Source organism: Paenisporosarcina sp. P4_B8, from assembly GCF_056402175.1.
On the sequence record NZ_JBFUHX010000008.1, the window covers coordinates 1 to 57671 of the forward strand.

Annotated in this window: 59 protein-coding genes and 1 riboswitch (1 of these 60 running past the window's edge); of the genes, 15 read left to right on the plus strand and 44 right to left on the minus strand. The window is 38.9% G+C overall.

From position 1 onward, the window contains the following. The coding region (locus AC1DSK_RS09130) for an IS3 family transposase (RefSeq protein WP_477598191.1) at positions 1-209 on the plus strand (209 nt) is incomplete at its 5' end. 118 nt (positions 210-327) lie between these two features. Here AC1DSK_RS09130 and AC1DSK_RS09135 read toward each other — a convergent pair. Both AC1DSK_RS09135 and AC1DSK_RS09140 read right to left on the minus strand, forming a co-directional pair. Next, a complete protein-coding gene (locus AC1DSK_RS09135) occupies positions 328-834 on the minus strand; it encodes a hypothetical protein (RefSeq protein ID WP_477598193.1) in 507 nt (168 codons plus the stop codon). A 426-nt stretch (positions 835-1260) separates the two neighbouring features. After that, on the minus strand, positions 1261-2097 hold the full coding sequence (locus AC1DSK_RS09140) for a hypothetical protein (protein WP_477547790.1): 837 nt from the start codon (positions 2095-2097) through the stop codon (positions 1261-1263). 170 nt (positions 2098-2267) lie between these two features. Here AC1DSK_RS09140 and AC1DSK_RS09145 point away from each other — a divergent pair, with 170 nt between their 5' ends. Next, complete coding sequence (locus tag AC1DSK_RS09145; RefSeq protein ID WP_477547791.1) at positions 2268-2477, plus strand: hypothetical protein; 210 nt, start codon at positions 2268-2270, stop codon at positions 2475-2477. Positions 2478-2784: 307 nt separating this feature from the next. Here AC1DSK_RS09145 and AC1DSK_RS09150 read toward each other — a convergent pair whose 3' ends face one another. Further along, positions 2785-3045 carry a hypothetical protein gene (locus AC1DSK_RS09150; protein ID WP_477547792.1) on the minus strand — a complete coding sequence of 87 codons (261 nt, stop codon included), beginning with the start codon at positions 3043-3045 and terminating at the stop codon, positions 2785-2787. A gap of 265 nt (positions 3046-3310) precedes the next feature. Here AC1DSK_RS09150 and AC1DSK_RS09155 point away from each other — a divergent pair, with 265 nt between their 5' ends. Together AC1DSK_RS09155 and AC1DSK_RS09160 are read left to right on the plus strand one after the other, a co-directional pair. Next, complete coding sequence (locus AC1DSK_RS09155; protein ID WP_477547793.1) at positions 3311-3562, plus strand: hypothetical protein; 252 nt, start codon at positions 3311-3313, stop codon at positions 3560-3562. Between the two features lie 116 nt (positions 3563-3678). Continuing rightward, positions 3679-3939 (plus strand): translation initiation factor 2, encoded by a 261-nt coding sequence (locus AC1DSK_RS09160; protein WP_477547794.1) that lies wholly within the window; start codon positions 3679-3681, stop codon positions 3937-3939. Between the two features lie 363 nt (positions 3940-4302). Here the strand turns inward: AC1DSK_RS09160 and AC1DSK_RS09165 are convergent, their stop codons facing one another. The 10 genes from AC1DSK_RS09165 to adh all read right to left on the minus strand — a co-directional run bounded on the left by AC1DSK_RS09165 (position 4303) and on the right by adh (position 11274). Further along, on the minus strand, positions 4303-4842 hold the full coding sequence (locus AC1DSK_RS09165; protein ID WP_477547795.1) for a DJ-1/PfpI family protein: 540 nt from the start codon (positions 4840-4842) through the stop codon (positions 4303-4305). A gap of 96 nt (positions 4843-4938) precedes the next feature. Continuing rightward, positions 4939-5466, minus strand: a complete 528-nt coding sequence (locus AC1DSK_RS09170; protein WP_477547796.1) for a DUF2199 domain-containing protein — start codon at positions 5464-5466, stop codon at positions 4939-4941. 155 nt (positions 5467-5621) lie between these two features. Next, positions 5622-5792 (minus strand): Fe3+ hydroxamate ABC transporter substrate-binding protein, encoded by a 171-nt coding sequence (locus AC1DSK_RS09175; RefSeq protein WP_477538496.1) that lies wholly within the window; start codon positions 5790-5792, stop codon positions 5622-5624. Between the two features lie 141 nt (positions 5793-5933). Beyond that, positions 5934-6737: a PhzF family phenazine biosynthesis protein gene (locus AC1DSK_RS09180; protein ID WP_477547900.1), complete on the minus strand. Its 804-nt coding sequence runs from the start codon at positions 6735-6737 to the stop codon at positions 5934-5936. 101 nt (positions 6738-6838) lie between these two features. Beyond that, on the minus strand, positions 6839-7504 hold the full coding sequence (locus AC1DSK_RS09185) for a hydrolase (RefSeq protein ID WP_477547797.1): 666 nt from the start codon (positions 7502-7504) through the stop codon (positions 6839-6841). Between the two features lie 210 nt (positions 7505-7714). Continuing rightward, positions 7715-8128, minus strand: a complete 414-nt coding sequence (fosB, locus tag AC1DSK_RS09190; protein ID WP_477547798.1) for a metallothiol transferase FosB — start codon at positions 8126-8128, stop codon at positions 7715-7717. Then, positions 8125-8892, minus strand: coding sequence for an NUDIX domain-containing protein (locus AC1DSK_RS09195; RefSeq protein ID WP_477598195.1), 768 nt, complete (start codon positions 8890-8892; stop codon positions 8125-8127). Before AC1DSK_RS09195 ends, fosB begins: the two co-directional genes overlap by 4 nt. A gap of 24 nt (positions 8893-8916) precedes the next feature. Further along, positions 8917-9123: a hypothetical protein gene (locus tag AC1DSK_RS09200; RefSeq protein ID WP_016428806.1), complete on the minus strand. Its 207-nt coding sequence runs from the start codon at positions 9121-9123 to the stop codon at positions 8917-8919. 246 nt (positions 9124-9369) lie between these two features. Beyond that, complete coding sequence (locus AC1DSK_RS09205) at positions 9370-9735, minus strand: DUF779 domain-containing protein (protein WP_477547800.1); 366 nt, start codon at positions 9733-9735, stop codon at positions 9370-9372. A gap of 18 nt (positions 9736-9753) precedes the next feature. Continuing rightward, entirely contained in the window at positions 9754-11274 is a 1521-nt protein-coding gene (gene adh, locus AC1DSK_RS09210; RefSeq protein ID WP_477547801.1) for an aldehyde dehydrogenase, read from the minus strand. Between the two features lie 418 nt (positions 11275-11692). Here adh and AC1DSK_RS09215 point away from each other — a divergent pair, with 418 nt between their 5' ends. Further along, positions 11693-14971 (plus strand): hypothetical protein, encoded by a 3279-nt coding sequence (locus AC1DSK_RS09215; RefSeq protein WP_477547802.1) that lies wholly within the window; start codon positions 11693-11695, stop codon positions 14969-14971. A 444-nt stretch (positions 14972-15415) separates the two neighbouring features. Here the strand turns inward: AC1DSK_RS09215 and AC1DSK_RS09220 are convergent, their stop codons facing one another. The 4 genes from AC1DSK_RS09220 to AC1DSK_RS09235 all read right to left on the minus strand — a co-directional run bounded on the left by AC1DSK_RS09220 (position 15416) and on the right by AC1DSK_RS09235 (position 18628). Then, the gene (locus AC1DSK_RS09220; protein WP_016428811.1) at positions 15416-17068 is read right to left on the minus strand and encodes a b(o/a)3-type cytochrome-c oxidase subunit 1; all 1653 of its coding nucleotides are present in this window, start codon (positions 17066-17068) and stop codon (positions 15416-15418) included. 1 nt (position 17069) lies between these two features. Next, positions 17070-17537: a cytochrome c oxidase subunit II gene (locus AC1DSK_RS09225; protein WP_342542520.1), complete on the minus strand. Its 468-nt coding sequence runs from the start codon at positions 17535-17537 to the stop codon at positions 17070-17072. Positions 17538-17553: 16 nt separating this feature from the next. Beyond that, a complete protein-coding gene (locus tag AC1DSK_RS09230) occupies positions 17554-17676 on the minus strand; it encodes a cytochrome C oxidase subunit II (protein ID WP_231391084.1) in 123 nt (40 codons plus the stop codon). A gap of 268 nt (positions 17677-17944) precedes the next feature. After that, on the minus strand, positions 17945-18628 hold the full coding sequence (locus tag AC1DSK_RS09235) for a Crp/Fnr family transcriptional regulator (protein WP_477547901.1): 684 nt from the start codon (positions 18626-18628) through the stop codon (positions 17945-17947). Between the two features lie 168 nt (positions 18629-18796). Between AC1DSK_RS09235 and rluF the strand changes: the two genes are divergently transcribed. Further along, positions 18797-19501, plus strand: coding sequence for a 23S rRNA pseudouridine(2604) synthase RluF (gene rluF, locus AC1DSK_RS09240; protein ID WP_477547803.1), 705 nt, complete (start codon positions 18797-18799; stop codon positions 19499-19501). Positions 19502-19976: 475 nt separating this feature from the next. Here rluF and AC1DSK_RS09245 read toward each other — a convergent pair whose 3' ends face one another. From AC1DSK_RS09245 to AC1DSK_RS09255, 3 genes are all read right to left on the minus strand, one after another. Next, positions 19977-20486: a cupin domain-containing protein gene (locus AC1DSK_RS09245; protein ID WP_477547804.1), complete on the minus strand. Its 510-nt coding sequence runs from the start codon at positions 20484-20486 to the stop codon at positions 19977-19979. 163 nt (positions 20487-20649) lie between these two features. Further along, entirely contained in the window at positions 20650-20868 is a 219-nt protein-coding gene (locus tag AC1DSK_RS09250) for a hypothetical protein (RefSeq protein WP_477547805.1), read from the minus strand. Between the two features lie 130 nt (positions 20869-20998). After that, positions 20999-22174: an MFS transporter gene (locus AC1DSK_RS09255; RefSeq protein WP_477547806.1), complete on the minus strand. Its 1176-nt coding sequence runs from the start codon at positions 22172-22174 to the stop codon at positions 20999-21001. Positions 22175-22372: 198 nt separating this feature from the next. Between AC1DSK_RS09255 and AC1DSK_RS09260 the strand changes: the two genes are divergently transcribed. After that, on the plus strand, positions 22373-22771 hold the full coding sequence (locus AC1DSK_RS09260) for a hypothetical protein (protein WP_477531453.1): 399 nt from the start codon (positions 22373-22375) through the stop codon (positions 22769-22771). Between the two features lie 141 nt (positions 22772-22912). On the opposite strand, the gene AC1DSK_RS09265 is transcribed toward AC1DSK_RS09260, so the two are convergent. The 3 genes from AC1DSK_RS09265 to AC1DSK_RS09275 all read right to left on the minus strand — a co-directional run bounded on the left by AC1DSK_RS09265 (position 22913) and on the right by AC1DSK_RS09275 (position 25622). Further along, a complete protein-coding gene (locus tag AC1DSK_RS09265; protein ID WP_477547807.1) occupies positions 22913-23635 on the minus strand; it encodes an amino acid ABC transporter ATP-binding protein in 723 nt (240 codons plus the stop codon). 294 nt (positions 23636-23929) lie between these two features. Beyond that, positions 23930-24487, minus strand: coding sequence for a 3D domain-containing protein (locus tag AC1DSK_RS09270; RefSeq protein ID WP_477547809.1), 558 nt, complete (start codon positions 24485-24487; stop codon positions 23930-23932). A gap of 199 nt (positions 24488-24686) precedes the next feature. After that, complete coding sequence (locus AC1DSK_RS09275) at positions 24687-25622, minus strand: NAD(P)/FAD-dependent oxidoreductase (RefSeq protein WP_477547810.1); 936 nt, start codon at positions 25620-25622, stop codon at positions 24687-24689. A 160-nt stretch (positions 25623-25782) separates the two neighbouring features. Between AC1DSK_RS09275 and AC1DSK_RS09280 the strand changes: the two genes are divergently transcribed. After that, positions 25783-26289, plus strand: a complete 507-nt coding sequence (locus AC1DSK_RS09280; protein WP_477547811.1) for a cupin domain-containing protein — start codon at positions 25783-25785, stop codon at positions 26287-26289. An 83-nt stretch (positions 26290-26372) separates the two neighbouring features. On the opposite strand, the gene AC1DSK_RS09285 is transcribed toward AC1DSK_RS09280, so the two are convergent. The 3 genes from AC1DSK_RS09285 to AC1DSK_RS09295 form a co-directional block, all read right to left on the minus strand. Continuing rightward, positions 26373-28199 carry an APC family permease gene (locus tag AC1DSK_RS09285; RefSeq protein ID WP_477547812.1) on the minus strand — a complete coding sequence of 609 codons (1827 nt, stop codon included), beginning with the start codon at positions 28197-28199 and terminating at the stop codon, positions 26373-26375. 138 nt (positions 28200-28337) lie between these two features. After that, a riboswitch (cyclic di-AMP (ydaO/yuaA leader) is annotated at positions 28338-28487 on the minus strand. A 255-nt stretch (positions 28488-28742) separates the two neighbouring features. After that, positions 28743-29369 (minus strand): spore coat protein, encoded by a 627-nt coding sequence (locus tag AC1DSK_RS09290; protein WP_477547813.1) that lies wholly within the window; start codon positions 29367-29369, stop codon positions 28743-28745. A 188-nt stretch (positions 29370-29557) separates the two neighbouring features. Next, on the minus strand, positions 29558-32626 hold the full coding sequence (locus AC1DSK_RS09295) for an efflux RND transporter permease subunit (protein WP_477547814.1): 3069 nt from the start codon (positions 32624-32626) through the stop codon (positions 29558-29560). 133 nt (positions 32627-32759) lie between these two features. Between AC1DSK_RS09295 and AC1DSK_RS09300 the strand changes: the two genes are divergently transcribed. Next, positions 32760-33623, plus strand: a complete 864-nt coding sequence (locus tag AC1DSK_RS09300; RefSeq protein ID WP_477547815.1) for a TetR/AcrR family transcriptional regulator — start codon at positions 32760-32762, stop codon at positions 33621-33623. A gap of 125 nt (positions 33624-33748) precedes the next feature. Here the strand turns inward: AC1DSK_RS09300 and AC1DSK_RS09305 are convergent, their stop codons facing one another. From AC1DSK_RS09305 to AC1DSK_RS09330, 6 genes are all read right to left on the minus strand, one after another. Then, a complete protein-coding gene (locus AC1DSK_RS09305; protein ID WP_477547816.1) occupies positions 33749-34654 on the minus strand; it encodes an HD-GYP domain-containing protein in 906 nt (301 codons plus the stop codon). A 121-nt stretch (positions 34655-34775) separates the two neighbouring features. Further along, complete coding sequence (locus AC1DSK_RS09310; RefSeq protein ID WP_477547817.1) at positions 34776-35204, minus strand: hypothetical protein; 429 nt, start codon at positions 35202-35204, stop codon at positions 34776-34778. Positions 35205-35399: 195 nt separating this feature from the next. Continuing rightward, complete coding sequence (locus AC1DSK_RS09315; protein WP_477547818.1) at positions 35400-35801, minus strand: DUF1761 domain-containing protein; 402 nt, start codon at positions 35799-35801, stop codon at positions 35400-35402. 114 nt (positions 35802-35915) lie between these two features. Beyond that, positions 35916-36044 carry a hypothetical protein gene (locus tag AC1DSK_RS09320; protein ID WP_477547819.1) on the minus strand — a complete coding sequence of 43 codons (129 nt, stop codon included), beginning with the start codon at positions 36042-36044 and terminating at the stop codon, positions 35916-35918. A 182-nt stretch (positions 36045-36226) separates the two neighbouring features. Further along, on the minus strand, positions 36227-37150 hold the full coding sequence (locus AC1DSK_RS09325; protein ID WP_477547820.1) for an NAD-dependent epimerase/dehydratase family protein: 924 nt from the start codon (positions 37148-37150) through the stop codon (positions 36227-36229). A gap of 400 nt (positions 37151-37550) precedes the next feature. Next, positions 37551-38504 carry a TRM11 family SAM-dependent methyltransferase gene (locus AC1DSK_RS09330; RefSeq protein WP_477547821.1) on the minus strand — a complete coding sequence of 318 codons (954 nt, stop codon included), beginning with the start codon at positions 38502-38504 and terminating at the stop codon, positions 37551-37553. A gap of 266 nt (positions 38505-38770) precedes the next feature. On the opposite strand from AC1DSK_RS09330, the gene AC1DSK_RS09335 reads away from it, so the two are divergent. Further along, positions 38771-38974 carry a hypothetical protein gene (locus tag AC1DSK_RS09335; protein ID WP_477547822.1) on the plus strand — a complete coding sequence of 68 codons (204 nt, stop codon included), beginning with the start codon at positions 38771-38773 and terminating at the stop codon, positions 38972-38974. An 86-nt stretch (positions 38975-39060) separates the two neighbouring features. Here the strand turns inward: AC1DSK_RS09335 and AC1DSK_RS09340 are convergent, their stop codons facing one another. The 3 genes from AC1DSK_RS09340 to AC1DSK_RS09350 form a co-directional block, all read right to left on the minus strand. Next, a complete protein-coding gene (locus AC1DSK_RS09340; RefSeq protein WP_477547823.1) occupies positions 39061-39726 on the minus strand; it encodes a DUF2642 domain-containing protein in 666 nt (221 codons plus the stop codon). A 199-nt stretch (positions 39727-39925) separates the two neighbouring features. Further along, a complete protein-coding gene (locus AC1DSK_RS09345) occupies positions 39926-40123 on the minus strand; it encodes an ArsB/NhaD family transporter (protein ID WP_477547824.1) in 198 nt (65 codons plus the stop codon). A 212-nt stretch (positions 40124-40335) separates the two neighbouring features. After that, positions 40336-41418: a hypothetical protein gene (locus AC1DSK_RS09350; protein WP_477547825.1), complete on the minus strand. Its 1083-nt coding sequence runs from the start codon at positions 41416-41418 to the stop codon at positions 40336-40338. Between the two features lie 144 nt (positions 41419-41562). Between AC1DSK_RS09350 and AC1DSK_RS09355 the strand changes: the two genes are divergently transcribed. From AC1DSK_RS09355 to AC1DSK_RS09365, 3 genes are all read left to right on the plus strand, one after another. Further along, positions 41563-41862, plus strand: a complete 300-nt coding sequence (locus tag AC1DSK_RS09355) for a YciI family protein (RefSeq protein ID WP_477547826.1) — start codon at positions 41563-41565, stop codon at positions 41860-41862. A 197-nt stretch (positions 41863-42059) separates the two neighbouring features. Further along, positions 42060-42248 carry a hypothetical protein gene (locus AC1DSK_RS09360; RefSeq protein ID WP_477547827.1) on the plus strand — a complete coding sequence of 63 codons (189 nt, stop codon included), beginning with the start codon at positions 42060-42062 and terminating at the stop codon, positions 42246-42248. 210 nt (positions 42249-42458) lie between these two features. Continuing rightward, the gene (locus tag AC1DSK_RS09365; protein ID WP_477547828.1) at positions 42459-44132 is read left to right on the plus strand and encodes a ribonuclease J; all 1674 of its coding nucleotides are present in this window, start codon (positions 42459-42461) and stop codon (positions 44130-44132) included. A 328-nt stretch (positions 44133-44460) separates the two neighbouring features. On the opposite strand, the gene AC1DSK_RS09370 is transcribed toward AC1DSK_RS09365, so the two are convergent. From AC1DSK_RS09370 to AC1DSK_RS09400, 7 genes are all read right to left on the minus strand, one after another. Continuing rightward, positions 44461-45567, minus strand: a complete 1107-nt coding sequence (locus AC1DSK_RS09370; RefSeq protein ID WP_477598198.1) for a GerAB/ArcD/ProY family transporter — start codon at positions 45565-45567, stop codon at positions 44461-44463. A 92-nt stretch (positions 45568-45659) separates the two neighbouring features. After that, a complete protein-coding gene (locus AC1DSK_RS09375) occupies positions 45660-46775 on the minus strand; it encodes a GerAB/ArcD/ProY family transporter (RefSeq protein WP_477547830.1) in 1116 nt (371 codons plus the stop codon). Positions 46776-46808: 33 nt separating this feature from the next. Next, positions 46809-47042, minus strand: coding sequence for a hypothetical protein (locus AC1DSK_RS09380; protein ID WP_477547831.1), 234 nt, complete (start codon positions 47040-47042; stop codon positions 46809-46811). Between the two features lie 6 nt (positions 47043-47048). Beyond that, complete coding sequence (locus AC1DSK_RS09385) at positions 47049-48239, minus strand: Ger(x)C family spore germination protein (protein ID WP_477547832.1); 1191 nt, start codon at positions 48237-48239, stop codon at positions 47049-47051. Positions 48240-48254: 15 nt separating this feature from the next. After that, the gene (locus tag AC1DSK_RS09390) at positions 48255-49862 is read right to left on the minus strand and encodes a spore germination protein (protein WP_477547833.1); all 1608 of its coding nucleotides are present in this window, start codon (positions 49860-49862) and stop codon (positions 48255-48257) included. Positions 49863-50221: 359 nt separating this feature from the next. Next, a complete protein-coding gene (locus AC1DSK_RS09395; protein ID WP_477547834.1) occupies positions 50222-50815 on the minus strand; it encodes an SET domain-containing protein in 594 nt (197 codons plus the stop codon). Between the two features lie 143 nt (positions 50816-50958). Then, positions 50959-51864 (minus strand): TIGR01777 family oxidoreductase, encoded by a 906-nt coding sequence (locus tag AC1DSK_RS09400; RefSeq protein WP_477547835.1) that lies wholly within the window; start codon positions 51862-51864, stop codon positions 50959-50961. Positions 51865-52266: 402 nt separating this feature from the next. Between AC1DSK_RS09400 and AC1DSK_RS09405 the strand changes: the two genes are divergently transcribed. Beyond that, the gene (locus tag AC1DSK_RS09405; RefSeq protein ID WP_477547836.1) at positions 52267-54675 is read left to right on the plus strand and encodes an immune inhibitor A domain-containing protein; all 2409 of its coding nucleotides are present in this window, start codon (positions 52267-52269) and stop codon (positions 54673-54675) included. A gap of 299 nt (positions 54676-54974) precedes the next feature. Here AC1DSK_RS09405 and AC1DSK_RS09410 read toward each other — a convergent pair whose 3' ends face one another. Continuing rightward, complete coding sequence (locus AC1DSK_RS09410) at positions 54975-56273, minus strand: NCS2 family permease (protein WP_477547838.1); 1299 nt, start codon at positions 56271-56273, stop codon at positions 54975-54977. Between the two features lie 267 nt (positions 56274-56540). Next, positions 56541-57299, minus strand: a complete 759-nt coding sequence (locus tag AC1DSK_RS09415; protein WP_477547839.1) for a hypothetical protein — start codon at positions 57297-57299, stop codon at positions 56541-56543. Positions 57300-57487: 188 nt separating this feature from the next. Between AC1DSK_RS09415 and AC1DSK_RS09420 the strand changes: the two genes are divergently transcribed. Continuing rightward, positions 57488-57671, plus strand: partial view of a polysaccharide deacetylase family protein gene (locus tag AC1DSK_RS09420; RefSeq protein ID WP_477598200.1) — the start only. The gene runs 974 nt beyond the window's last position; the window shows 184 of its 1158 coding nt (coding positions 1-184); its start codon is at positions 57488-57490; its stop codon lies beyond the right edge, outside the window.

Below are 57671 nucleotides of genomic sequence, written 5' to 3' on the forward strand. Positions count from 1 at the left end.
CCCCCCCCTATGACAATGCCGTGGCAGAAACCACATTTAAGATTTTAAAGACAGAGCTCATCAACGGGATGCACTTTCCCACCCTTTCCCAGCTCGCACTTGAACTATTTGATTACGTGAATTGGTACAACAATAAACGGTCGCATAGCTCATTAAGCTATTTAAGTCCAGTTGCATACAGAAACTTAGCCCTTAAAAAAATTGTATGATTTAGTGTTGACGTACCAATTTAACTAAACTGCCCCGTTAGTTCAATAAGAAAAAAGAGCTGCATTAGCAACTCATTTTCTTAATGCTTTATAATTTTTTATTTTCAACCTTTATTGTTTATTTGAACTTGATTACATTTCCTATAATATATTCTCTAGCATGCGTACTATCATATTCTATTTTCTCCGTACCTTTGATATCTTTCCATTCAACATGGATACGCGCTTCTTTAAAAATCCCTCTAATTTCTGACTCGCTTAATCCTTTAGAATAAAAGACCAATTCGTAATGGTATTTAGCAAAGTTCTCCTCACTATTATCTTGTGAATTACTGTCTCCTCCCCAATACCGTTCTAATTCATCATAATCATTCAGTAAAGTTCTCCAATCATTAAACATTTCAATTTTTCTTTCAACCTTTTCATCATGCTCCATAGAAAAATCAAAAGTGAGTTTCTTAAAGTCTTTTTCCGTGGATTCACCGTATTCTTGTGTCCTTCCTAAATCATCGAATTCCTCAGCCGTTATATTCGTAATGATCGTATCAACTTGTATGTCTAGTTCTGGATTATTGCATGCAGTTAATATGCTGAACAGCCCAATTAAGAATAAAATTCCTTTCATAATGTTACTCCTTCAATAATTTACATATATTAACTTATTCAACACCCTAATAAAAAACCCTTCTTCTTTACTAAATTGTCCTGTTAGTTCAAGAAGAACGGTAGTATTTTCTTATGATAAGACAATATTCTTATTGAACTAACTGCCCCGTCAGTTGAAGAAGTTCAAAAAAAGCGTTAATCCTTCTTATCTTAACCTTAACACTTAATGAAAAATGCCCAAAACCTTTATACATCAAGGATTTTGGGCATTTTAAGAATGGTGGGTTATTTGCGTTAATACGGTACATGCGGAGCATACCTGTAAATACCGAAAGCTAACGTCTTTTCTCAGACGTTAGCTTTTTTCTTTTTTCTTATTCAACTAAAGCACCCGTTAGTTTAAGAAGGGAAGCAATAAAAACCCCGCGAACAGGTGTTTTTATCATCATACAACCATTTCTAAAATTTCATCTACCCGTTCAGGGTTTTCGTCAATCCCAATTTTTTCACATAAACTCTTATGTGTTTTTATAAATTCGGGAACAATAGTTTTTATTACGTTCTGTATCTCATTTGGTTCTCTACTGCTATGCCATTTTGCAAGAAGAACTAATTGCCACTCTTGCAGTTTACTTCTTTCGCCTTCTAATTTTGCCCAATCTCCAAAAGTATTAGGTAGTATTCCTGCTTCCATATACCAAGCTGTTGTCATTGACAATCGTAAGTTATCTATACAATTTAGAGCATAATAAAATTCTTTTCTCATTGTTCTTCGATATGCTTCGTGAACATAAGCAAAAAATTTTGTTCTCCAAACCTCTACCTCTTGAGCAGTTGGAGTATAGGATAAACTCATTGATTTTTCTAATACATCATTCACCAATCCATCAGTGTCGTGGACAATTTTGATATTTTTAAGCCAGACTGATGACTGTACGTCTTTCACTTTATAATAAAAGGTATCCACCTTAATAAAAGTATCATAGTGAGCAATACTGTGTGTTGCCCAAGGGAAGTCTTCGAAAAATAAAACCTTACCCCAGTTTTTAGCTCGCTGTTTTTTGTTCAACCTATATTTTTCAAACACTTCATCTTTGACGACTACACGAAGGTCAATATCAGAATACAAGTCTGTATTTTGATTTCCTAATGAACCTCCATAAAAAACGGCTAAAACATTTCCATCACTTAGCAAATCTTGTTCAATTGCATTTAATAAAGTTTGACGATGTTTCGGAATTTCCAAATCTCTTTTTCTGTGTTTTGTTTCAAAATCACACACAACAAACCAACTCCTTTAATTAGACGCTTTTGAAATATTATTCGCTAATAAAGAAAAAATCCCTTCTTGAACTAACCTGCTCCGTTAGTTTAAGTGAAAGTCTTCACATTCTCAAAATTTATGTTAACATAAATATCCAATTAACCATGTAGTAATTTGGAAATGGTGTCTTGAATAAATATGTAACAAAACTCGTAAAAAAAAACGACGAGGATGATGTTTATTATCACGGTTACATAACAGAGTTTGATGAAGAACGTGAGGGCTTCTGGGCACGATTAGATGATGGACATGATAAAGAAGAATTCTTCAGTTTCGGTGAACTCGAAGCTGTTATTCCAGGGGGATCGTCCTTCATTTTAGCTTTTGCAGAATCTTAGAATTCCAGTGACTACGTTACGTTTCACATGTGCGAATGTCCCCCCCCCAATAAGAAACACACAAACCATAGTATGTTTTTAATAAACTCAGTTGAATACTTCCCAATTGATGTGTTATGTCAACCAAGGGTGCATACGTGATACAAACCGATGATCGAATTGATGTTTTGCGGATCATCCTCGTGTAGAGAATCCATGGGAAAGAAAAAGAGAAAAGCGAATCTATCGCTTTTCCCTTTTCTTTATTCGTTTTCTAGCACTCTCACTTGAGAATTGCTTTTTTCAAACATTGAATAACATTTTATTTTCAGCCATTTATCCGGTTAATCTGGTCTTGTATATACTTCATTTGTAATCGTAGTCGATCTGTTTCTTGACGTATTTTCAACATATAGTGCTGTTGTTCTTCTTGGTTATTCTCCATTAGATTTTCTTGTTGTTCTAGCATAGCTTGTTTGCGTTGTAAAGTTAAACCGAAAGTTGTAATAGTATCTCCTAAAGTAAGTAATATCTGTCCTATATGATGTAAATTAGCATTAGCAGGATAGTCATCTTCTATATTTCCCATTTGGTCATTCAGGAAAATCCCCTCGTCTCCTTAACAATTTCAATCTCCTTTATTGTATTCATTTTCTTAAAAAAAAGACCCATTTTCAAGTTGCTGCTTACTATAAACACGTTGGCCCACGAATTAAAAGGATTTTTTATTTGGAGTTATTTATTATTACCACGCTTTTATTACATTTGTTTATTCACCAAAAAGTAATCTGTTGAATCAAATAAGATGATACAAAAAATTAGTTTCATCGATTTATAATCAGGAGGCTAAAAGATTGAATAAAAATAGTATGGGATTTGGTCAAAAAGGTCCGAAAATGCTAACTTCTATTGAGCTTGAGCTAATTGCTTCAGCAATAGTTACATTCGGCGATGCTTTAGGAGCCGTTGCAATTGTTCGTGCCATGGAAGAAGAAGCACAAGCAGAGATAAGTCAACAAAATAAAGATGAAGAATTGATAAGAATGCAAAAACAAATCGATTATTTAACATATGAATTATCTAAAATAAAAAGCCAAATGACTTGAGTTTTATTCTTTATCAACTCCTGCCGCATCTTTTGGTTCAACTCTACAATAAGTCTGATTTCTGTATGATTTTCATAGTTTGAGTAAATCACAATGTAGACAAAGGGGGAATGATTATGAATAAAGATAACCAAAACAATCAAAGTACACCAGAAATTTTTGCAGCTAAACTAGCATTATTTGGAACTGCCCTCTCAACGTTAGGGGATGGAATACAGACAATAGCTGCAGGGATTGCTCTTGAAATATTAGAAAATGCAAATAATAAAACCTCGCCGGACCAAACGGATCAGTTAAAACAAATGGAAGATAGAATGCAAAAGGAAATTAATCAATTAACCAGAAAATTAGAGAACATGGAACGTGGAATAAGATAACGAGGCACTGCTTAGGAAATAATCAATTCCAATTCAACCTTCATGGAAGACTTTGGCGGATATACTATATGATTCGAAAATGTATGAATGCTATTAAATTAACGTGTGCGAGCAGGGCTTTTTGTTTTGGAAGAAAATCCGGTGAGAGTCCGTAAGAGGTGACTCGTGGGTGGAAACTTCCGACCCGGGGTGTTATGTCAACCCAGGGTGTATGGGGCATACACCCCAGTTGGACCCTTCTTCAACTAACCTGCCCCGTTAGTTGAAGAAGATTAATTTTCATGGGAGTTCAATAAGAAAAAAGAGCTACCAAAGCAAGCCCAATGAACTTCAAATAAAGCCCCCTGTTACTTGAAGAAGCCCCTATTCCTTATACCAATTTTCATCAAATTTCAGGTTTAATGCTTTTCCAAAACATACCCCGAATCTTATAAACCCTCTGCCCCTTGCAGTTATCAACTTTCCATCTTGAACTACAAGTTCTTCACTATAGTTTTCCTTTTCAAAAACACCAGACTTCTCTCGGTTTTCTTCTGTCATACCAATAGTATATTTTTTGCCTTTTAAAAGCCCTGCATTTGCTAAAAGATACATAGAACTTGAAATGCTTCCAATTACAGTTGCTTTACTTTCTATTCGACTTATAAACTCAAATATTTCTTTCTTACCTTCTAATGCTAATATATCCATACAACCTGTTAATAAAAGACTATCTATCTCCTCAAGGTTTACTTCATCAATTGTAGTATCAGTTAAACAAGTTAGTCCAGATTCGCCTCTAATAGGCAAATTATTTAGACCGATAGTTATGACAGGTTTCTCTCCCTGCATAAGAATGGATAATGCAACACTTAGCTCATACTCACTATATTGAGGGTATAATAACACTGCTGTTTTTTTCACTCTATTTAATCCTCCTAAATGTTATTTATCTATTCAATAAGAAAAAAAGCTTCACTCCTTAATGAAGTAAAGCACCCGTTAGTTGAATAATATCGCTTACTTTTGTTCATCTCGTTCACATAATTTTTCAGCTATCTCCTTAATCCTATCAATTGTTATACCTTCCATTTGCTCTTTGGCTAAAGGGTGTTTAGTTGGTTCTAATTCTATATACGGGCGTTCACCTATTGAACGAGTATGTACCATCGTTTTTAATTCTATTGTTTCCGGATAACCAGGAATGGAAGTCGATAGCCAGCCAAACATCGATTCTATTTGTTTTTCTCTTCCTTCAACTTCCCAATACTCATTTGTTTTATCAAAATTTGCTGCACTTAAAGAAACCCATACATCCCATATAAATGGTTTACTACTGTTTATTATGGGAATTTCGATACTCCCACGAATAAAGAAATATTCATCATCAATCACACACAAATCTTCATTCATCTCAATTCGATTTTCTTGCTCATCAGTTGGTACATCATAGAAATAGTCGGGTACTGAACTACCATAACTCATAGGTAGTTCCTCATGATACTCTCCGCAGCATTTACATAGGTAACCTTCTGTATTATTTCTCATTACATATCCTCCATAAGATAAAACTATCTATATTTATTTCACTACATTAACACATAGTGAAAACCATTCCTTATTCAACTAACCTGCCCCGTTAGTTCAATAAGAAAAAGGCTTCACTCCTTATTGAAGTAAAGCACCGGTTAGTTAAAAAGTATTTAGTAGGATTTATTGTTAAAACAATCTTCACAAATGAACTTACCTTCGTTGCTTAAATATGCTTTTATTTCAGTAAAACCTTTTCGCTTTGGATAACGCATTTTCACAAAAACAACATCGTCTTCCTTAATCTCTTTATCACAAATAGTACATTTGGGTTTATCCCACAACAACTAAATCACCTCTAAGTAATGTTAATTCCTCTTCATATCTTTACGAATAACTTTTAAAAAGTTTCTTTAACTAACCTGCCCCGTTAGTTGAACAAGAAAAGCTATTACTTCTAGTTGCTTTAGCTCGATATTAGAGACTTAGATTAATAATTCACCCCATAATATCCGTACCGCTGTACCTGCAATGGCAACATCTTTTTCTTTTGGTGTTACGTATAATAACCCTCCTCGTTTTGAAAGCTGTTTGCTGACAATACTTTCTATTGATAACTTTTCACACCAGTAAGGTCCTAATGCACCGTGGGTAGAACCATTTACATGGTCTTCATCAATGCCCTGTGCTGGTGAAAAAAATCTAGAGACAATATCAATTCCCTCCTCATTAGACATACTCGTGATACAAACACCACGTACAGGAAACTGTTTCATTGCAGAAAAATCAGGTTCAAAATCTGCAATATATTCTTCGTGACTTAATTCCACTATATAATCCAAATCGGTTTTCCCTACATATTTCGGTTTCGTACCGAGCCATTCTTCAAGCTCTGAAGGACATTCAATCTCTTCTAATTGGTACTTCTTAATTGTTATTTCTACCAGTTCATTACACCATCTTGCTTGCAGAGGACCGCTTAAAGTCTGGAATGTAATAGAAGAATCTAAGGGTAAAATTGCTTGTTGCCAAACAATAAAAGCACTGGCTATTGTTCCATGTCCACAAATCGGAATTTCCATCTCTGGAGTAAACCATTTAAGAAAAAAATCATTCCCCTTTTTTTGGACAAAAGCTGTTGTTGGTACGGGTATCTCCTGAGCAATTTTTTGCATGGTCAACTCAGATATTGTTGAATCCAGTAAACATACTGCCGCGGGATTTCCCTTGTAAAGATCTGTAGTAAATGCATTTACGATAAAATACGTGACTCTGTTCAACTCTCCCACCTCATTCTTCGTTACTAATATAAATTTATTTTCATTAACCTGCCCCGTTAGCCATCCATGCAACAAAAAACACTGTGTCATAGAGCCCAACCGTTAGTAACTCACATCATTTTATCATTGATTTTTATTGAACTTAACTGCCCTTTAGTTGTATCGCAGCAACTTAGAAGTGGTTTTATATGTATAATTCCTTTTTGAATTGATGTCTCTATGTATCCAATGATTTGCTCAAAAGTAAACACGTTTAATTGTTGTTTACTGTGTGTATTTTCATATTTCATATCTTCTAAAACATATGGAATAAAGTCACTAATGTCTTTTGAGGGTACTTCTTCAATATCTATAACTGAACCATTACTATCGAAAATCTCTTTAATTCCATCTGCGACTCCATAATAATCCAATAACAACCCATTTAGAGTTTGAAAATCCCCATGATACAGATTTAAAATATTTTTATCGTTTTCCATTCTGTTTTTTAACCACGGTAAATAAAACCCCTTTAACCACAAATCATCTGCGATGAGATGTGAATAATACCCTAAAATAAATGAATTATTTTTAACAGAACTGTATTTTTCAATGAAATTTTCATAATCCACATTTCTTGAATAATCATCTACTTCGCCTGAAAAGAAATGTGATAACTCTTTAGGAGACACCGCGTCTGGTGCTATCCCTCCTAATAAAAATGAAGCTTTATCTGATATTGAAACTGATTCAGTAATCTTATAGGCTATAATACTATGCATAATTCTTGAACCCATAATAACCTTCCTTCACATTTTTTTAGTGATTTTCTTCTTACAAAATGAAAACTTCTTGCCCCGTATTCTAAAACTACTTTTGATTGCTCAAACGTTTTTTATCCTGTATAGCTAACTTTTCCAGTCTCAACTAATTCCTTCAGTCCCATGAACATTAAATTCCAACCATGTTCAGTTTTCTTTTTTACTTTCTAAAACTCATTCTCAAGCTTAGCCATAAAACTCAATATGTTCTTTCTCATTTTTGTAATAGTCCAGTCGATCCTGCAATGTGCCCGTGTGAAATTCAAACTTATGTCCATCCAAGTCTTCAAAGTAAATGGACTTTTTATCCCGCTCATCCCGCTCCCTGCCAGGCAAAATCGAAACGTTCAATTGGTTCAGCCTGACTAGAGTTTCTTCATATTCTTCCTCGGTAATTGTGAAAGCCATATGTGTGTAGGAGTCCTTTATTTCATTACGTGGAATGTCGGTTTCCTCGTTCAGCGCTAGCCATACACCTTCTAAATCAAAATACGCTGTTTTTCTGCCTTTCATCATTAGCTTGGCTCCGAATACTTCCTCATAAAATCTAATAGAACTTTCCAAATCAGAAACGGAAAACAACAAATGGTTTATTTTCATTCCTTACTATCCACTCGTTCAAGCAAACGATAAGGTTTTGTTTCGTACGATTCGTATGCGACACTTCCAGGTTTCATGGCATCATTAATACGAGTAGCAAATTGCTCTCTTGTAACCCATTCGCTGATATTCGTTTCATTCAATTCAACAAACTGTACGTCTATCGTTTCGCCCGGTTGAGGTGTAGGTGTCCCTGCTACCGCCTTCCCTGCATATACAATACAAAAAACTCCGCTAGTGACATTTTGATAAACGCCGACCATGTCCCCAATTTCCGCATGGATTCCCGTTTCTTCAAATACTTCTCTTGCAACGGCTTTTTTTAAACTCTCACCTGGTTCGACTCGTCCTCCGGGCATTTCATATGTATCGGATCTGTGTCCATTTCGAACCAACAATACTTCTCCCGCTTCATTTTGAATGAACCCAGAGACCGCCACCACATATCGTGGAGTTGAATAATCACCTGTCCATTCCATAAAATCTTCAGAGCTTGTCTCAAATAATGGTGGTAATGTTTTTCGGAAGTTTTGTGCCGTTTCATGAAGTTCAGAAGCGCGAATCGCCTGATCCACACGCTCAAAATCCTCGCGGTCACGGTAACCCCACATAGCCATAATTTCTGTTTTATCCATGTTCACCCATCGCCCTATTAAACGTGCACCATGCGTTAATTGATTCGGCAATAAATAGGTGTGGAAAAAGTGATTAAACGTCTCCAGCATTTCAGGTTTAATGGTGTACATTTTTCTTCGAAATAGCATACGATACCCGCTTTCAATTAAAGATTAATCTTCTTTTTTAGGTTTGGTTTCTTCATATTCAATCTCATGCTTTGTATCGTGAAGCGATGACGCATTATTATCATCTTTCTTTCCTTCCATTGCATCATCAAATGGCATGTAATGATTCATTGGTAAGCGACGTTTAGTTCCCAGTCTCCAAAGTGTCCAAGCAATCACACCGATTAATATTGCTAAAAATATGTAGCCCATCCGGTATCACTCCTTTTAGTTGATTGTACTTTATCCGTCTCTTATGAGTTAGGGTTAAATCTATTTCATAACTTTTCTACAAACACTAGGAAATCCCCTTTAATTCTCTTGCGCAGCATTTATTATTCCCTTTCAATTTGGTTTGTCCCTCTTCACGAGGGGTTTATTCCCTCCCCCCCCATTTTACCCAACAAAAAAACCGCAATGCCTCAAGTTTCCACTCGAACATAACGGTTTTCAAAACTATTAATTGGAACTGACTTGAATTTCTTTATTCTCTTCAACCGTGAACGCGCGAGATCTGGTCAGAAACCTTTTCCCTTCCACGCCTTCCAGTGAAAACATGCCGCCTCGACCGTCTACCACATCAATAATTAACTGAGTATGTTTCCAGTACTCGTATTGGCTCTTATGCATATAGAAGGGACTGTCGCCGATTGAACCGAGTAGTACATCTTGATCTCCCACTATCAAATCACCATCCGGGTAGCACATCGGTGCAGACCCATCACAGCAACCTCCCGATTGGTGGAACATGACGGGACCATGCTTGCTTTTCAATAACTCGATCAGTTCAAGCGTAGCGTCCGTTGCGATGACACGTTCAATCATTGGTCATTCCCCTTTCGATCAAAAGAATCCTAATTTGTTTTCGTTGTAGCTAACTAACAAGTTTTTCGTTTGTTGGTAATGGTTCAACATCATCAAGTGGTTTTCACGTCCGATACCTGACATTTTGTAACCACCGAATGCAGCGTGTGCTGGGTACGCATGGTAACAGTTTGTCCAAACTCGGCCCGCATGAATAGCGCGGCCGAAACGGTATGCTGTGTTCATGTTACGAGACCATACGCCAGCACCTAGACCATATAAAGTATCGTTTGCAATTTCAAGTGCCTCTTCTTGCGTTTTGAACGTTGTCACAGAAACAACCGGTCCGAAGATTTCTTCTTGGAAAATACGCATTTTGTTATTCCCTTTAAAGACAGTTGGCTTCACATAATAGCCACCAGCGAAATCGCCTTCAATGTTATTACGCTCTCCACCGATTAAGCATTCTGCGCCTTCTTGTTTCCCGATATCCAAATAAGACAAAATTTTTTCCAATTGTTCACTTGAAGCTTGTGCACCCATCATCGTATTCGGATCAAGTGGGTTCCCTGTCTTGATTGCTTCAACACGAGCCAATACTTTTTCCATGAACTTATCATAGATAGATTCCTGGACTAGTGCACGTGAAGGGCATGTACATACTTCCCCCTGGTTCAATGCGAATAATACAAAGCCTTCTACCGCTTTATCAAGGAAAGCATCGTCTTGGTCCATAATATCTTCGAAGAAAATGTTCGGTGACTTACCTCCAAGTTCCAATGTTACCGGAATCAAGTTTTGTGAAGCGTATTGCATGATCATACGGCCTGTAGTTGTTTCACCAGTGAAAGCAACTTTGCCAATACGTGGATTCGATGCAAGTGGCTTACCAGCTTCCAAACCGAAACCATTTACAATGTTCATAACACCTGGTGGTAATAAATCGCCCACTAGTTCAGCAAATACTAGAATACTAGCTGGTGTTTGCTCAGCTGGTTTCAACACAACACAATTTCCTGCAGCAAGTGCCGGTGCAAGCTTCCAAACTGCCATTAACAATGGGAAGTTCCAAGGAATGATTTGTCCAACCACACCGATTGGCTCATGGAAATGATACGCTACTGTATCGTTATCGATTTGGCTTAAAGATCCTTCTTGCGAGCGAATTGCACCAGCGAAATAACGGAAATGATCGATTGCAAGTGGTAAGTCAGCATTCAATGTTTCACGTACTGCTTTTCCGTTATCCCAAGTCTCTGCGACAGCCAGCACCTCTAAATTTTCTTCCATGCGATCCGCAATTTTATTTAAAATATTTGCACGTTCAGCCACAGACGTATTCCCCCAAGCGTCTTTTGCTTCATGTGCTGCGTCTAATGCTAGTTCAATGTCTTCAGATGTTGAGCGAGCAACTTGAGTGAAACTTTTACCCGTAACTGGTGTCACGTTATCAAAATATTCACCTTTAACAGGAGCAGTCCATTGCCCGTTAATATAGTTATCATATTTCTCTTTAAAAGTAACAATTGAACCCTCAGTGTTTGGAAATGCATATACCATTCTCAAGTTCCCCCTTTAATTTGGCCAACTCATTATTTGTATGCGATTTCATAATCTAGTATTCATACAAATTAAGAAGTCTGTACCTCATATATAGTCAGATAACACCGAATTTTACAACATATTTGTTTATGAAATATGCCCAAGACTATTAATACTATATAAATCTTCTAAAGAAATTAAAGGCGTGATAGGTGTATTTCGGACGATTAGAGAAGTTCCCTTCTATTCCTACTCTTTTTTCATCAACTCTTAACAAACACCGGTGATTATATAGATAGAAACCCTCAAGTATCTTCTCGAATTTTAAATTGGAGTAGACACCCTGATAGTTTGAAATCTTTATTAATAGTCTGCCTATCTCTCATGCAAATGGCGCACATATTATAAACTATCTTGCAAGAAGGGAGGTGAACTAATGAATAATTATAGAAAAAGAAGAAATTACAATAGTATTCATCATAAAAATGAAATTGATAGAAGTTTGAGACATACACATAACCATAGTGAACATGAACATCATCATCATCATCAAGTACATGCTGAAAGCAACTATCATCATACCGAAAATATTGATAAAGAATATAGCCATTCCAATGAATATAAATGGGATAGGGGGCCACAGGGACCTAGAGGACCTGCGGGACCGATGGGACCTGCTGGACCTGCTGGGCCTGCTGCAATTGGACTTTCTGGAATTGACGGAGCTACTGGACCAATGGGACCTGCTGGAACTGACGGAGCTACTGGACCGATGGGACCTGCTGGGCCTGCTGGAACCGACGGAGCTACTGGACCGATGGGACCTGCTGGAACTGACGGAGCTACTGGACCGATGGGACCTGCTGGATCTGACGGAGCTACTGGACCTATGGGACCTGCGGGAACTGACGGGGCTACTGGACCGATGGGACCTAGAGGACCTGCTGGAACTAGAGGACCGATTGGGCGTACTGGACCTACTGGGCCTGCTGGCGCTACTGTAATTGGACTTTCTGGAATTGACGGAGCTACTGGACCAATAGGACCTGCTGGGCCTGCTGGAACCGACGGAGCTACTGGACCGATGGGACCTGCTGGATCTGACGGGGCTACTGGACCGATGGGACCTGCTGGATCTGACGGGGCTACTGGACCGATGGGACCTGCTGGATCTGACGGGGCTACTGGACCGATGGGACCTGCTGGATCTGACGGGGCTACTGGACCAATGGGACCTGCTGGATCTGACGGGGCTACTGGACCTGCGGGAGCTAGAGGACCTGCGGGAACTAGAGGACCTGCGGGAACTAGAGGACCTGCGGGAACTAGAGGACCGATTGGGCGTACTGGCGCTACTGGAGCTACTGGAGCTACTGGAGCTACTGGACCTGCTGGGCCTGCTGGAACTGATGGAGCTACTGGACCAATTGGGCCAGCTGGAAATGACGGAGCTACTGGACCGATGGGACCTACTGGATCTGACGGGGCTACTGGACCAATGGGACCTGCTGGAACTGACGGAGCTACTGGACCGATGGGACCTACTGGAACCGATGGAGCTACTGGACCAATGGGACCTGCTGGAACTGACGGAGCTACTGGACCAATGGGACCTGCTGGGCCTGCTGGAACCGATGGAGCTACTGGACCAATAGGACCTGCTGGAACTGACGGAGCTACTGGACCGATGGGACCTGCTGGATCTGACGGAGCTACTGGACCGATTGGACCTGCTGGATCTGACGGGGCTACTGGACCAATGGGACCTATTGGGCCTGCTGGATCTGACGGAGCTACTGGACCGATTGGACCTGCTGGATCTGACGGGGCTACTGGACCAATGGGACCTGCTGGGCCTGCTGGATCTGACGGAGCTACTGGACCGATTGGACCTGCTGGATCTGACGGGGCTACTGGACCGATGGGACCTACTGGGCCTAACGGCGCTACTGGACCGATGGGACCTACTGGGGCTAACGGCGCTACTGGGCCGATGGGACCTACTGGGGCTACCGGCGCTACTGGACTGATGGGACCTGCTGGGTCAACAGGGCTAACTGGACCAATGGGGCCCGCTGGCGCTACTGGACCTGCTGGACCTGCTGGTGCTGATGGTGTAGATGGAGCTACTGGGCCAATTGGGGCTACTGGGGCTACCGGACCGATTGGACCTGCCGGTGCTGACGGAGCCACTGGACCGATTGGACCTGCTGGGTCAACAGGGCTAACTGGACCAATGGGGCCCGCTGGGTCAACAGGGCTAACTGGACCAATGGGGCCCGCTGGCGCTACTGGACCTGCTGGACCTGCTGGACCTGCTGGTGCTGATGGTGTAGATGGAGCTACTGGGCCAATTGGGGCTACTGGGGCTACCGGACCGATTGGACCTGCCGGTGCTGACGGAGCCACTGGACCGATTGGACCTGCTGGATCAACAGGGCTAACTGGACCAATGGGGCCCGCTGGCGCTACTGGACCTGCTGGACCTGCTGGTGCTGATGGTGTAGATGGAGCTACTGGGCCAATTGGGGCTACTGGGGCTACCGGACCGATGGGACCTGCTGGCGCAGACGGGGCTACCGGGCCAATTGGACCTGCTGGTGCTGACGGGGCTACCGGACCGATTGGACCTGCCGGTGCTGACGGAGCCACTGGACCGATTGGACCTGCTGGATCAACAGGTCTAACTGGACCAATGGGGCCCGCTGGCGCTACTGGACCTGCTGGACCTGCTGGACCTGCTGGTGCTAATGGTGTAGATGGAGCTACTGGGCCTGCTGGTGCTAATGGTGTAGATGGAGCTACTGGGCCAATTGGGGCTACTGGGGCTACCGGATCGATGGGACCTGCTGGTGCTGACGGGGCTACTGGGCCAATTGGACCTGCTGGGCCTGCTGGAACTGACGGAGCTACTGGACCTGCTGGTGCTGACGGATCCACTGGGCCGATCGGACCTACTGGACCTGCCGGAGCTATTGGACCTACTGGACCTACTGGACCTGCCGGTGCTGACGGAGCCACTGGAGCTACTGGACCTGCTGGACCTGCCGGTGCTGACGGAGCTACTGGAGCTATTGGACCTACTGGACCTGCCGGCGCTGACGGTGCTAATGGGGCTACTGGAGCTACTGGACCTGCTGGACCTGCCGGCGCTGACGGCGCTACTGGAGCTACTGGACCTACTGGTGCTACCGGTGCTACTGGACCTACTGGGCCTACTGGGCCTACTGGACCGGCCGGACCTACTGGTGCTACTGGGCCTGCTGGAACAGGAGGCATACTAGACTTTGCAGATTTTTATGCTTTGATGCCTGGTGATAATGCTACAACAGTTGGTGCAGGTGAAGATGTTGATTTCCCTCAAAATGGACCTACCTTAGCTGGATCGGGGATTACTCGTATCGGCGGTGATTCATTTAATTTGTCAGCTATTGGAACTTATCAAGTTTTATTTCAAGTGAGCATAACAGAAGCTGGGCAACTAGTTTTAACTCTTGATTCGGGATCGGGATCTACTGAATTACCTTATACTGTAGTCGGTCGTGCAACCGGCACTACTCAGATAGTAGGGATGGCACTAGTGCAAACAAATGTCACTAATTCAATCATCACCGTACGAAATCCTCAAAGTGCATCCACTGCATTGACAATTACTCCTACCGCTGGAGGATCAGAGCCTGTATCAGCTCATCTTGTTATTTCACAAATTGGATAATGAGAAAAAAATTCTAGACTTTCAAAAAAAGCTTCCATCCCGGGAGCTTTTTTATTGTTTATTAACGCAAGAAGCTACACTTTTTTTATCATACGGAACCCTGTCTCTGTTTCTACATAGCTACTCTAACTCTGACACATGATTAAAAAATCAACAGTAGAAGTAGACAGAGTCAATCGTAAAAGCATGAAACTAGGATGTTTATAAAAAATATCCATTCATTTTTAACTTGCTCATTTCTAAAAATACTTTTGATAGTCATCAATAGAAAAAAGTTACATATCATTGTCCTACAAATTAAAAAAAGGTTTGCGGGCGAACTCTTTCGCTACAAACCTCATTTTAACCTTATTCTTCTATTTCATTAACTTCCACTAACATTCCGACCACTAAAGTAATTACGACAAAGAAACATATCAGCATTAAGACCATTTCATTCAACTCCTACCATGTTTTGAATCCTTCTGAACCAGGAGGTGCATGGTGAATCATGCCAGTTAGCGGTATAGCATAGGCAATAATGATTAATGCGAATGCGATGCCAATCCAAATCCACCAGTTTTCCAAAAATTTCGGTGTGTTTTCTTTGTCACTTTCCGCCATTGGAAACTCGACAAAGTCTTCTTCACGTACAGCTTTTGGTGATAAAAACATCGACATCACGACGATATAAATCAGGATCATGGCAGATAGGAATAAAATGCTACCTCCAATTGCCATAGTTACATGATTCGTAATTATCCCATCAAACCATTCCATTGCGGAAGGATGGTTATTGTAATTGGAATATGCAGTGCGTCTCGGTGCTCCCAAAAGACCTAAAATATGTTGCGAAGTGGACATTAAGAGCATACCGATAGTCCATGTAATAATTTGAATGAATCCTAGCTTTTGCATAGACTTTGAGAATTTACGTCCTGTTAAGTATGGAATTAACCAAAATGTCAGCCCCATAAAAGTCATCGCTACAGGTGTCCCAACAGTAATGTGGAAATGTCCGACGATCCATAATGTGTTGTGGACGACTTCGTTTAATTGGAAACTTGCGTTGATGATTCCGCCCGCTCCACCAGGAATAAAGAAAGCCATTGCTATAAAAATTGATGTAAAGCGAACGTCTTTCCAAGGAAGTTTCGTGAACCAGCCGAATAATCCTTTCCCTCCTTTTTTACGTCCTGAAATCTCGAATGTCGCAAACATAGAAAACGCCGTCATTAAAGATGGAATAATAACCATGAATGTCAATACGACTTGAAGGAACTTCCAGAAGTTTGAAATCCCTGGTTCCGTTAATTGGTGATGGAACCCTACTGGAATAGAGAAAAGAATGAATAATACAAATGACAAACGAGCCAATGAATCACTGAAAACTTTCGTTCCAATTAGTTTCGGAACTATTACATACCACGCCATATAAGCTGGCAACAACCAGAAATACACAAGCGGATGACCGAAATACCAGAACAAAGATCGACTTAGTTCCACGTTAATCGTATCCACCCAGCCAAACGCCCAAGGGATGTATTGGAATAGAACTGTGGCTACCACACCTAGACAAGCGATGATCCACAGGATGATTGTCGTTATGGTCATGAAAGCAAATAGTGGACTTAATTGTCCTTTATGTTTTTTTCTCCAGACGAGATAATGTCCTACCAATGCAAAACTATTAATCCATGTACCTACTACAAACAATGCCAATCCTACATAATACCAACCACTTGCTTTCAACGGAGCATAGAACGTATATAGAACTGAAGCTTCCCCAGAAATAATCATAGCTGTTGCTAAAATAGTGCCGATTGTTGTTACTGCAAAACCAATCCAGGAAACGCGTCGAACTTTTGGACCGAAGCTTCCAAGGCTTTTACTCATACCAGTAATAAAGAAACCGAAAATGAAATAAGTAGTAAATATAAGTGCAAGCAATACGCCATGTGCCGTTAATATTTGATAATAATCCAACCAACTAGGTAATTGGAGAGCATCGTTTCGTATGAAAACTTGTAATAATCCGCATAATGTTCCAATCAGAAATGCGATGTATGCAACTCCGATATTCCATAAAGCCAACTTACGATCTTGTGCAGCAATCATCTTAATACACCTCTATTTCTGTGGACATCATGTGGTGACCGGCGCCGCAGTATTCATTACAAAGAATTAAATATTTACCTGGTTTATCGAATGTATAAGATTTTGTAGTAATCCGACCTGGTACCACCATCATATTTACTTTCGTATTATCAATCGTAAAACTATGAACGACGTCTGTACTAGTTAATTTAAAAATAATTTCTTTTCCTGCAGGTACTTTAAGTTCCGGAGCATTGTATCCGAACGCCAATGCCACAATTGCTACCTGGTACGTATCGTCATCTATCTGAGTAACGCCAGGGTGATCAAATGGCGCAGTTTCATTTACTTTTTTAGGATCAATTGTATCCATTCCTCCCGATGGTGTGTGGCCGTGAGAGAATGCGCTTACTCCGACTATACTTAAAAACACGATTAATGAGACTAGGCCAAATACAAGCCAAATCTTTTCATATTTATGAAAATGCATATAAATCTACTCCTTTTCATCTTGCTACATACATGAAATAAACGACAAACCACATGACGATAATAATGATGCCGACTGAAAATACACTGATCAGCGTTCCTTTTAAATTCAACTCTGGCGATTGATTTTTTTTACTCAATCTCATTCACCTCTTTACGTTTTTAAAACTTATATTCAGCGTAGGCCATTCATGGTTTAGGGACTGTGATAAAAGTCACACTCGAAGGGTTATTTACAGTGAGTGTCGATAATTTGTCAAAATTGGAATAGGGCTATGGAGTAAATCGAGGGTGATTGAATTTAATCGGAATGGGACTCAATTTAAGCAGCATCAAACTTGTTTTAATCAATTTCACCTAATTTTTCCCACAAAAAAAAGTGATTTACCTTTGAGGTAAATCACTTTTTTAATCAATTTTACAAAAAGCAATTGGGCAGTTTTCGCAATTGATTTCATCTTTTAAATAATCAAGGTCGTGTATCAGCATCTTTCCATCCACCGTGGAAAGTATGTTTTGCTTTTTTAAGTCACTCAGCAGTCTATTCACCACTTCACGTGTCATGCCGCAAAAATTAGCAAGTTCTTGATTGGTAAGCGTCATGTCGATCATGATTCCCTTTTCGTTAGGTACTCCATAGCTATTCGTCATGCGAATTAACGTTGAGTAAAGGGCTCCTTTTTTCCCATGCAATAGGAGATCACGGAATTTCGTCTGTGTTTTTTGGTGATTGATACCCATCCACTTCATAAAGGAAACGGCAAGCTTGGCATTATGGGTCAGCTCTTCTTCCAGATCGTCGACACTTATCTTGATGCATTCCACATCTTCCATGACCTTGGCATCCAACATATATTTGGCTGATTCGGCAAAGAGCGTAAATTCCCCAACGAACTGATTGCGTCCACAAATCCTTAACGTCAATTCTCGACCTTCAGGTGTAACTTTCCCAATTTGAACTTTTCCGGTTCGGATGAAGTATATCCCTTTGATGGGGTCGCCCTCTTGGAACAAATAAGAGTCTTTATTATACGTTTTCACAATGTGTCGTATGGAAAGCAACTCTTTCAGTTCAACGGACGTATCAACCATCCCTTTTTTCAATCAAAACACTCCTTTCTTCGTTTTCTCTTGGGTAAAGAGTACCATAGAACCTTTTCTATTGGATAGTACCATCTGCACGATTGAGATTCCCCTTCCATCTCATATAGGAGTTCATTATGGGGTATAATTAACATACTAAATGAAGCAGGTGATGATATGCGCATAAATAAATTTTTAAGTGAAGCTGGTATTGTCTCAAGACGCGGTGCTGATAAATGGATAGAAGACGGACGCATTACGATCAATGGGAAAAAAGCTGAACTCGGAAGCAAAGTAGAGCCTGGAGACGATGTGCGTGCCGATGGCAAACCGGTAAAACATGAAGAGCCCTATGTCTACATCGCTCTTAATAAACCCGTAGGCATTACTAGCACAACGGAACGACATATTAAAGGAAATATAGTTGATTTCGTCAATCATCCTTTACGTATTTTTCATATCGGCCGACTCGATAAAGATTCGCATGGATTGATTTTATTGACCAACGATGGAGATATTGTAAACGAAATATTGCGGGCTGAAAATGAGCATGAAAAAGAATACATCGTTAAAGTGGACAAACCCGTTACACAGGATTTTGTTAAACAAATGTCTGAAGGCGTAGAGATTTTAGACACCAAAACATTACCTTGTAAAGTAGAAAAACTCTCTTCTCAAATGTTTAAAATTACGCTAACACAAGGATTGAACCGTCAAATCCGCCGCATGTGTACAACACTGGGTTACGAAGTCAAAGGTTTGCAACGTATTCGAATCATGAATATTCATGTGGACGGTCTTACTGTCGGTGAATGGCGTGATTTAACGAATGTGGAGTTAGAAGAACTATTCAGTACGCTTAACTATTCACCAAAAAGGTAATAGAGTAGTAGTAGGCGATGCAATGCTATCGATAACTCATACACTTAATATCACCGGTGACCTAATACGCGGAGACTTTGGGGACTTAGACGAAGTCAGTCAGGCACTTTCCGGCTAATTTACCCAAAATAATGAAAAAAAGCGGTCCTATTTTTTAGGATCGCTTTTCTTCATCATCATGACATCTTCGGTTTGCTCCGTAAAATCTAACTTCTTTAGTCGTGAATTACTTGATAGTCGTGCGAAAGAATTAAAAAGATATACCTGGTAAAACCCAAGGATACCCTACACAAAGTTCACCATTATAGGCAAAACATCGTGATGGCGAATTGTTGTTGTTTCATGAATTGATTCGGTGAAAATGTTGGCTTCCATGCAAAAGGAAGTAGTATTGTACAAGCATTCCAAAATTCAATTTGCCGATGTAAATCTTGAGGCCCTTCATAAAAACGATATGTGATTGTCATTTGTAATTTCAATCCTCTATTTTTTTATAGGCCATTCTTTTAATGACATCTTCTTGTTGAGGATATAATTCTAGTAATTCTTTTTGCGTAAAGAGCTCGAAATCATCGAAATCAAAACCAGGCGACACCATACAACCGACTAAAGAAAATGTGGATTCAAGATCAACTGAGGAACCGAATATTGCACCTTTAGGTACGAGTACCTGTGGCTTTTCCCCGTTATTAAAGTCCAACCCTAATTTCTGAGCTGTATATTCACCATCCGGGTGTATCACGTGGACAGTGAGTGGACTTCCGTCATGGAAAAACCATAATTCGTCCGATTGAAGTCTGTGTAAGTGGGATACTTCGCCACTTTTTAAGCAAAAGTAAATTGTCGTGTATAGATTTCTTGTTTTGCTATCCGACGTTACCATTTTTTCTTCCGAGTAGAAACTCCGTGTATAGTGTCCCCCCTCTGGGTGCGCTTCCATGTTTAAATGTTCTATGTAATAGGATGCATTTCGTTTTGTCATCATTTCTCTCCCTCCCCCTAATACATTCATCATCCGCTATAAAAGAAATGGATTCAATGCCTTTCGACAAAATGTGCCACGTGGAACATTTTCTAAAGTGTTTTTATCGACATTTTAGTCAGGAAATATTTGAATGATGAGTGTATCGATTTGTGATAGACAACATTCAATCAATAAAGTTGATAATTTTTTCCGTTATTAAATTTCTCTGGATTTTCCCATGCATCCCGAAAGACTTGCGTACAATCTGCTCACTGATAGCTTCATCAGCAACAACTCTATATGATATTTTCCATAACAGCCGCGAGTAGCGATTATATAGTTCAATCAAAGACTGTTGTTCCTGGTTAGAAAATCCGATGATCAAACACTCTTCAGTAGTCATCTAGTCACACCCCTTTAAATCCTCACTACCCCACACGCGTTTTGTACAACATTTCAATGTGCTGAATTTAGAGTAATTTACTTCAAAAAAAAAGCACATGAAGTGATAGACACTACATGTGCTTAAATGATTAGGCGTAATAAAATGTTTTTCTCTCCTTAATTGTAAACAATCCTGAAACTACCATTACAACTGCGGAAAGATAAAATGCGTGATTTATTCCAAACCATTCGGCTATCGAACCGAAAATAAAAGTCGCGATTCCAAATGCACCAGTCACCAAAACAGATTGAACAGAAAATACATGACCAAGTTGATTAGTATCCGTATGCATTTGCAATACAGTCAATTGGGCAATCAGCTGTAATTGACCAAAGACGCCAAGGCACAGTGAAATGACCAGAGCCATCGACGCATAAAATGGAAACAGAAACCAAACTGTTAATAGGCTTGTAAGAAAACAACCAACTCCTATCATCAGATGTACAGGAATCTTCAATAATTTGGCAAACAAATACCCACCAATCAAAAAGCCGCCTGAATAAAATGCGTTTATATACCCCCACCAAGCAGTGCTTTTCTCAATTACTTCGTCAACATAAACATACAGAATGGCGGAAATCCAGACCGCTCCTGCAAATGCTGTCAATGTATCTAGCAGCAGTACATTACGAATAGGCTTTATGGAAAAGCTATATTTCCATCCTCCAGAAAGTTGTTGAAATACAGATTGTACATCCTTTTTGGTATACGGTATCGCTTTGATTCCGTATGTGAGCATCCATGCGAATATATATAACCCGCTGGATACAAGTAAAAGAGTTCCCCCACTATAAAGAGCGACAAAAAATGCGCCAATCGGCCAGCTTACCAGATTGATTGTGTTATCGGAAATGGCTATTAAGCTATTAGCCTTAGGCAATTCCGATTTCCCTACCAATTCAGGCAGCATGGCTTGTCGGATCGGCGTTGCCCATCCATCCAGGAAGGCGATGACACTGACCAAAATAAGAATCCATAGGATACTTTCTTCTTTGCATAAAAAAACGCCACTTAAGACAATGATTTTCCCGACCATCGAAAAAAGTAATATTTGACGTAAAGGAAACCGATGCAAAAGAAGTGGGGTTAGAAAACTCCCAACCAGCCGTGAAAACGTAATGGTTAATGGAATAAGTGTCAGTGTTAATACAGAACCACTCGAGACATAAACAAGTTGTATCAATCCCACAATATAAAGGACATCCCCACCATTGGCCATCATTTGGCTCACCCATAGAAAATAAAAAGAACGACGATCGTTCACATGAATCTCTCCTTCACTCTATTCAGTTTATTAGATTGAAAGAAGAAGTCTTACACTCGTCGCACCCTTTCCCGATTCATACTATTTCCAATAATTTTACAGAAATAAAAATCTCTCTGCAAGAAATGTTTTGAACGCCGTTTCCAAAAGGAACAAAATTGCATCTATTAAAAGAGATAGAATGGAGGTGAATTCATTATGAATCGCAATATGCCAGGATCAAACTATGGACCAGGATCAAACTATGGGCCACGAGGTGTTCAAGGTGTTCAACAAGGCGCACAACCAGGTTATCAACCAGGTGTTCAACCAATTGTATGTCCGCCTTTATGCCGCTATACGGACTCTTACGTAAAACGTGAAGTTCCTTATATTCAACCATTAATTAATATCAACAGACAGCACATCGTTGACGTTCCTAGAACTTACTACCGGGAGATTAATCAGAACGTTGTTGTTTCTCCAAGCCAATCGCCTTACGGAGGAAACCCTAATGGTGGAATGAACCCATACGGTGGAAACCCTTATGGTGGAATGAACCCATACGGTGGACGCCGATGTGGTTGCGGTGGAAACCCATGTGGTTGTCGCCGATAATTCAAAAGTTTTATTCGTTCTGATGTAAAGTCCAATAGTGGGGTCGACAGTCAGACGAATTACTGTACAGAATACTCCTCTTTTTTTCCCCACACAAAAACCCCGATGGTCAGTTTATGCTGACCATCGGGGTTTTCCCTTTTAATCGACTAGTTGAATAAATTGTTTCGTACGTTCATGACTTGGATTTTCAAAGAAAGTAACTGGATCCGCAGACTCAATAATTCGGCCTTCATCCAGCATGATGACACGGTCTGCAACTTCACGTGCAAACTTCATTTCATGTGTCACCACAACCATCGTCATGCCTTCTTGTGCGAGTTGCTGCATAACACTCAGTACTTCTCCAACAAGCTCCGGATCAAGCGCAGATGTTGGTTCATCAAACAGAAGAACTTTCGGTTCCATTGCAAGTGAACGTGCTATTGCAACACGTTGCTTTTGTCCACCGGATAATTTGCTCGGATAGACATCTGCCTTGTCAGCCAAACCTACTTTTTCAAGTAAGCCCTTTGCCAAGGTAACCGCGTTTTCTTTTTTCATCTTCTTCACGATCATTGGTGCTTCAATGATATTTTCAAGCACCGTCATATGCGGGAAGAGGTTGAAATGTTGGAATACCATGCCTACTTCTGCACGGATATTTGATAATTTATGTTTCTTGGGATCCACCACTTGTCCATCCACCTCGATGGTCCCTTTATTAATTCGTTCCAAAAAATTGAAGCAACGTAAAAGCGTACTTTTACCGGATCCACTGACCCCGACCAGGACGACCACTTCCGAAGGAGCGACTTCCAGATCAATGCCCTTCAACACTTCCAAATCGCCGAACGATTTATGGATATTTGTTCCCTTTAACATTTAATCCCCTCCTTCTTATTTGTAGACATTCAGTTTATTTTCATACAGTTTTAGTAAATAAGTGAAGATCATAACCAACACTAGGTAGTATACCCCAACCACTAAAAAGGTTTCCAGAGATTGATAGGACTGCGCCGCTTCTCGGTTAGCCACGGCGAACAGTTCTGGCACACTGATAATATAGACCAATGAAGAGTCTTTCAAGGTGATGATGAACTGATTTCCAAGAGGTGGAATGGAGCGTTTTAAAAAAGCTCACCCGCCGTAATTGGCAAGTGAGCTTTAATGCTAAGGTTATTTTAGAATTTTGATTTTGACTGTTTTACGTCCCCATTTTAATGCACTTGTTTGGTTAGGCATAAACAAATCAATCTTATTTCCTTTTATTGCACTTCCTGTATCACCTGCGACAGCGTATCCGTAGCCTTCTACGTATACTTTTGTTCCAAGCTTGATGACGCGTGGATCAACAGAAATTACTTTTAAGTTTGGATTCTTTTTCAAATTAATTCCCGTCGCTGTTATGCCAGAACATCCTCGACAATTTGCTGTGTAGGCAGTTGTCGATACCATAAATTCTTTTACCACATTTGCATTCGATCGAGATGGTGTAGATTTTTTAGCAGCAGTTTTAGTGCCGGTTAATTTAAGTTTTTGATTCGGCTTAATCATGTCGGACTTTAAACCATTTAAGGATTTGATGGTAGAAACTTTAACATTATAATGTTTGGAAATTTTATATAATGTGTCGCCTTTTTTAACCGTGTGCGAAGAAGCAGCTGCTTCTGAATCATTGGCAAATGCGAAGAGGAACATTAGTACAAAACTTAACACGAAACTAAATTTTTTCAAGTTGTTTCTCCTTTATTTCTCGTTTGTAGAAATAAAAATAACATTTAAACATTACAGATTCATGACAAAACATAGGATGTTTCTTTACAATTTGAGGGTGTTTATATTACTAATGCGAAACAAAAGAATTTTCAAAATCGAAAACAAGTAGGTATATTTGTCTATTTCCATCGGAAAATGACGTAAAAAAACACTCCCGTCATAAGTCCTCAGGAGTGCTAAAATCTTCTTTTGTACTTCCTAATATTCCTTCATGAATTAATTCCACATTGACCGCCATTGCAGCCTCGGCACCACTTGCAGCGGCTATAATCAATTGTGCAGGATAGACATTTGAAGCTTCTCCTGCCACAAATAAACCGTGCACTTTAGTTTTTCCTACCTCGTCCGAATGATGCCCTCCTGTATTGTTTAATTTAACACCTAGACGAGTTCCTAATTCACATGCTTGTACTAGCTCCGGTGTCACAAATCCACCCATTCGTGCTATGACTCGTCCATTTTCAAGCTCGATTTTTTGGAGCTTTCCTTCTATTCCAATAAGAAGTCGTATAGGACTTGTTTCCACTTGGAGCTCAGTCTTTTTAATTTCATTCAATTGACTCTTCGTCAATTCTTGACCATTCGTAAATATCACAAGATCTTGAGACCAATTGCGTAATATTTCAGCTGTGTGAAGAGTGTAGTCAATTATGCCAAATAATGCGAGTGGTTGATCTCGCAATTCCCAACCATCACAATATGGGCAGTTGAAGATACTTTTACCATAAAAATTCCGGAGGTTTGGGATGTTCGGAAACTTCTCTTTTACACCAGTAGCCAGAAGGACTTTTCGTGTTTTCCACTGTTTCTTCATTTCAGTTTTAACTAAAAACCCATCCTTCTCTTTCGCAATTTCTACAACTTTGTCTCTCAATGTCTGGATAGTCGGGTAGTGAATGAACTCCTGATGGGCAAGTGCTCTGAATTCTGCCGGTTTTACGCCGTCTCTTGTTATGAAGCCATGCGAGGCGTCCGTTACTTTATTGCGTGCCTCATCGCTGTCAACCAACACTATATTTCTTCTAGCCCTTCCTAACACCAAAGTGGCATTTAAACCTGCTGGACCTCCCCCAACTACTGTGCAATCTATCATTCTATTTCCTCCTAATAAATCTTGTTTAAAGGTCCATTTATTTGTAAATTTCCATTAATAACATTAATCTCTCCTTCTTTTGGTTTAATCAAACCGAAAGATTACTTTTTATCTAAACGGGTATTTATCCTATTAACAGCAAACTAAGGGAGGGGTATGTGTGATTAATTCTACTTATCAAGTATTTACGTTTGAAGATGATGGCACGATTCCAAATAATCCACAATTACCGGTTATTTTATATCCCGGTGTATTCAAGCATCATCCAAATGAAATCGAACCTACATTTAGATTGAATAATTGGAGAAACAGCTGGATTGATGGTGTCTTTGACTATCATCATTATCATAGCAATGCTCATGAAGTATTAGGAGTTCGCGCTGGTTCGGCAACATTAAGAATAGGAGGAAAATATGGGGAAACGGTTGAAGTCAGAACCGGTGATGTCCTCGTTTTGCCCGCGGGTACGGGACATAAAAAGTTAAAGGGTAGTACAGATTTTGAAGTTGTCGGTGCTTACGCAGATGGCAATGAATACAACCTTAAAACCGGTGAACACAATGAAAGACCTCGAGTCTTAGATGAAATTAAGCAAGTTAAAGCTCCTTCCATGGATCCCGTGTACGGGAGTCGTGGGCCAGTACTTGATCGATGGATACAAGAATAGCTAAGAACTTGGAGCAAACTAAAAAAGCATTCATCACGCGAAATTCATGTGATGAATGCTTTTATTCGTAGTAGTTATCTATATTACTTTTTAAAACGGTAAGGAACAGTCGTTACAACAACGTCTCTTCGGTAAAGTAGGATGGATCTAATTAGTAAACTTGACTGATTGTGAAGGATATTATGCCACCCTTTTTTCGGAATAAATTGTGGAATCAAGACGGTTACACGATGGTTTGATTCATTTGCTTTATATTCCACCGTACTAATAAATTTCGCCAATGGTTGAGTTATGCTTCTATATTGAGAATGCAAAGTCACAAGCCGAACATCAGGCTGGAATTTTTTCCACTTGTCTTGGAAAATGTGTTCATCTTTTCTCTCAAAAGATACATATACGGCAATGATTTGTGTTGGATTAAGTGATTTGGCATAGTTTAATGAGTTTTCAACTACATGCGTGATTCCTGCAACCGGCACAATAATGACATTTCCTTCTATTGGCATTGCAGGTTCACAAGTAGAAATACTTAACTGTTCGCCAACAGAAAGATAATGTTGTTTTATCTTATGGAAGACAAAAACGAGCAGAGGCAAAAAGATTAGAACCGCCCAAACCTGTCCGAATTTGGTTATGAAGAAAATCATCATGACCGCAAAGCTGATAAATGCTCCGACAAAGTTAGTGATTAGTTTGACCATCCAACCCTTTGGCTTTTCCCTCATCCATTTAACGAGCATCCCTGTCTGGGATAACGTAAATGGTATAAATACTCCGACTGCATAAAGCGGGATAAGTTGTTCCGTTTGTCCTTGGAAAACAATGATGAGAAGGATTGAAGTGATTCCAAGTGTGATAATCCCATTGGAATAGCCCAATCGATCGCCTCTCATTTTGAACATACTTGGAATGTATTTATCATTCGACAGGCTGAATGCCAAAAGCGGAAAAGCTGAATATCCTGTATTAGCTGCCAGTACAAGAATCAAGGCCGTCGTTCCCTGAACGAAATAATACATATAGTTTCGCCCAAAAATCTCGGAAGCCATTTGTGAAATCACAGTTTCCTCCACCTTGGGTGAAATTCCATAGAAATAAGCCAGAAAGACGATTCCGGTGAATAACAAAGCGAGCAATGAACCCATCATCACTAGGGTTTTTGCTGCGTTTTTTGCAGCAGGGTTTTTAAAGTTTGGAATTGAGTTCGAAATGGCTTCAACCCCGGTTAATGCAGAACTTCCGGATGCGAATGCTCTGAGCAATAGGAATAAAGTGAGACCCGCAACAGGTGTACCGAGCGGTGTATGCAAATCAGGTGACACGTTCCCTGTGATAATGTTGAAAAGACCTACTCCAATCAGAACAAACAAAGCAATAACAAACAAATAGACTGGATACGCGAGAATGGACGCCGATTCGGTAATACCTCTTAAATTCAAGATGGTAACAAATATAACGAGTACACTGGCAATGGCCACATTATGATCGTGAAGGCTTGGGATTGCGGAAGTAATGGCATCGGTGCCTGCCGAAACACTAACTGCTACCGTCAGGATATAATCCACCAACAGCGAGCCGCCTGCAATTAACCCTGCATTTTCACCAAGATTCTCTTTCGCCACAACATATGCGCCACCACCACGTGGATAAGCAAAAATAATCTGTCTATATGATAAAATAAGTGCCATTAACAGAACAAGGACACCTACTGCAATTGGAATCGAATACCAAAACGCGATTGCCCCTATCGAAGCCAATACAATCAAAATCTGTTCCGGTCCATATGCTACAGAAGATAATGCGTCTGAAGAAAGGATGGCTAAAGCTTTTGTTTTGTTAAGCTTTTGTTCACCTAACTCCGATGATTTTAATGGACGACCGATTAAAAATCTTTTTACTGCCGACAACATGTTTTCCACTTCTTTCTTTGATGAGCCGCCGTTTGGACAGCCTTAGATGCACTGCAAATTCCTGTAAAAGAACAACAAAAAAGCCCACTAGGCATAGGGAAAGAGCCTAGTGGGCTTAATATCATTCTCACTAGTTCGTATTTCTCTCTCATAACGCTTACGGAGTTAGCTGTCGGGTTTGGGCTAAAAGAGTAGCCCTACCTACAATAGTAGGATTCACCCCAAGCGGCAAAGAGAAGCCACAAATAATGGGTTCCCCGTTCCAAATGGATTAAGCGATTTAGAAATATGAAACTGAAGATTATAGTACTCCCATATAAACAACTTGTAAATATAAATTTTATACCTTTTTAAAATGTCTTAATTTTGTTAGTTTATGCGTTAAAAAAATATACTCATGCAACAATCGTCCATTATTACTTTAAATAACAATATTTTATTGGCCCATACGGAATATACGACAAACAACATTACGCATTATGTTTTAACAGACCCAATAAAAAAGGACCAGATACTTTGATCTGGTCCATCTTTTTAATCTTATTAATGAGTTCCCGCGTGTTGGATAGACGATGGTGCATACGAATTCACAATGGCCATCGTGTCTTGTTGTGCAAGTTGTGGCACTTGGTAATAATGGTGTTTGTTTTGATAAATGGAAACTTCATATGCCATTTCAATACAGTTTGGCACCGAGTCTGCAAGTACTCGACGAACTACGGGGTTAGTGGTTTCTAAGGCAGACATTGCTTTTAAAGAGGCACTTGATTTGTGCACACCCAGCATGAAGCCTGAAATAATTTCATCTGTCAACTCTGCACCAGATTGAATCGGTTTCTTCGGTTGTGAAGGTTTTAAACCAAAAATGAAATCATTATCTTGTTTCATCATGTATTTTTGAGTTGTTTTAGACGGGTCCATACCTGTTTTAAAACATTCTGTTGTAATGTTGTATTCCTCTTGCATGAAGCTGAATTGTCTATCCAACATCGTTAATAATTCCTGATCTTGAATATGAGGGCGTAATAAAGTGAATTGGTTTAATCCCCCAACAGAAGCAGATAATACTTCATGAACATCAAACAGTTCGTGACCACCATGATTCATTTGTGGCGGCACTGGACCTGTATGCATATTTTCGTGCATTTGACCTTGTGGATTTTGAGTCATTTATCAATTTCCTCCTTGTTTCATTTAATGTGCATCAGAACTAGTGTGCATCGAAAAGGAGTTTTTATTCAAAATGAGCGGACTTCACTATGACACATAAAAACTGAATTTTTTCGAATACTGTAATAAAAAACGTGCAGAAGGATTAATTAATCCACTGCACGTTTTCGATCTATTTTTTTATATTTTTACTCTTCTTCGACTAGTTTTCTTTTACGGAACTTGCCTAAGAATTCATATACTACAGGTACAATAATTAACGTCAATAAAGTTGAACTGGTAAGACCGCCAATAACCGTTACACCCAATCCTTTGGAAATCAACCCGCTACCTTCAGCTCCAATCGCCAATGGAATCAATGCGCCGATTGTTGCAATTGCCGTCATCAGAATTGGTCGTAATCTCGTTACGCCGGCTTCCAAAATAGCATCGCGTGTACTCAAGCCTTCTTTTTCTTTATGAATAACCCGATCAATCAATACAATTGCATTCGTTACAACGATACCAATGAGCATAAGAGCTCCAATCATCGTGGAAATACTGATTGTTTCGCCTGCAATTAGCAAGGCAATTAAAGCTCCACTGATTGTGAATGGTAACGAGAACAAGATAGCAAACGGTGCAACCGCTCCTCCAAATGTGATAACCAGAATAAGGTACACAATGGCAATTGCCGCCAACATAGCCAAACCAAGCTGCGTAAACGACTCTTGCATATCAGCTGTTACTCCTGCTGTTTCAATACTCACACTCGCTGGAAGGTCTAGTTGATCGACTTTCTCTTGAACCTCTTTTGATGCTTTTGAGACATCATCGGTCGTTATTTTACCTTTCACACTTGCATAAATCTGTCCATCTCTTCTTGTAACAGTATCAGATGTTTTACCTTCATTCACTGTCACAACATCTTTAACAGGTACTTGCATGCCAAGTGGAGAAGGAATTGTTCTATTTAATAACTCTTCCAATGACTCCGGTTTTTCTTTTGTAGAATCAATGAACACTTCAAACTTCTCGCCATCTTGTTCAATCGTTGCCAGCACTTCACGCTGTACATTTGGATTGAGCGCCATCCCTACTTGAGCGGTCGTTAATCCGAATTGAGCAAGTTTCGTTTGATCTGCCACTAAAGTATGTTCTTCATAAGACTCTGCAAGCGTTGACGATACGTTGTTTATATTTTTACCTTCATTTAAAATTTCTTCTATGTCACGAATAACAGGTTCAATCATTTTCAAATCTTTACCGTATACATAGTAGCTAATTTCATTACTACTGCCACTTGTTGCAAAGTCTTGAGATTTCCATTCCCCTGCAAAGTTGAAATTTTGAACTTCTTTCATTGCTTCTTCTTTTTCTAACGAAAACTCTGGTGTGTCTTTATCATAAATAACATACATTAATGCCCCATTATTTTGTCCAGGCATCATTGGATTTTCCCCACCGATTGAAACTTGAACACTTTCTACATCTTTACGATCAATGAAGAAATCCTCGATTTCTGTAACTGTTTCATCTACATCTTCTCTCGTTTCACCCGGTTTAGGTGTATACGTAATATACATCATTTTTTCATCTTCTTCAGGCATGAAACTTGTTCCGACTAATGGAACTAAAGCTAAGCTGCCGATGAAAAGTACAAGCGCCAGTACTGTGGTAATCAGTTTATGATTAAGTGTCCAATTAAGAATTGAACGATAAACACCAGCTATTTTTCCTGGTTTCTCAGGATCATGTGTATGTTTGTCGCCTAATCCTTTTTTAAATAGCGAATGGGATAACATCGGTACGAGCGTAATGGCAACTAATAGTGAAGCCAGTAGCGCGAATACAATTGTTAATGCGAATGGTAAGAATAATTCGCCCACCATTCCTCCTACCAAACCAATTGGTAAAAATACGGCAATTGTTACAAGTGTTGACGAAAGGATTGGCACAAACATTTCTTTTGTTGCTTCTCGAATTAAAGCCTTCCCTTTTAACTGCTCTGTCGGGGATGCCATTCTTCGATAAATGTTTTCGACGACAACGATTGAATCATCAATTACTCGCCCAATAGCGACGGTTAGAGCTCCTAAAGTCATCATGTTTAATGTGATATCCATTTGTTTAATCAGTAATACTGCGATTAACAATGATAATGGAATGGATATAATTGCGATTAGGGTTGAACGGATATTTCTAAGGAATAGCAAAATGATCAATACAGCAAAACCAGCACCAAATAATGCCTTGCTCAGCATCGTTTCTACTGATTTCTCGATTGGTTCCCCTTGGTCAAATGTAAAAATGATTTCGGAGTCAGCATTTTCCTTTTCAAACGCCTTTACTTCTTCTTTCATTAAATTGACAACATCAACCGTATTTGCCCCTTGAGACTTTACAACTTGAACAGCAATCGAATCTTGACCATTGGTACGAGAAATCGATTCCGCTTTTCCAACGAGTTCAATCTCCGCCACTTCGCCTAATTCCACCATTGAAGGTTTAGAAGAGGCAGTATCTGGACTGGTTGGGACAACCGGAATTTGAATTTTTTTCAGGTCATCAATCGTAGTAATATCTCCGTCAACAACGACAGATTGTTCTTTTCCTTCAAATGGGAATAACCCTAAAGGGAATGTAACGTCAGAGCCTTTTACGATCCCTTTTACCATCTCTTCAGTCAGTCCATATTGAGCTAACTTATCTTGATTGAATCTAAAGCTGACTTCATTTAGGTGCTGACCAGTGACAGCGACGGAAGACACACCTTCAATTCCTTCGAGTGTAGGCACGAGATTCGTTTCTACATTCTCCGTAAGTTCAGCAAGTGTATCTTGTTCACTTGAAACACTAATCGCAGCGATAGGAAATGCATTGATGCTTATACGCGCGACTTTAGGCTCTTGTGCACCTGTTGGAAGTGGAATGTTTTTAAGAGCTGCAGTTACTTCTGCTTCTGCTTCTTTCATATCTGTTCCAAATTCAAACTCAATTTGGAGGGAGGATGCATTCTGATAAGAAGAAGACATGACCATCTTAACGCCTTCTAAATTTCGCACTGCTTTTTCATACGGTTCTGACAGTTCATTGACTACCTGGTCAGGAGTCGCACCTGGATAAATAGTCGTTGCCGTAACTACAGGAACCGTGATATCCGGGATTGTTTCAAGTTTCATTTGTAACCCTGCTGTTAAGCCGGCTACTATTATAACAATGGTCATTAACCATACTGCAAATTTGTTCTTCAACACAAAATTAATGATGTGGTTCATTGTGTCAGTTCACTTCCACCCTGCTTTATTTGACCAACCGGTCATAATCAATCATAATACTACTGACTGGTCATTCAAAGGTCAACTATTAACCTATAATTTTACATCGTTTTTTCGGAAAAGGAGCTTAGATATGACAAATAAGAAACAATTAATCATTGAAAAGGCTCATCACTTATTCGCCTCAAAAGGATTTGAATCAACATCCATTCAAGAAATTACCGATGCTTGTGGCATCTCCAAAGGTTCTTTTTACTTATCTTTTAAATCCAAAGATGAATTGCTTGTTTCGATTTTTGAATATTTTTTCAGTAAAATATCGAAAAGATTTACAGAGCTTGACACCATACAACAAGTATCTCCCAAAGAAAAATTCCATCAGTTATTAGTCATACAATTTGAAGAAATTGAACGCCATGCAGACTTTATCTTGATGCAAATTCGAGAACAGACAAATCCTTTGAACAAAGATATGAAAGAGCTGTTAGCTTCCATGCAGGAACAACATCATACGATTTTGCACAAAATTTTTGTGGAGGCTTATGGTAAAGATGTTCAACCGTATGTTGCAGATCTAATCGTCATGGTAAAAGGGCTCATTCATGGCTATATCGAAATCATCCTGACTCATCGTCAACAATTGGATACCAATGAATTATCTGTTTTTATCCAAGAACGAATAGATGATCTAGTGTCGTCCCTTATATCCAAACAACCACAACCTTTTTTAAGTCTTCCTATGTTAGATAAGAATTTATTGCAAAATGTATCTCAAAATCCGCCCAAACAAGTCCTCCTTCAGGAAATCCTTGAGTGTAGGAACAGCACAATCGATAATGATATACTCGTCACGCTGGATGTAATTGCTGAAGAACTAAAAAAAGACAAGCCCCGAACCCCTGTCATTAAAGGAATGTTAGCTAATTTGGTAGAGGATAAGGATATGCTTGCATTGCAGCAAAAGTTGATGACTTACGTAACGAATCAAACTGATTGAAAATTCAACACCCTATCACTCTATGCTTCTAATACATGCGAAGAACAAAAAAGACTTGTCGTTTATGACAAGTCTTTTTTGTTACCTCTATAGATTGATGGCTAGCTATACATACACATCATTTTTTATACAATGCCATCTTCTTTTAACACCTGTTCAAATTTATCTACTACTTCTTTATCATAGTGAGTGACCGATAGTTTTTTCAATTCTTCCAAAGCGTATTGAGCACTGAACGCTTTACGATACGCACGGTCTTCCGTCATTGCATCGAATGTATCACTGACAGCAATAATGCGAGCTTCGAGGAGTATTTCATCATCTTTCAATCCTTTTGGATAGCCGCTTCCGTTTAAACGTTCATGGTGCTGCTCAATAATAGGCGCAATATCTTCGTAAACGCTGCCTTTTATCATCTCTGCCCCATCGGCTGGATGTTTTTTTATCACTTCATATTCTTCAGAAGTCAGTTTATCGGGTTTATTCAATATATCTTTTGGAATATGAATTTTTCCAATGTCATGTAAAAAAGAGGCCGTTGCAAGATTCTCCAGTTGTTCTTCATTTAATTTAAATTTTCTAGCTATTTTTAATGCATACGTAGCAACTCGATCACTATGCATATATGTATGTCGATCCATTAATTCAACCTGTTTGACAATCTCCATTAAAGAAGATATTTCTTTACTTAAATGCACAAAAGTTGGCTCCGTTATTACCCATAAGAAGGTAACGTCAGATAAGGCTGTAAAATGAATAGGCTCAGTTATTCCTTTAACTGTGAAGGAATCATGATGGCCGAGTACAACTCTTTCGCCATCCTGTTCACAGATAACTTCTCCAGATAATATTAAATAAAATTCCATAACTTCTGGATTTTCAGCCGGGTAAATGTAGAACAATCTGTCCTTCTCAATAGATTGAAGCAATACTTCAACCCCGTCTCCATCTGCTACTAAGCTTATTTCATTTTTGTCATATTCAACTTTATCTAAGAACGTGCCTCTTTTCCCAATACTAAAACCTTTCATACCAAAATCTCCTCTATGCAAACTTATCAAAAAAATGAGCTCTATAAAAGAACTCATTTTTATAATTATACCAATATTTAAATAAATGAATAGAGGTTTATTAAATAATAATTGCGATGTTTTAGTGCCCACCAATTCCAATTACGCGAATCGGATCAATCCAAACCAAACGGTGTGCAAAGCGTACCAGAACCCAAGAACATTCTGCTTCTATTCCAGCTTCAGCAGATAGTGCAATGGTATCGGCTGACATTTTAAGTGTTTCATTATATACATCGTCAATAATCACATCAAGGTTAGCATTATATGCTTTTGTTAATTGATGGAATTCAGATGCACTTTTACTTTTACGAATGTCCTTCAAGTATTGAGTTTGTAGCTCATCTGCTGCTTTAACACCTTCTTCAATCTTTACATCGATTGCGTTGTTTGTGGATTCGATAAGCTCAAGTGCTTTCAAAACAGAATTATCATATTCTGCTGCAGAAGCATTTGTTCCTAAGCTAAAGAATAATGATACCGCAAATAAAATTGCTAACAGTTTTCTCATGTCTTATTCTCTCCCCAAAACTATGTTTTTTGTGGTATATACATAATACAATTGGTAAAATGTTTACCTATGTAATAATGTCAAACTAATTTGAATCTTTCTGTTAGTATAACTCTATAAAACTTATCTGACTACAGTTTTTGTAATTTTTTGTAATATCCGCCCGCTTTTTGCAGTAAAACAACTGCATGATGCTCACATTCCGAACATAAATCCGTGCAATGCACCCAATAAGGTGAAAATCACTAAATGATCTCCAATAGCTACCATCAAAGATTGATTCGTCATAAGTCCAAACAATCTATTTTTTATGTATACCAGTGTGATGATAAGCCCCACCATAAACCCTACGAGTATCCCTGGTCCAAATCCTTCAGCACCTGTTGCTTGTACAAAGATAGCGATGATGAATGAGCTAACGAAAGCTACAATCCCCGAAAAGATATACTTCATTGGACCTTCAATTTCATTGTGTTTCTTCTCAGGATGTTTATCTCCACCCAATCTAATGGAGTAGTAAACGCCTCCATACACCATATACAATAAACCACCAATAATAATTGCGAGTACATTCAATTCGTTCCAATCAATCAACATAAAAAGCCCCCTTTAACAACTAAATTCAATTTTTTCTAATATAATTCCTTCATACTCTCACCTTTTGCATCCATTATTTCCATCTTACCTCATGGAATAATGGTATCCATATATTTAGTAGGCAGCATTCACATCTTCCACATAATCTTTAGGGACATTATATAGAAGAAACCCTCTTTTTTCCGCAATATCTTCGGTTAAAGAATAAGCTTGTCTTTCTTTCTCCTGCGTTTGTTCCAACAACAAAAAAACCTTCAAATGAAATATTTCTGAAGGAAGGTTAAGTGTTGAATCATATGAACTGTCCAAGCGTCGCTTTCAGCCAATGAAAAAGGTGGAATTCCCCCAAATTCCGTCGATATATAGGGCCGGCTCTAAATAAACCGACTCCAACCTATTATTTTGAACTTTCTTTACACAAAATTTTATTTGGGAACTAGATTTTGATAATAGGCTACTGTTTCTTTCAAGCCTATTTCAAAACTAGTTCGAGGTTCCCATTGCAGGAACTCCCTTGCCTTGTCGAAGGATAAAGAACTGTCCTTAATATCCCCGGCTCTAGAATCTGTGTAAGTGATGTCTAATGGCTGATGAATCGATTCTTGCAAAATGGCAAGCAGTTTATTTAACGAAATGGGCTGGTTCGTACTGATATTAAACACTCCACTCCCACCAAAGGCTACTGCCTGTATGTTTGCCATTGCCACATCCTTCACAAAAATGAAATCCCTTGTCTGGCTACCGTCACCGTAAACAGTGACCCCTTTATTACGAATGGCTTGATTGATGAAAATACTCACAACACCTGCCTCGCCAAGCATATTCTGTCTCATACCATAGACATTGCTATAGCGAAGGATCGTGTATGGCAATCCGTACAGTTGATGGAATAAGTGAATGTACTGCTCGGCGGAATATTTGGATTGTCCATAAAAAGAAATGGGCAAAATACGATGTTCTTCTTTTAACGGCATCTCTTTTGCCGAGCCATATACCGCTGCTGATGAAGCATATACTAGTTTGGAAACCTTGTACTTTGCGCAAAGCTTCAATATATTTAACGTTCCTAAAGTATTAATCTCGCAATCTGTCAATGGTTGTTGTGTTGAAAACTCCACAGACACTTGCGCTGCTTGATGTATGACGACTTTTGGATTGTGCATGCGAAAAACCTGTTCCAAGGTATCGGAACGAATATCGATATTGTAAAAAGGCACACTTTTCGGCACAAAGCTCAAATTGCCTGTGCTCAAGTCATCGACTACAATGGGCTCCCATCCGATATTCATTACTTCTTCTACAATAAAAGAACCTATAAAGCCCGCACCACCGGTTACCAATACTTTCATAACATCACCATTTCTTTTTGTGTTTGGTTTTATCCTATGCCACTTATAGTAGTCACATTCCAGTTACGATAAGAAATCTAGTAGTTTTATATGTTTTAACAAAACAATCAAAATTACAGAAAAAGACTGCTTCTTGAATAGACAGCAGTTTAGCAATAACGATGTTATGATAAAACGAATAAAAATTATTATATTGGTATGGGAATCAATGAAATGTGGGAATATCTTATTGTAAGACTGACTGTGCTAATTATTTTTGGTTTTGGAACATTACTGATTACTTGTTGGCTCATGCGGCAAGCTCAAATGCACGATAAAGAATTGTATAAGTTACCTATAAACTCTTCTTAAAAAAAGCCTGTCTCCCATTAAATTGGAGGACAGGCTTTATTAATTCAAGTTACTGGCACACTAAAATTTCTCTGGAAAATATGCCTTTTTTGGCTACGCATCTGTCGATGATGTGAAAACCCGCTTCTTCAATCATGTGATCGATTGTGTCAATCGTAACGACCACGAGCTTCTTAGAAAAAGGCCGTGCATGCTTGAGGATGGATAGTTGATCCTCAGGCGTGGCATGTGTGTAGAGATTGTATGGCATATCAATAATGGTGGCATCATAGTTAGACGTCACTTCCGCGATTGGGCCAAGGTCAACATCCCCTGTTAATCCGAAATGGGCAATGTTTTCACGTGATCCTAGAACGACCAACGGATTAATATCGCGGCCGACTATATCGATTCCCATTGAAAGTGCTTCGACCAGGACAGTACCGATTCCACAGCACGGATCGATTGCTTTCACACCATCCGGTTTTGGAACGGCAATATTTGCCACCGCACGGGCCACTCGTGTGCTAAGTGCTGTTGAATACTCACGAGGTTTTTTTAAATGATGCAGCCAAACTGCTTCGCTTTTCAGGTACTTCCCAAAATACCAACGTCCACCGAATGGCACTAAACCAAATGTCATATCGGGATGATGTACATCCGCTTCCCCCTCAATAATCATGCCAATTTCCCGTTCAATTTCACGCTTTTGTTGATAGTCCACTTTTTCCGTCAGAGCCAAGTCATTGATTTTGACAAAAATGACTTTAAAAGTGGATTCCATCATATTTACGACTTCCACTTGCTTCAAAATATCCGAGAGCTCATCACCTTCGAAAATTACTTCTATTCGTTCTTTCATAAATGGACTTCTGCTCGGATTTATTTCATTCGAGCTTTTGATTATTTTAGTATGTGTATCCATATCAAAAAATGAACGCATTTCCAGATGACATAAAGATTCTTCATCATCGGTATAAGCGTATGTATAAATAAATTCACCTGTTCGTTCTAGTTGATTCAAGTTATTCCCATCCTTTTTCATGCCCTTTACTTCGTGAAGAGCAGTACCTTGTTAGTATAACAACTGGTGAATATTTATGCCGGGAATGTGAAGAATAATTATAAATTGGCTTTTCAATCCACCTTTATTTTTATCGATAATTTAATAAATTATCATTAATTCTTATCGATAAAATTATTTCAGAAAAACATTGTGAACATACATGAAGAAGTGCTTTTCAATCCATACTTACTATGTACGGCCAACTTGAAAGGAGACATGATCAAATGACAAAAAACAATCAGAATTCTTCAGGTAACTCTTCAGGTAACAAAAACCGAAACAAAACGAAAACACCACCAAAAACTGGGCAAACAAATGGTGCTCTAACAGGTCGAGAAGAATTCTCTCGTGAATTGACTGAAATCATTAATAAAGCCACACAATCAGGGCAAAACCAAACTGCTCAGAAACGTAAAAACAACAAATAATTTTTTCTCAACTCACATGAAAAGAAGCAGGATTCCTAAGGGGATGCCTGCTTCTTTTTCTATATAAAAGGCACAAATGCCTGTTTTTATTTTCCTTCATGCATTGACTTGAGATGGGTCATATTCAAATAAATGGTTTTCCCATTCCCTGTAACTAACTCCACCAAAACAGGATCGACTTGGTTCAAAATCCCTATTTTTTCGGAATCTTTTCCTAAATCAAATAACACTATTTTCCCGATATACATTTTCATTTGCTCTTTAAACGTGTGAGCGAATGATTCGTCAGAAGAATTAAGTTGTTGACCTATCTTAATTTGATAAGGGGTTTGGTTGATATAGGGGATTAGCCATTTAAGATGGACGATTGGAATGTAAATCGTTTTAAATGCTGGCGAATCGAACACAATATAGTCTTCTTTGACGTATCGGATATAACCATGTATTGTATGACTTCCAGTTAAAAAAAGTTCTACAAATGTACCAGACGCGTTCGTTAATATCTGTTTCAGGGATAGCTGCTTTTCCTCTTTTTCAAACGGTGACATATCATTATTAATGTATTCTTCAGTATAAGATGTTTCCACTTTTTTTACGGAGATAAGATGCACGACTGGCAAATACACATAATGTTGACCGTTAAAGAGGACGATAATATCCGAACCTACTTCCAGAAGCTTTCCTATGATCGATTTTTTGGAGGATACTTCAACATTTATTATTTGACCTATATAAGAATCGAGGCTATTCATTTATTCAACTCCTTTACTTATAAAATGAAGAGAAGCCACAAATTAAAAATTAGGCAATTTTTGATGTGTTTCAACCGAGACATGTTTACGATATGTAGGATGATTGGAGTGATAATCAGAATACTTCCGTCATTATTGAAGAAGATGGTCATTAAAAAACACAATCATATACAGGAATAGTTTAGTCCAGACCCTTTGTTTAATTAACCAGATTAACCGCAGCCCACCGGAAAACTCCTATACTTTCCAAAACAATACAAATGACAATTGTCGAAATGATCGTGATGGTTGGTCCGCTTTCCAGCTTAAATATTTCAAGAACATCAATAAATTGCACCACACCTGCAACAATAAGTAGAAGTGCTCCACAAAGTGCAGGGATGGATGCATTAATCACTGGGGTCTCCAAAGGATGAACAAAGTTGTGAGTGCAAAAATTACAAGTTCATATTTATGCATTTGGATTAATCCCATTAAAACGGAATTTCATTTTTTTCTTATTATTACGTTCAATTTGTATTGACCCGACTCTATTGAGAGTGGATGGTAAAGACGACTGTGACTGCAGTTTGTTCAACTACAGGTCTTTCATCCTTTTTTGTAGGATGATTACTTTTTCCTTTTTTGTGCTTTTCTCTTCATGCGTTTATTTCTTCGCAACTTCGCAAGATACAATTCTTCTTCATACGTTAATCTTGTATAAATTGATGATCTTGTATAAGTTGATGATTCTTGGTTTCCATCTGATTTCTTGCCGTTTGACGAGTTGTTTGATGATTCTTGGTCTCCGTCTGATTCCTTGCCTTTTTTAGACGAATTTTTTGATGTTTCTTGGTCTCCGTCTGATTCCTTGCCTTTTTTTGACGAGTTTTTTGATGTTTGATTATTTGTTTGTTGGGTATTTTCTTCTTCAGTTTGTTGGGCTTTTTCTTCTTCAGTTTTTTTCTCTTCTGATTTATTAATATTTAGACTGAAATTTTTCACATGATAGTTAGCGATTCGGAAGATTTCGTTGTTAACAACCATTACTAGGTATTCATCATTGGCTTCGGTTAATAAACCTTCTATACTTTCCGGACCTTTTCTATTTATTTTAATCCAGGAATATGTCAGATTTTTCAATAAACCATTAGTGTTGTCTGCAGTAATTTGATCATAAACACCTTTAATTTCGTTCATTTTTAAGATTGCTTGCTCTTCAGTAGCTTCGTCCGTTAACGTTTCCTCTACTTTTACTTCCTCATCTTTTACATCGACATTATCGGTCGTGGGTATAGCGTGACTAAAGCTTTTGATATGTTGTTCTTTGTAAAAAATTAATCCGTCCTGCTCAGTATGAAGAACAAAGAAGTCGTCCTTTACATCAATCAGTGTCCCAAACTTGGATTCTGGCCCTTTCCCATTAATCCGGATAATTTGATCTTTGAAATGACCCGCAACTTCATTAAACTTGGCTGCTTTAACTAGGTAATTGGAATCATATACTCTTAAAATAGAATTAAATCGAATCTGGGAATTTTCTTTAATACTTTTAATGTGAGCGGTTTTGTAATAAATAATTTCGCCATCTTCTTTTTGCAGGGTTAAATAATCATCGTTGACATCCAGTAAAACGCCTACATTTGAATCTGGACCACCTTTGTAAACTTGAACTGATCTTCCAACTAATGAGATTAAATACTCATCTTTCATCCCGTTTTCCCCTTTCTTCTGTCTTATCATTGCAAAACAAATAAAAATGCCTCATTAATTTTATTTAGGGCAAATTATTAAGTTTATGATTATGTATATGTCTATGCCTTCCATTGTGCATAGGTAAATTAATCAATTATTATCATGCGGTTTTTATATCAACTGAAATTAATTCCTTCATTACTTGAAGAATCAAATTGGACTGATAAAGAAAATAATATCGTTCAGCATCACCTCGAAGAGTTACAGCAATTGCAAAAAATAGGAAAATTAATTTTAGCGGGCAGAACCTTAAATATGGATTCTTCAGGATTTGGCATTGTTATTTTGGAAGTGGAATCCGAAGAAGAAGCAAATACTTTGATGGAAAACGACCCTGCAGTAAAAGAAGGCATAATGGAGGGTAAATTGTTTCCCTATCGCGTAGCGTTAATAAAAGATTAATAGGGTATTTTTCAGTTACATCAAAATCCCCTTTTTAAGCCATACTTTCAAGAACAAATGCTTTGGAAAGAAGGCGATTATATGGGGAGCGACAACCATAATTCATCAAGCAACAATAAAAATTCGTTGCCACAAACACCGAAAGCTTTGAAACAAACTCCAGCCCAAGAAAGAGAAGAGTTTTGGAGTGAATACCGATGAGCAGTAATCGTGAAAAAGAGATTTTTTCTGACCCTGCCAATACGATTGTCAGTGTAAACGGCGTTCAAGTTTTTCTTGATAATAAGTTTGAAGATGAAACGTTGAATGAGGAAATCGAAAGAGAGTACCATGTGCAAAATGAAGGAAAATCCATTATCAAGCAGCCAGAAAATAAACAGCATTAATCAATCGAACCACCTTTTAATCGTATAAAAGGTGGTTCGTTTCATTTTGTTAATTGTTTTCCATCTGTACATCCAATGACTCTTTTAACAGGATTTGTGCGTTGATATTCGTTACCCTTTTTTGATACAGAAACTTTTCCCTAATCCTCATAAAAAGAAAGGCGCGTGGGAATACTTCTTATAGCGATTTAAAATAGGAGGATATTTGATTTGGAAACGATAGAAAACTCATTATCCATTTTCGCCCTTGGCGGCGTAAATGAAATCGGAAAAAACATGTATGTCCTGCAAGTTGAAAACGATATCGTAGTCATCGACTGCGGATCTAAATTTCCAGATGAAAGCTTACTTGGCATAGATTTAATCATTCAAGATATTTCCTATTTACAGGAAAACAAGGAAAAGGTTCGAGCTTTAATTGTTACGCATGGTCATGAAGACCATATTGGGGGCATCCCATACTTATTAAAACAATTGAATATGCCGATTTTTGCCACAAGAATGACGTTGGGATTAATTGAAATCAAGTTGAAAGAACACGGACTATTACGACAAACTGAAATGAATTTGATTGATTCCAAGTCAAAAATCAACTTCAATGCCATTACATGTACTTTCTTTAAAACAAACCACAGCATCCCAGACTGTTTAGGAATTGCCTTTCACACACCTGAAGGTACGGTTGTTCATACCGGGGACTTTAAATTCGATTTAACTCCAGTGAATAATGAATATGCGGACATTCATGAAATGGCTGAAATCGGCAAGAATGGTGTTCTTGTATTATTATCAGAAAGTACAAATGCGGAACGTCCCGGATTTACTCCATCAGAATCTTTAGTTGGCGGACACATTGAAGATGCCTTCCGCAAAGCGAACAGGAAAGTATTTATTTCAACATTTGCATCCAATGTTCATCGAGTTCAACAAGTCGTGGATGCCGCCCAAAAAACAAACCGAAAACTTGTCCTACTCGGGCGCAGTATGGTGAATGTGGTTTCTGTTGCTATGGAGCAGGGTTATTTAAATGTTCCCGAGGGCATGATTATTGACCCGCATGATATCAAGCGAATGGCTCCAGAAAACGTAGCTATTCTTTGTACAGGAAGCCAAGGGGAAACCATGGCGGCTTTATCGCGCTTAGCAAGCTCCAACTATCGTCAAGTAGAAATCCTGCCTGAAGATACTGTGATTTTCGCTTCGTCACCTATACCTGGAAATGAACGGAATGTTTCACGAGTTATCGATAATTTGTATCGGTTAAGAGCAAAAGTCATTTATGGTTCGGGTAGTGCTACAGGGATGCATGTTTCCGGACATGCCTGCCAAGAAGAATTGAAACTGATGCTGACGTTGATGAAACCGAAATATTTTATCCCAATTCACGGAGAGCTCAGAATGCTACATCAGCATCGGTTATTAGCCGAATCCGTTGGTGTGGAAAGAGAAAATGTCTTTATCATCAGCAATGGAGACGTAGTAGACGTAAACAACTCCATTGCACGCCAAACGCGAAAGGTCCCTTCCGGCAACATTTTTGTCGACGGATTAGGGATTGGGGATGTAGGAAACATTGTGTTGCGGGATCGCAAGCTTCTATCTGAAGACGGGATGATTGTCATCGTCATTACTCTCAGTAAGTCCGATGGTCAAATTATTTCCGGACCTGATACCATTTCCCGGGGCTTCGTCTATGCACGTGATGCTGAAGAACTGATGAAGGAAGTGGATCGATTAGTGTTGACTACCGTCCAAACAACTGAATCAGCGAATGGACGTCAGCGTAACGTACTGAAGCAAAGCATTAAAGCTACCTTAGGGAAGTTTATATTTGCAAAAACGAAAAGAAAGCCGATGATTCTACCCATCATTATCGAGATTTAACTTGATTGCATACATGAATAAAAGCGAACTCCATAAATTAAAGGAGTTCGCTTTTTTAAATTTATATACTGGTATGTCATTTAAAAAAGGTTTCGTCATTTTCCAATTCGATATGATAACGATTCACACCCTTGAGGGGAAGGTCACGAACATAGTCGATTGCAAACACCCATCTTCGAAAACAGAAGATGGGTGTTTAGTGGACCATATATAAAATTATTCACAAGTTATTCCATTTACTTTTTACTCACACCCAAATGCATTATACTAAAATTCCTCTTCAAGAGTTCCCAGGTTTCAGTTACTGAGTAGACGATATTAATGATGTTCAGGATTCTTTTTTTAATTGGTTTTTGCGTAACGCATATATAACTACTAACAAAAGAGGTAAAAATAATCCTATTGATAATGAATATGAAACAAGCGTTGTACTGTCCCAATTTTTTTGGTAGATAACGTTTGGATAAACCACAAGAGAAAGGGCAATGGCAATCATGCCTAACGGTATAGTTAAGGGACGATAATCTTTTAAATTTAAAATTTGTGCAATCCCTAAAACGGAAGCGTAAAAATAAAGGGTCGCCTTAAAGTAGAGCGCAATAATCCAAAAGGCGGCCATTAACACCTCGATACGCTGTACAAAATCCCCGATATTTATCCTTTTAGCCAATTCATAGCCAGGATATAACTGTCTTGTAGTATTCTCGGCACCTAATACCGCAACACACAAAAATGTAATGATGATGGTGACGATTCCACCTATTAAGTTTCCAATTAAAAAGGATTTTTTTCCTTGTCTAGCTTTGTTTATAAATGCAGGAAAAATCATTATCAAAATAACAGCATTGACAGAAGAGTACACCACTAAATTCAGGGATGATTGAACGATTTTTTTTGTTCCTGCCTCATATACAGGTTGTATGTTTTCAAACTTGATTTCTGGTGAAATAAACACCACTAAAATGAGAAATAGGAAGAAGAAAACAACAATTAAGATTTCGGCCGACCTAGCGATTGTCTCTAATCCAAGACGGACACCCATTATGATAATCATTCCCATAAGTGTATTTAGCGCTACCATTGGAGTACTTGGCAGAGCATGGATATTTAGAAAAGTTCCAGAATGAGCTAGAAGAGTAGAGGTATAAAGAAAAGAAAGCGACACAAATAAAAGAGAAAATATTGTCCCTATCCATTTCCCAAAGAGTTTATTATTGATTTCAATAAAAGTGAGATTTGGAAACCATTTCCCTATTGTGCAAAATAGCCAAATGACTAGTAACCCAATCCCCATCCCGAATATCGCGGTAATCCAAGCGTCTTGCTTCGCATTTTGAGCTAAGCCTGATGGTACAAGCAAGATGCTCGAACCAATCGTAAATAGGGTGACTAGAACGAGAAATTGGTACGAATTTATTTTTACATCCTTCATCATTTCATATCATACCTTCCGCTCCAATAGGACTCCCGGATACCTGTCACTGAGTTGGCAATACATTGCCAACTTGGCTTTTAGCAAATTTTTTCCTAAGGATTTCTGGCCTCTTTTTTTAATTTCTTTTTTCGTAACCCATATATAACTACCAGCAAAAGAGGTAAAAAAAGTCCGTATGACAATGATAAGGTATTACCCGTTGTACTGTCCCAATATTGTTGGTAGACGACGTTAGGATAAATCACGAGAGAAAGGACAACAGCAAGCATGCCTAAGGGTAATGTTAAAGGGCGATAATCTTTCAAATTTAGAATTTGTGCCATACCTAAAACGGTAGCGTAAAAATAAAGTACCGTCTTAAAGTAGAGCGCAATAATCCAAAGTGCGCCCATTAACGCCTCAATACGCTGTACAAAATTCCCAACATTTATCCTTTTAGCCAATTCATAGCTAGGATAAGACTGTCTTGCAGTATTCTCATAACCTAATACAGCAACAGTCAAAAAGGTAATAATAATAATGATAATGCCACCTATTAAGTTTCCTAATAAAAAGGATTTTTTACCTTGTTTCATTTTGTTAATAAAGGAAGGAAAAATCATTAATAAAGTAACGGCATTAACTGAAGATATTACGAAATAAAATACGGATGATTGAACGATCTTTTTTGTACCTACCTCAAATACAGGCTGTATGTTTTCAAAGTTGATTTCAGGTGAAATAAACACCACTAAAATGAGATAAAGGATGAAGAAAACGGCAATTAAGATTTCTGCAGAACGAGCGATGGTTTCCAATCCAAGACGGACTCCCATCACCACTACCCCCGCCATAAGAATATTAAGGACTACCATTGGAGTACTTGGCAGCGCATGCATGTTTAGGAATGTCCCACAATAAAACAAAAGTTCTGAAGCATAAAGAAAAGTCGTGAGTACAAAAAAAACAGAAAAGGCTTTACCTATCCATTTTCCAAATACTTTTTCATTGATTTGGATAAAGGTGAAGTGAGGGAACCAAAGAGCTATAGTAATGAATAGCCATATGACCAATGACCCGAGTCCCGTACCAATTATAGCGGCAATCCAAGCGTCTTGTTTCGCATCGGCTGCTAATACTGATGGTACAGTTAAGATACTCGTACCAATCGTAAAAAAAATAACTAAAACTAGAAATTGGTACGAATTTATTTTAACGTCTTGCATCATTACATATCATACCTTCCGCTCCATACTGTTCTTTCACTTTAACAAAAGAGCAATAACATCATTAAGAGGTTTAAACACAAAAGTGAGTAAATCTAGTGGAGTTGGAATAGATTTTCCAAATCCTAGTGTAATACTTAACCCTACGGCAATGGCAAGAAGAATAGCAAACACAAGTAACTCTTTTTTTAACTTTTTTTCCAATAGAGGTGGAACTTCAATCCACAGAATGGTAGCCGCAATCAAGAGTATTCCTATACTTTTCAACATGATTATTTAATCCTTTACATCTTCTAGGTAGGAATTAATTACTGTACCCGTATGCTGAAGTTTCACGTCAACTTTAACGTTCGCTGACAACTCAGAAAATCCCTCATCCCTCCACTGCGCTTTCATCTTTTTCCATTCTTTCGGATTGGATCGATGAATGGCTTCACCAAACCCAAATATGTCTGATTCATATTGTTTTTGTACACTTTCAATGGTCGTATTAACGATCTCTTCCACTTTTTTTTCCGTGATTTTCTCTAGCTCAACAATTGATTTTTGTTCACTAAGATTAATTCGACATTCTACTTCCCCTATATTTCCTTTTACTTTAATATTGACATCCACTTCGGGCTTTCCTTTGTTTATTTTGCCTTTCATTTTAGAATTATATTGAATAATCTCTATAGTGGCTTTCCCCCCTCCAGGACAAGATATAGGAGTTACAGTATTATGCACTTTGTTGACGATGCCATTATACCCTTTGCTTTCTCGTTCAGTTAACCAGCCCACCAGTTTATCTTTTTTAAACACAGCTAATTCATCATATACAATTCGCGCTTCAGGAGTAATTGATTCTACATTCTGTTTGCTTGTTCCTATTTCTTGGTTCCCTGTTACTAGAATCCCCGTTAATACCGCTTCCTTTCCTTCATCTGTTAGATCTGTTATCAGCTCATCTAATATAACGCTGTGCGTTGCGGACCAGGCTTTTTCTGACGCTTGAAGCGTGTTAAACATTTTATTAGCGGGTATGGCTTCAAGAGTTGTTGTGACATTTAGTATCTCTTTCGCGGTCTTATCCTTAGCAATAACAACATAAAAATCAGATCGAAGTTCCCAATCTCTTGACAGGAACTCTAAGGATTCGCCTATACCTTCTTCAGCTAAATCCTCACCAATCACAAGCATTCGAAGATGTCCAGGATATATTTTTCGAGGCGAGTTCTTTGTTATTTTTCGAAGAGCTTCATATACCGTTTCCCCGCTCGCCTGAAACAGGGTTACCGGTGAACGCCCAGTACTTGATTTACCGGATATTTCAGAAGGTACAACCACTTGAGCAGTTACTTGGTATTCATCTTCTACTTTATCGATTCCTAATGCTAATGCAATGCCAAGCTCGTTTAATTCCCTCCGGTCCCAACACCCCGTAAGAAAGAGGCTGAGAATCAAGAGTACAAACATGCACTTTTTCATCGTTTACTCCCTTTCCTACTCCTCATTTTTTGTTGGTTGTGGTTTTGCAGAGGCGGAATCTTGTTGACGAGTCATATTTTGTTGATTGATTAGGCGAGGTCGAGTAAACAATTTCCATTTAGGCAAACGAATAAGCGTGTCCTTTTGATCCGAAATATTAAATGGAGCTAATGGAGACATATATGGTATGCCAAAAGAACGTAAACTGCATAAATGCAGAATAAGAGCAATTAAACCTATCGTAATTCCAAACAAACCGAACGCTGCTGCGATTGCCATGAACACAAAGCGGAGCATCCTAACAGCGATAGCCAAGTCATAAGTAGGAGAAACAAAACTTGAAATGGCTGTTATTGAAACTACGATTACCATCGCAGCAGAAATTATGCCGGCTTCAACGGCTGCTGTTCCAATTACAAATGCCCCTACTATAGACATGGCTGCACCGATGTTTCTGGGCATTCTTATACCTGCTTCACGCAAAAGTTCAAAGGTGACTTCCATTATTATTGCTTCAACAAATGCCGGAAATGGGACACCTTCCCGTTGGGCTGTCAAACTAATAAGGAGTGCAGGTGGTAGCATTGTTTGATGAAAAGTGGTGACTGCAATAAATAATGATGGTGCCAATAAAGCAATTGCAAATGCAAAAAAACGAAGAAGCCGAATAAGACTCGCAATATCTGCACGTTGATAGTAATCCTCGGAAGATTGAAAAAATTGAACAAATAATGCTGGAACAATCAGTACAAAGGGTGTTCCATCAACTAAAATAGCTATGCGCCCTTCCAATAGTGCCGCAGCGACTATATCTGGACGTTCTGTATTAAAAACTGTGGGAAAAGGTGATAAAGGTGCATCCTCAATCAACTCCTCAATGTTTCCACTTTCAAGAATTGCATCAATTTTTATTTTATCCAAACGCAAACAGACTTCTTTCACTATTTTGTCATTTGCAATGCCGTTCATATACATCACGGCAACGTTCGTTTTCGTTCGTATTCCAATAATTTTTGATTCCATCCAAAGATTTGGGTCTTTAATTTTCCTGCGAACTAAGGCTGTATTTACACGCAAATTTTCGGAGAAACTTTCGCGTGGTCCCCTGACTACCATCTGAGATGATGCTTCGGTTACTCCCCGATCAACCCAATGTCTGTTGGAAATGATTAAACCTTGCTTATAACCATCGATTAAAATAACCGTATCTCCCGATAAAAGACCAGTAAAAAGCACATCGAAATCGGTTAAATCTTTTATATCCCCTACTTTCATGGCAAAATCTTTTAATACGCTAATAAGATTTTGTTCAGGAGATATCTTTTCCTGCAATTCCGTCCCTTTGGTATCCAACATGAGCGTTTCCATAATGATGTTTTGTAATGAGGGTGTGTCAGTTAACCCATCTGTATATATGATAGCGGCTTTAATGGATCCATCTTTTCCAATATTAATTTCTCGAATGATAATATCAGAGCTTTCCCCAAGGGAATCTTTAATTATTTGTATATTCTCTTGAAGATTTGGTTTTATATATTTTGTTGGACTTTTATTCGTCCTTTGACTAGTTGAAGTAGAATTGGGTTGTATTTTATTATTAATTTTCTTTTCGAAAAAGCCCATACACTACCTCATTTTCTGTTTCGTTTTTATTTTTGCTAACTTTGCTTTTTTGGGTAATCCCTTTGTCAGTTACAAGAAAATCAACCCGATTACTACATAAACTTTCTTCACAAGCATGTTCAACTTTTCTTTATTTCATACAATATTATTGGTCATATTAAGTGCAACTTTTGAAATAAAAGGGGTTAACCATTTTTTCAGAACTAAAGAATTCGAAAAGCTAATTTCTACTGTAAATGTATTAGAAAAGAGATTCGTATTTTGTGAATTCATTAGAGAAAAATAAAAAAGATAAAACCCCTGAGTAGGTTTTATCGTTTTATAGTTAGAAAGCTTTTTAATTTTAGACGCTACCATTATTATTGGTGACGATTATAGTAAAGGCACTTAATTGAATCCGGCAGATAATGCTTTGTTGTTGCAATTCTTACTTTCTCGACGAATTCAGGTCGAATGAGTGGTTGAAGCGGTTGTTCCACTTTATTAAAATGTTGCAAAGCGTCAATGACCACTATATCCCATTCTTCGTGGTAACGGAGAAGGTCATCTGGGTAGACTCTCGTCCGCTCCGTCCCGTCTTCAGGGAAACAATCAAAAGGTTCATCAATATTCAAAGTTCCATAATCGTCTGTTAACTGTTCACCTGGATAAATGTCTCTGATAGCCACCTCGAATTCATAAGCGGTCCCCATGCAATTGGCATGAAAACTGTGGTTCACATATCTCCCTAAATCCCAACATAAAACGTACTTCCCTTCTTGGTTTCGATATGCATATTTTTTCAATAACTCGCTTCTGTACTTGTCAACCGTATGAATATAGTCGGGCTCCAGTATTTGATCGAGGTCGTCCAGTGCCCACGTAATCGTTCCTTTCGGAATAAATTGAGTCGCAAATACCCCAAAACCCATTTCATCATTTATATAACGCAATTCCGTATGCGGATGTATCATATCTAAGTATTCCCCTTTACTAAGTTGGTATTAAAACCAGTTTATGCTCTTGGGGAATGATTTGTTGAAAGCTATGCTTAAAAAAGCTTAATTCGAAAACACAAAACCTCCAGAAAAATCGTTGATTCTGGAGGTTTTGTGTTTTAAGAAATGGATTGTTGTTTTAGGATGATTTGATGAAATGCCTTCTCAATTGTTTCGAATGTAAAATGAAACCCTTCTTTCTCCAGCCTCTCCGGCAACACCCAACGACTTTTCACAATGAGTTCTGTCTCAGTTCGTATAAAGATAGCACCGATTTCGAGAATCCATTTTGGGGAAGGCAATCCAAGCTTTCGATTCATTGCTTTGCGCAGTTGTTCCATGAATTCACGATTTGTCACGGGATGTGGAGCAGACAAATTAAAGACACCCTCCAAGTCGGTTCTTTCTTGAAGGAATAGAACAACCTGGTACACATCTTCAATATGAATCCAACTAAACATTTGATTACCTGACCCTTGTGCCCCACCGAGCCCGAAGCGTACTAAGTTGAAGTAAGGCTTCATCACACCCCCCTCTGCACCAAGTACAATTGCCATGCGTAAAGCCACTAGTCTAGTATGTGGAAGTTGATAATCGAATAGGGATTGCTCCCACGCTTTGGCTATATCTACCGAAAAACCGTTGCCAATTTCCCCATTTGTTTCCGTCATGGGACGATCTTCTGCATGACGATAAATCGTTGCTGTACTGGAATTAATCCACAATGGAGGAGGACTTTCACAAGCCAACAGAGCACTTCCAAGTATTTGAGTCGTCTTCGTACGGGAACTCATAATTTCTTCTTTATTCTTGCCATTGTAACGACAGTTAACGGATTTACCAGCAAGATTGATCAGCATTTCCGCACCATTCAAAGCACTAATAATACCCGTCTGATTGGACCACGCAATATGGTGAGGCTGTCTTGAAATAATCACCACTTCATATCCTAAATCAGTGAATTTATCCTCCAAGTATTGTCCAATAAAACCCGTTCCTCCAGCTAAGACCACCTTCTTTTTCATACCATTCACCCGTTTTCTGACAGTTTATTTTACATGACGAAGAGAGAGTAAAAAGGATGCTTTAATTCCACTTACAATCAAAATAAAAAGGGGGTAAAAATACATCTGAAATGTTGATGAATGAATCGAATAAAAAAACACCTCGAAAATGTTTACATACTTCAAATCATTAATTAAGATCAAAACTTATTTTAAAGAGTGCAAAAGAACGAGGAAAACCTCGAGCTATAAGATAATTCGTAAAAAAGAAGAGAAAATCTAAGCAGAAAGAATAATAATATTCAAAAAATTAGTATAAAAGACTCTGAATCTATTAGAAAGAAACAAGCATTTTAACTCATTGTTTTAACTCACTTTTGCAAATATTCTAATAAAGATTAACTATCTCAAGGGGGTTACGAATTGAAAAAGTTTTGGAAATCTAGTATTACATCGGTTGTGTTTGCAGGAACATTGCTATCCGGTATGTCCGGTGGCTTTGCAAGCCCAATTTCCGAAGCGCCTCTTCATCATAAAGTATCACATTCTGCCCAATCTCATTTTGCAGGATCTATTGACCTCTCAATTGTAAATGACGAGAAATTAATCGAAGCATTAACGAAACGTGGTGTAATACCAGCTAATGCATCAGAAGCCCAGAAACAACAGGGATTGCATAATTATTTAACTGTTAAAGGACAATCTGACTCTAGTAACAAAGTAAGTGATGACCCATTAGCGGTAAAAGTGAAACAAGCCGAAGCGAAGAAACAGAAACAAGTGAAAGAATTTGGCTCCAATCTTCAAAATGGTAATGGTAAAAAGACTGGGCAAGTTGACAAACACATTGTCCCAGTAAAAGAAGGGGCATCACCAGGTGTAGTGAAACAAGGTAAACTATTAACACTAATGGTAGAATACTCGGATTTTGAACATAATAATCTCCAACCAAATGAAACAGACAACTACTACGAAGATTACAACACGAAGCATTTCGAAGATATGATTTTCGGTGAAAATGGCGTGAAAGGTCCGAATGGAGAAACGTTTGTTTCACAGAAACAATATTATGAAGAACAATCTGGTGGTACGTATACGATTGACGGAAAAGCATATGGTTGGTTAAAACTTCCTGGTACTGCAGCATTTTATGGTGCTGATAGAACTAATGGCGGTCATGATAATGTTGCACCAGGTGGATCGAAAATATTAGTAAAAGATGTATATAACGCGGCTAAAGCAGCAGGTGTCCCATTACAAGATTACGATTTAGAAGATTCACATGATTTAGATGGAGATGGTAACTTATGGGAACCAGACGGTTTAGTCGATCACTTACAAATCATTCACTCTGGGATGGGACAAGAAGCAGGTGGTGGTTCATTAGGTGATAACGCAGTTTGGTCACATCGTTCAGCATCATTTGTGGATCCAGATGGACGTGGAACAGGTCTTCCTGGCTTCTACGATTACACAGTTATGCCGGAAGATGGGGCAACTGGTGTATTCGCACATGAGTATGGACATGACTTAGGGTTACCGGATGAATATGACACAGCTTATTCTGGAACAGGCGAAGCTGTTGCTTATTGGTCCATTATGTCTGCAGGTTCTTGGGCTGGTAAAATTCCTGGAACAGAACCAACTGGATTCTCTCCATGGGCTAAGCAATATTTCCAAGCAACTTTAGGTGGCGAATGGTTTGAACCAGCCACATTAGAATGGAAAGATGTTTCTTCGAAAGGTACAAAGTTTTTATTAGATCAAGCAAATTCACCACTTGGTAAAAACAACCAAGTTGTTCGCATCAACATACCGAAAAAAGAAACACCTGTGAACACACCTAAATCTGGTAGCTTCGAATTCTGGGGTGGTCAAAAAGATGAAAGCGATTCAAACATGGTGACAAACGTTGATTTGACAGGAAAAACTTCTGCTACATTAACTTTTGATGCTTGGTACGAAATTGAAGAAAAATGGGATTTTGCATTTGTACAAGTTTCTAAGGACAACGGTGCGACATGGAAATCTCTTGGTAATGCAAACACGAGAAGTGATGTTGTGGCTGAAGGTTATCCAACAATCCTAAATTCAATGCCAGGACTAACAGGTCATTCCAATGGTTGGACTGAACAATCGTTCGATTTGAGTGAATATGCTGGCCAAAACATTAAACTTCGTTTACGTTCTGTAACGGACTGGGGTACTTCGGAACTTGGTTTCTTTGCGGATAATGTGAAAGTAGTAGCTGATGGACAAACAATCGTAGAAGATGGCGCCGAAACAGAACCAACTAAGTTCACTTTGAATGGTTTTGAACGTTTTAACGGTACTAAATTAATGAATCATTACTATTTACTAGAGTGGAGAAATCATGCAGGTGTGGATGCAGGTTTAGGCAACATTGCTCGTGGTAATTCACTAATGAGCTATGACGGTGGTTTAGTCGTGTGGTATGTGGATGACAGTTACACAGATAACTGGACTGGGGTTCACCCTGGAGATGGTTTCTTAGGGGTTGTTGATGCACATACGAACACCGATTTAAAATGGAACATTAAAGATGGTACACCGGTTCAAGCAAGTTCTCGCTACCATTTAGCGGATGCAGCATTCGGATTGAATAAAACATCTGGATTGAATTTGATTTATCCAACTCAAACGTTGAATTATGCAAGCCAACAAGGTGTTCGATTGTTTGATGATGCAAATTCATATAACAATTCATTTATGCCACATGCAGGTCGCGATTTGCAGTCTTTTGGTTTGAAAATCACTGTAAATGGTCAAGCTGCCGATAAGTCTGTGGGTTCAATCGTCATTTACAAATAACTATCAAGCCCAATAACGTTACTGTTATTGGGCTTTTTTCATTTATATGGTTAACTTTGTATTTATTCAGTTATTATCATTGTTACTGACGAAGATGAAAACAGCAAAATCATCCTAGCCATGCGAAGGGTTCCCGTCTCTGCCACTGAAGAGGGGCTTTCTGTATTCCAGGATGCCCATGAAGTCGTTCAACACGGATTGGCAGGACCATTCGATCCATTGGATGCCTATATTGAGGAGATAAGAGCTTAAAAATAGAAAAATGCACCCGCTATTTAGATGCGGGTGCATTTTTTGAATTAGCCTATGACATGAACAACGAAATTCATCAGGAACAATCCTGCAATAACGTAAAGTGCCGGCGAGACTTCTCGCCATTTACCAATCGCAATTTTCAGGATTGGATACATGATGAAGCCGATTGCAATGCCATCAGCAATGCTATAAGTGAACGGAATCATTGCAATGATGAACAGTGCAGGGAAACTTTCGCTCAAGTCTTTCAACTCGAGATTACGAATGTTCTGCAGCATCAAACTGCCGATAATGATTAGAATCGGTGCAATGGCGCTATCCGGAATCAGTTTGATAACCGGAATGAAAAACGCAGCCACTAAAAACAACAATCCTGCAGTCACGGTTGTCAGTCCTGTTCGACCACCCGCTACCATTCCGGCAGCACTTTCAACGGAAGCTACAGTCGGACTCGTACCGAAAATACCGGACATCATCGCAGACACTGAGTTTGCCTGAAACGCACGACTAAATCTGTCTGGACGGTTGATAAATCCAACGTGCCCATGGACTAGCCCAATGTTCTCAAAGACAATGACCATTGTCAGCGAAAATACTGCAATCCAGAATGTCATGGACAGGAAATTCTCAAATGATAGTGCACCGAATGCACCAAATGCGTCAGCCAAGCCTAAAGAGGCATTGTCTGTCTGATTGACATCAATCAATCCGAAGAAATACGCAATGATGGTTCCGGACACAATCGTGATGAGAAAATTCCCAGGTACGTTGCGGATGAACAACACGATTGCTACTAAAAACGTCAAGACAGTCGCAAGCACATGTGCTTCACCCAATGACCCAAGTGCCAAAATGGAACTTGAGCCTTTTTCGACGATGCCGCCTTTTTCCAGACCAATTAGCATAAGGAACAATCCAAGACCAACAGTGATCGCTTCTTTGAGTGAATGCGGTACAGCAGCACTTAATATTTTCGAGAAAGGCGTAAATGCAATGAACACAAAAATGACGCCAGACACAAAAACAACTGCCAGTGCTTCCTGCCAGGAAAGACCCATTGATTGGACCATCGTATAGGAAAACAACGCATTGATTCCCATTCCCGGTACAAGCAAAATCGGCACATTCCCCCAGAAGCCCATAATCAGACATCCGAACACAGAAGCTGCAATCGTTGCAACAATCGCTGCTTCGAGCGGCATTCCCGCTTCAGACAAGATAAGTGCATTGACCGCAATGATGTAAACCACCGTAAAAAATCCGATGATTCCTGCCATTACTTCCCGCTTTACCGTCGTTCCGTTCGTTTTAAGACCGAAAAATCGGTCAAACCAATTAAACATGTTTTCAACCTTCTATAAAATTAGCCCTCTCCCAACCCGCTCTGCCTGATAAACAGGTAAGCCACTAAGGATTCTAATCATAAAAAGGTCATCTGTCAATCTTTTGTGGTCGTAGATGGGGCTCTATTCGCGGTTTATTGTTTTCTATTCGTGGTCGCAGGACTACTATTCGTGACTCGCCTTTCTATTCGCGACTTCAATCATTTCATAGTATTGGCACATACAAAAAGACGTCCCTTTGCCAGGCACGTCTTTACGCTTTTTTCTTCAAGGCTTCTTTTTCTCGTTGTCTTTTGATTTTTGATTGATAACAAAATGTGTCAATGGATGATCTGACCCTGTGAACAGTTTTGTTATATACGAAGTGGTGTAGTTATACCCTGTGTCAATTTTTTCTGCTAAGTAATTGGTTCGTTCGAAGAGGATGGATCGGAAATGATCAACTTGTCTTAAGATTTTTTCCGCCAGTGCTTCCTGGTTATCAAGCCGGCTCATTACTTCCGTATGAGTATTTTCTTGGACATTCATTTGATGCGCCATCTGTTTTTGGAGAATCAGCTGCTCATCAACCTTTTGTTCCAGTTTCTCATTTCTCAACCCTACTTTGTCTAACCGATTCGCTACCTCTTGATTTGAAAGGCTTAGCTGGTTCATGTAATTCATTAAATCTTTGTTGCCTAACGTTTCATTTTCCAATGTTGTTTGTAAAGCTTCACTTTTTCCATCTAGTTTCTTCAACCAATCCAACACTTGATTTTCAACCTTTTCATGGTGGTAATTCACTTTCTTTTGTTCATTGAATCCATGTTGGAAAAACTTCCACTGAATGGTTTGTTTTGTAGCTTGATTTTCCAATAAATCTTTCAGTTCACTAAATGACTGATGCAATTTTTCACTTGTTTTTTGCTGTTCTTCCAACAAATCAGTTAAGTGATTCTGTTTGAAAAATGATTGATTGGGCTCTTGTATTTGCCCTTGATTTTTATAGACATCCGGGTGCTTATCTGAATTAATAAATAATCCCATCGCTACTTACACCCCTTTCCTGCAATTCTTTTTCTATCTTATGCAACAAATGCCAGATTGGCATTCAGTTCGGAATTAAAGCCGATTTTTCAAGCAATCGAACGGAAAATTTTTTCTCCTTTTCGAATCTATCTGAAGACCTTCTTTCATACACTTACTAAGAAGTTTGATAGATAAAGGGGTTATGAATGATGAAATTGACATATCCGATGTTGTTCCTCGTTGTGCTTGTATTCACTTTATTTTCTTTGCCAACTCCCAGTCTTGCTAAAGAAGATTCAAATCGGTACATCGCATTGCATGACCGTTTATTGGCGTTCAAAAAAGAAGAAGTCCGCCTGGTGAACGCACAGATACTGGTTCCATTCGAAA

Excerpts from the sequence above, each read along its gene's own strand:
- AC1DSK_RS09335 (WP_477547822.1), top strand. The coding sequence starts at position 38,771 with ATGACAAAAAACAATCAGAATTCTTCAGGTAACTCTTCAGGTAACAAA.
- AC1DSK_RS09185 (WP_477547797.1), bottom strand. The coding sequence starts at position 7,504 with ATGGGTTCAAGAATTATGCATAGTATTATAGCCTATAAGATTACTGAA.
- AC1DSK_RS09360 (WP_477547827.1), top strand. The coding sequence starts at position 42,060 with ATGAGCAGTAATCGTGAAAAAGAGATTTTTTCTGACCCTGCCAATACG.
- AC1DSK_RS09355 (WP_477547826.1), top strand. The coding sequence starts at position 41,563 with ATGCGGTTTTTATATCAACTGAAATTAATTCCTTCATTACTTGAAGAA.
- fosB (WP_477547798.1), bottom strand. The coding sequence starts at position 8,128 with ATGAAAATAAACCATTTGTTGTTTTCCGTTTCTGATTTGGAAAGTTCT.
- AC1DSK_RS09220 (WP_016428811.1), bottom strand. The coding sequence starts at position 17,068 with ATGATTGCTGCACAAGATCGTAAGTTGGCTTTATGGAATATCGGAGTT.
- AC1DSK_RS09415 (WP_477547839.1), bottom strand. The coding sequence starts at position 57,299 with ATGGGATTATTTATTAATTCAGATAAGCACCCGGATGTCTATAAAAAT.
- AC1DSK_RS09170 (WP_477547796.1), bottom strand. The coding sequence starts at position 5,466 with ATGAGAAATAATACAGAAGGTTACCTATGTAAATGCTGCGGAGAGTAT.
- AC1DSK_RS09135 (WP_477598193.1), bottom strand. The coding sequence starts at position 834 with ATGAAAGGAATTTTATTCTTAATTGGGCTGTTCAGCATATTAACTGCA.
- adh (WP_477547801.1), bottom strand. The coding sequence starts at position 11,274 with ATGGTATATGCATTTCCAAACACTGAGGGTTCAATTGTTACTTTTAAA.
- AC1DSK_RS09275 (WP_477547810.1), bottom strand. The coding sequence starts at position 25,622 with ATGATAGATTGCACAGTAGTTGGGGGAGGTCCAGCAGGTTTAAATGCC.
- AC1DSK_RS09285 (WP_477547812.1), bottom strand. The coding sequence starts at position 28,199 with ATGTTGTCGGCAGTAAAAAGATTTTTAATCGGTCGTCCATTAAAATCA.
- AC1DSK_RS09290 (WP_477547813.1), bottom strand. The coding sequence starts at position 29,369 with ATGACTCAAAATCCACAAGGTCAAATGCACGAAAATATGCATACAGGT.
- AC1DSK_RS09205 (WP_477547800.1), bottom strand. The coding sequence starts at position 9,735 with ATGATTGAACGTGTCATCGCAACGGACGCTACGCTTGAACTGATCGAG.
- AC1DSK_RS09370 (WP_477598198.1), bottom strand. The coding sequence starts at position 45,567 with ATGATGAAGGATGTAAAAATAAATTCGTACCAATTTCTCGTTCTAGTC.
- AC1DSK_RS09295 (WP_477547814.1), bottom strand. The coding sequence starts at position 32,626 with ATGAACCACATCATTAATTTTGTGTTGAAGAACAAATTTGCAGTATGG.
- AC1DSK_RS09395 (WP_477547834.1), bottom strand. The coding sequence starts at position 50,815 with ATGATACATCCGCATACGGAATTGCGTTATATAAATGATGAAATGGGT.
- AC1DSK_RS09195 (WP_477598195.1), bottom strand. The coding sequence starts at position 8,892 with ATGCTATTTCGAAGAAAAATGTACACCATTAAACCTGAAATGCTGGAG.
- AC1DSK_RS09400 (WP_477547835.1), bottom strand. The coding sequence starts at position 51,864 with ATGAAAAAGAAGGTGGTCTTAGCTGGAGGAACGGGTTTTATTGGACAA.
- AC1DSK_RS09235 (WP_477547901.1), bottom strand. The coding sequence starts at position 18,628 with ATGGTTGATACGTCCGTTGAACTGAAAGAGTTGCTTTCCATACGACAC.
- AC1DSK_RS09300 (WP_477547815.1), top strand. The coding sequence starts at position 32,760 with ATGACAAATAAGAAACAATTAATCATTGAAAAGGCTCATCACTTATTC.
- AC1DSK_RS09350 (WP_477547825.1), bottom strand. The coding sequence starts at position 41,418 with ATGAAAGATGAGTATTTAATCTCATTAGTTGGAAGATCAGTTCAAGTT.
- AC1DSK_RS09150 (WP_477547792.1), bottom strand. The coding sequence starts at position 3,045 with ATGGGAAATATAGAAGATGACTATCCTGCTAATGCTAATTTACATCAT.
- AC1DSK_RS09265 (WP_477547807.1), bottom strand. The coding sequence starts at position 23,635 with ATGTTAAAGGGAACAAATATCCATAAATCGTTCGGCGATTTGGAAGTG.
- AC1DSK_RS09385 (WP_477547832.1), bottom strand. The coding sequence starts at position 48,239 with ATGAAAAAGTGCATGTTTGTACTCTTGATTCTCAGCCTCTTTCTTACG.
- AC1DSK_RS09315 (WP_477547818.1), bottom strand. The coding sequence starts at position 35,801 with ATGTTGATTGATTGGAACGAATTGAATGTACTCGCAATTATTATTGGT.
- AC1DSK_RS09245 (WP_477547804.1), bottom strand. The coding sequence starts at position 20,486 with ATGATGACAAAACGAAATGCATCCTATTACATAGAACATTTAAACATG.
- AC1DSK_RS09390 (WP_477547833.1), bottom strand. The coding sequence starts at position 49,862 with ATGGGCTTTTTCGAAAAGAAAATTAATAATAAAATACAACCCAATTCT.
- AC1DSK_RS09200 (WP_016428806.1), bottom strand. The coding sequence starts at position 9,123 with ATGGGCTACATATTTTTAGCAATATTAATCGGTGTGATTGCTTGGACA.
- AC1DSK_RS09375 (WP_477547830.1), bottom strand. The coding sequence starts at position 46,775 with ATGATGCAAGACGTTAAAATAAATTCGTACCAATTTCTAGTTTTAGTT.
- AC1DSK_RS09225 (WP_342542520.1), bottom strand. The coding sequence starts at position 17,537 with ATGCATTTTCATAAATATGAAAAGATTTGGCTTGTATTTGGCCTAGTC.
- rluF (WP_477547803.1), top strand. The coding sequence starts at position 18,797 with ATGCGCATAAATAAATTTTTAAGTGAAGCTGGTATTGTCTCAAGACGC.
- AC1DSK_RS09310 (WP_477547817.1), bottom strand. The coding sequence starts at position 35,204 with ATGAGAAAACTGTTAGCAATTTTATTTGCGGTATCATTATTCTTTAGC.
- AC1DSK_RS09325 (WP_477547820.1), bottom strand. The coding sequence starts at position 37,150 with ATGAAAGTATTGGTAACCGGTGGTGCGGGCTTTATAGGTTCTTTTATT.
- AC1DSK_RS09250 (WP_477547805.1), bottom strand. The coding sequence starts at position 20,868 with ATGACTACTGAAGAGTGTTTGATCATCGGATTTTCTAACCAGGAACAA.
- AC1DSK_RS09305 (WP_477547816.1), bottom strand. The coding sequence starts at position 34,654 with ATGAAAGGTTTTAGTATTGGGAAAAGAGGCACGTTCTTAGATAAAGTT.
- AC1DSK_RS09410 (WP_477547838.1), bottom strand. The coding sequence starts at position 56,273 with ATGTTTAATTGGTTTGACCGATTTTTCGGTCTTAAAACGAACGGAACG.
- AC1DSK_RS09215 (WP_477547802.1), top strand. The coding sequence starts at position 11,693 with ATGAATAATTATAGAAAAAGAAGAAATTACAATAGTATTCATCATAAA.
- AC1DSK_RS09260 (WP_477531453.1), top strand. The coding sequence starts at position 22,373 with ATGAATCGCAATATGCCAGGATCAAACTATGGACCAGGATCAAACTAT.
- AC1DSK_RS09380 (WP_477547831.1), bottom strand. The coding sequence starts at position 47,042 with ATGTTGAAAAGTATAGGAATACTCTTGATTGCGGCTACCATTCTGTGG.
- AC1DSK_RS09340 (WP_477547823.1), bottom strand. The coding sequence starts at position 39,726 with ATGAATAGCCTCGATTCTTATATAGGTCAAATAATAAATGTTGAAGTA.
- AC1DSK_RS09160 (WP_477547794.1), top strand. The coding sequence starts at position 3,679 with ATGAATAAAGATAACCAAAACAATCAAAGTACACCAGAAATTTTTGCA.